General features: G+C 50.2%; 43 protein-coding genes, 1 tRNA gene, 1 pseudogene and 2 CRISPR repeat arrays (1 of these 47 running past the window's edge). Of the genes and pseudogenes, 19 read left to right on the forward strand and 26 right to left on the reverse strand.

Translation table 11 applies throughout. From position 1 onward, the window contains the following. Nucleotides 1-52: 52 nt before the first annotated feature. From BEG40_RS07950 to BEG40_RS07960, 3 genes are all read right to left on the reverse strand, one after another. The gene (locus BEG40_RS07950; protein WP_286135067.1) at nt 53-1246 is read right to left on the reverse strand and encodes a CHASE9 sensor domain-containing protein; all 1194 of its coding nucleotides are present in this window, start codon (nt 1244-1246) and stop codon (nt 53-55) included. Between the two features lie 1101 nt (nt 1247-2347). After that, nucleotides 2348-3778: an APC family permease gene (locus BEG40_RS07955; RefSeq protein ID WP_105285191.1), complete on the reverse strand. Its 1431-nt coding sequence runs from the start codon at nt 3776-3778 to the stop codon at nt 2348-2350. A 207-nt stretch (nt 3779-3985) separates the two neighbouring features. Continuing rightward, on the reverse strand, nt 3986-5134 hold the full coding sequence (locus BEG40_RS07960; RefSeq protein WP_000109306.1) for an MFS transporter: 1149 nt from the start codon (nt 5132-5134) through the stop codon (nt 3986-3988). Between the two features lie 314 nt (nt 5135-5448). Between BEG40_RS07960 and ycaC the strand changes: the two genes are divergently transcribed. Beyond that, a complete protein-coding gene (gene ycaC, locus BEG40_RS07965) occupies nt 5449-6075 on the forward strand; it encodes an isochorismate family cysteine hydrolase YcaC (protein WP_000165876.1) in 627 nt (208 codons plus the stop codon). Between the two features lie 36 nt (nt 6076-6111). On the opposite strand, the gene BEG40_RS07970 is transcribed toward ycaC, so the two are convergent. The 8 genes from BEG40_RS07970 to lrp form a co-directional block, all read right to left on the reverse strand. Beyond that, complete coding sequence (locus BEG40_RS07970; RefSeq protein ID WP_000534710.1) at nt 6112-6975, reverse strand: dimethyl sulfoxide reductase anchor subunit family protein; 864 nt, start codon at nt 6973-6975, stop codon at nt 6112-6114. Between the two features lies 1 nt (nt 6976). Beyond that, nucleotides 6977-7594 carry a dimethylsulfoxide reductase iron-sulfur subunit DmsB gene (dmsB, locus tag BEG40_RS07975; RefSeq protein WP_000213101.1) on the reverse strand — a complete coding sequence of 206 codons (618 nt, stop codon included), beginning with the start codon at nt 7592-7594 and terminating at the stop codon, nt 6977-6979. 10 nt (nt 7595-7604) lie between these two features. After that, complete coding sequence (gene dmsA, locus BEG40_RS07980; protein WP_105285192.1) at nt 7605-10049, reverse strand: dimethylsulfoxide reductase subunit A; 2445 nt, start codon at nt 10047-10049, stop codon at nt 7605-7607. A gap of 237 nt (nt 10050-10286) precedes the next feature. Next, the gene (gene serS, locus BEG40_RS07985) at nt 10287-11579 is read right to left on the reverse strand and encodes a serine--tRNA ligase (protein WP_105285193.1); all 1293 of its coding nucleotides are present in this window, start codon (nt 11577-11579) and stop codon (nt 10287-10289) included. 90 nt (nt 11580-11669) lie between these two features. Further along, on the reverse strand, nt 11670-13013 hold the full coding sequence (rarA, locus tag BEG40_RS07990) for a replication-associated recombination protein RarA (protein ID WP_105285194.1): 1344 nt from the start codon (nt 13011-13013) through the stop codon (nt 11670-11672). A gap of 10 nt (nt 13014-13023) precedes the next feature. Beyond that, the gene (gene lolA, locus BEG40_RS07995; RefSeq protein WP_105285195.1) at nt 13024-13635 is read right to left on the reverse strand and encodes an outer membrane lipoprotein periplasmic chaperone LolA; all 612 of its coding nucleotides are present in this window, start codon (nt 13633-13635) and stop codon (nt 13024-13026) included. Between the two features lie 158 nt (nt 13636-13793). Further along, complete coding sequence (ftsK, locus tag BEG40_RS08000) at nt 13794-17789, reverse strand: DNA translocase FtsK (RefSeq protein WP_105285196.1); 3996 nt, start codon at nt 17787-17789, stop codon at nt 13794-13796. Nucleotides 17790-17923: 134 nt separating this feature from the next. After that, nucleotides 17924-18418 carry a leucine-responsive transcriptional regulator Lrp gene (lrp, locus tag BEG40_RS08005; protein WP_000228473.1) on the reverse strand — a complete coding sequence of 165 codons (495 nt, stop codon included), beginning with the start codon at nt 18416-18418 and terminating at the stop codon, nt 17924-17926. 544 nt (nt 18419-18962) lie between these two features. Here lrp and trxB point away from each other — a divergent pair. The 6 genes from trxB to BEG40_RS08040 all read left to right on the forward strand — a co-directional run bounded on the left by trxB (nt 18963) and on the right by BEG40_RS08040 (nt 25774). Next, nucleotides 18963-19928, forward strand: a complete 966-nt coding sequence (gene trxB / locus BEG40_RS08015; RefSeq protein WP_000537426.1) for a thioredoxin-disulfide reductase — start codon at nt 18963-18965, stop codon at nt 19926-19928. 122 nt (nt 19929-20050) lie between these two features. Further along, nucleotides 20051-21817 carry a heme ABC transporter permease/ATP-binding protein CydD gene (gene cydD / locus BEG40_RS08020; protein ID WP_001043608.1) on the forward strand — a complete coding sequence of 589 codons (1767 nt, stop codon included), beginning with the start codon at nt 20051-20053 and terminating at the stop codon, nt 21815-21817. Continuing rightward, on the forward strand, nt 21818-23539 hold the full coding sequence (gene cydC, locus BEG40_RS08025) for a heme ABC transporter ATP-binding protein/permease CydC (protein ID WP_105285197.1): 1722 nt from the start codon (nt 21818-21820) through the stop codon (nt 23537-23539). It begins immediately after the preceding gene. A gap of 44 nt (nt 23540-23583) precedes the next feature. Continuing rightward, nucleotides 23584-24288, forward strand: coding sequence for a leucyl/phenylalanyl-tRNA--protein transferase (gene aat / locus BEG40_RS08030; RefSeq protein ID WP_016158981.1), 705 nt, complete (start codon nt 23584-23586; stop codon nt 24286-24288). A 284-nt stretch (nt 24289-24572) separates the two neighbouring features. Further along, entirely contained in the window at nt 24573-24791 is a 219-nt protein-coding gene (gene infA, locus BEG40_RS08035; protein ID WP_001040187.1) for a translation initiation factor IF-1, read from the forward strand. A 166-nt stretch (nt 24792-24957) separates the two neighbouring features. Continuing rightward, a CRISPR array of direct repeats spans nt 24958-25347; the repeat unit is 28 nt; unit sequence TTTCTAAGCTGCCTGTACGGCAGTGAAC. A gap of 339 nt (nt 25348-25686) precedes the next feature. Beyond that, a tRNA-Ser gene (locus BEG40_RS08040) sits at nt 25687-25774 on the forward strand. Between the two features lie 237 nt (nt 25775-26011). Here BEG40_RS08040 and cas6f read toward each other — a convergent pair. From cas6f to BEG40_RS22065, 9 genes and pseudogenes are all read right to left on the reverse strand, one after another. After that, nucleotides 26012-26566 carry a type I-F CRISPR-associated endoribonuclease Cas6/Csy4 gene (gene cas6f / locus BEG40_RS08045; protein ID WP_105285198.1) on the reverse strand — a complete coding sequence of 185 codons (555 nt, stop codon included), beginning with the start codon at nt 26564-26566 and terminating at the stop codon, nt 26012-26014. A 10-nt stretch (nt 26567-26576) separates the two neighbouring features. After that, a pseudogene (gene csy3, locus BEG40_RS08050) lies at nt 26577-27577 on the reverse strand (type I-F CRISPR-associated protein Csy3). Nucleotides 27578-27587: 10 nt separating this feature from the next. After that, nucleotides 27588-28511 carry a type I-F CRISPR-associated protein Csy2 gene (gene csy2 / locus BEG40_RS08055; protein WP_000120896.1) on the reverse strand — a complete coding sequence of 308 codons (924 nt, stop codon included), beginning with the start codon at nt 28509-28511 and terminating at the stop codon, nt 27588-27590. After that, entirely contained in the window at nt 28508-29815 is a 1308-nt protein-coding gene (csy1, locus tag BEG40_RS08060; RefSeq protein WP_105285199.1) for a type I-F CRISPR-associated protein Csy1, read from the reverse strand. Before csy1 ends, csy2 begins: the two co-directional genes overlap by 4 nt. Nucleotides 29816-30143: 328 nt before the next feature. After that, on the reverse strand, nt 30144-33377 hold the full coding sequence (gene cas3f / locus BEG40_RS08070; protein WP_105285200.1) for a type I-F CRISPR-associated helicase Cas3f: 3234 nt from the start codon (nt 33375-33377) through the stop codon (nt 30144-30146). Beyond that, the gene (gene cas1f, locus BEG40_RS08075; RefSeq protein WP_000097884.1) at nt 33374-34357 is read right to left on the reverse strand and encodes a type I-F CRISPR-associated endonuclease Cas1f; all 984 of its coding nucleotides are present in this window, start codon (nt 34355-34357) and stop codon (nt 33374-33376) included. The genes cas3f and cas1f overlap by 4 nt, the downstream gene beginning before the upstream one ends. 170 nt (nt 34358-34527) lie before the next feature. Then, nucleotides 34528-35276: direct repeats of the CRISPR family, unit length 28 nt; unit sequence TTTCTAAGCTGCCTGTACGGCAGTGAAC. Nucleotides 35277-35501: 225 nt separating this feature from the next. Continuing rightward, entirely contained in the window at nt 35502-37778 is a 2277-nt protein-coding gene (gene clpA / locus BEG40_RS08080) for an ATP-dependent Clp protease ATP-binding subunit ClpA (protein ID WP_000934072.1), read from the reverse strand. 30 nt (nt 37779-37808) lie between these two features. Then, the gene (clpS, locus tag BEG40_RS08085) at nt 37809-38129 is read right to left on the reverse strand and encodes an ATP-dependent Clp protease adapter ClpS (RefSeq protein ID WP_000520781.1); all 321 of its coding nucleotides are present in this window, start codon (nt 38127-38129) and stop codon (nt 37809-37811) included. Nucleotides 38130-38227: 98 nt separating this feature from the next. Next, nucleotides 38228-38302 (reverse strand): hypothetical protein, encoded by a 75-nt coding sequence (locus BEG40_RS22065; RefSeq protein WP_212741843.1) that lies wholly within the window; start codon nt 38300-38302, stop codon nt 38228-38230. Between the two features lie 149 nt (nt 38303-38451). Between BEG40_RS22065 and cspD the strand changes: the two genes are divergently transcribed. Beyond that, nucleotides 38452-38676, forward strand: a complete 225-nt coding sequence (gene cspD, locus BEG40_RS08090; RefSeq protein ID WP_000410785.1) for a cold shock-like protein CspD — start codon at nt 38452-38454, stop codon at nt 38674-38676. Between the two features lie 72 nt (nt 38677-38748). Here cspD and macB read toward each other — a convergent pair whose 3' ends face one another. Both macB and macA read right to left on the reverse strand, forming a co-directional pair. After that, nucleotides 38749-40695 carry a macrolide ABC transporter ATP-binding protein/permease MacB gene (macB, locus tag BEG40_RS08095; protein WP_105285201.1) on the reverse strand — a complete coding sequence of 649 codons (1947 nt, stop codon included), beginning with the start codon at nt 40693-40695 and terminating at the stop codon, nt 38749-38751. Further along, nucleotides 40692-41807, reverse strand: coding sequence for a macrolide transporter subunit MacA (gene macA / locus BEG40_RS08100; RefSeq protein WP_000797455.1), 1116 nt, complete (start codon nt 41805-41807; stop codon nt 40692-40694). The genes macB and macA overlap by 4 nt, the downstream gene beginning before the upstream one ends. Before the next feature lie 150 nt (nt 41808-41957). Between macA and BEG40_RS08105 the strand changes: the two genes are divergently transcribed. Next, the gene (locus BEG40_RS08105) at nt 41958-42914 is read left to right on the forward strand and encodes a VirK/YbjX family protein (protein ID WP_157945271.1); all 957 of its coding nucleotides are present in this window, start codon (nt 41958-41960) and stop codon (nt 42912-42914) included. Here the strand turns inward: BEG40_RS08105 and BEG40_RS08110 are convergent. After that, a complete protein-coding gene (locus tag BEG40_RS08110; protein WP_000599824.1) occupies nt 42911-44569 on the reverse strand; it encodes an ATP-dependent endonuclease in 1659 nt (552 codons plus the stop codon). The two genes, BEG40_RS08105 and BEG40_RS08110, sit on opposite strands and share 4 nt — an antisense overlap. Before the next feature lie 425 nt (nt 44570-44994). On the opposite strand from BEG40_RS08110, the gene aqpZ reads away from it, so the two are divergent. From aqpZ to hcr, 4 genes are all read left to right on the forward strand, one after another. Further along, nucleotides 44995-45690, forward strand: a complete 696-nt coding sequence (gene aqpZ / locus BEG40_RS08115; RefSeq protein ID WP_010347562.1) for an aquaporin Z — start codon at nt 44995-44997, stop codon at nt 45688-45690. 235 nt (nt 45691-45925) lie between these two features. Continuing rightward, nucleotides 45926-46825, forward strand: a complete 900-nt coding sequence (gene lysO, locus BEG40_RS08120) for an L-lysine exporter LysO (protein ID WP_105285203.1) — start codon at nt 45926-45928, stop codon at nt 46823-46825. A 143-nt stretch (nt 46826-46968) separates the two neighbouring features. Next, entirely contained in the window at nt 46969-48621 is a 1653-nt protein-coding gene (gene hcp, locus BEG40_RS08125; protein WP_105285204.1) for a hydroxylamine reductase, read from the forward strand. Nucleotides 48622-48632: 11 nt separating this feature from the next. After that, a complete protein-coding gene (hcr, locus tag BEG40_RS08130; protein WP_105285205.1) occupies nt 48633-49601 on the forward strand; it encodes an NADH oxidoreductase in 969 nt (322 codons plus the stop codon). Between the two features lie 42 nt (nt 49602-49643). Here the strand turns inward: hcr and BEG40_RS08135 are convergent, their stop codons facing one another. After that, nucleotides 49644-50078, reverse strand: coding sequence for a DoxX family protein (locus BEG40_RS08135; RefSeq protein WP_105285206.1), 435 nt, complete (start codon nt 50076-50078; stop codon nt 49644-49646). A 151-nt stretch (nt 50079-50229) separates the two neighbouring features. On the opposite strand from BEG40_RS08135, the gene poxB reads away from it, so the two are divergent. The 4 genes from poxB (at nt 50230) to BEG40_RS08155 (ending at nt 55541) form a co-directional block, all read left to right on the forward strand. Next, a complete protein-coding gene (gene poxB, locus BEG40_RS08140; protein ID WP_105285207.1) occupies nt 50230-51948 on the forward strand; it encodes a ubiquinone-dependent pyruvate dehydrogenase in 1719 nt (572 codons plus the stop codon). Nucleotides 51949-51985: 37 nt separating this feature from the next. After that, on the forward strand, nt 51986-52987 hold the full coding sequence (ltaE, locus tag BEG40_RS08145; protein ID WP_000566423.1) for a low-specificity L-threonine aldolase: 1002 nt from the start codon (nt 51986-51988) through the stop codon (nt 52985-52987). 10 nt (nt 52988-52997) lie between these two features. Further along, nucleotides 52998-54428 (forward strand): SDR family oxidoreductase, encoded by a 1431-nt coding sequence (locus BEG40_RS08150; RefSeq protein WP_105285208.1) that lies wholly within the window; start codon nt 52998-53000, stop codon nt 54426-54428. A gap of 99 nt (nt 54429-54527) precedes the next feature. Next, a complete protein-coding gene (locus BEG40_RS08155) occupies nt 54528-55541 on the forward strand; it encodes a 3-beta-hydroxysteroid dehydrogenase (protein WP_024191085.1) in 1014 nt (337 codons plus the stop codon). On the opposite strand, the gene amiD is transcribed toward BEG40_RS08155, so the two are convergent. Further along, nucleotides 55538-56368 carry an N-acetylmuramoyl-L-alanine amidase AmiD gene (amiD, locus tag BEG40_RS08160; protein ID WP_105285209.1) on the reverse strand — a complete coding sequence of 277 codons (831 nt, stop codon included), beginning with the start codon at nt 56366-56368 and terminating at the stop codon, nt 55538-55540. The two genes, BEG40_RS08155 and amiD, sit on opposite strands and share 4 nt — an antisense overlap. Continuing rightward, nucleotides 56365-56688 carry a heavy metal-binding domain-containing protein gene (locus BEG40_RS08165; RefSeq protein ID WP_001160737.1) on the reverse strand — a complete coding sequence of 108 codons (324 nt, stop codon included), beginning with the start codon at nt 56686-56688 and terminating at the stop codon, nt 56365-56367. Before BEG40_RS08165 ends, amiD begins: the two co-directional genes overlap by 4 nt. Nucleotides 56689-56813: 125 nt before the next feature. On the opposite strand from BEG40_RS08165, the gene BEG40_RS08170 reads away from it, so the two are divergent. Next, nucleotides 56814-57329 (forward strand): lipoprotein, encoded by a 516-nt coding sequence (locus tag BEG40_RS08170; protein WP_010349649.1) that lies wholly within the window; start codon nt 56814-56816, stop codon nt 57327-57329. 217 nt (nt 57330-57546) lie between these two features. Beyond that, nucleotides 57547-57671: the 5' end (the start) of an arginine ABC transporter ATP-binding protein ArtP gene (gene artP / locus BEG40_RS08175; protein ID WP_000027204.1), read on the forward strand. It continues 604 nt past the right edge of the window; 125 of the gene's 729 nt are visible here — the first part of the coding sequence; its start codon is at nt 57547-57549; its stop codon lies off the right edge, out of view.

Here is a 57671-nt window from a genome sequence, read left to right on the forward strand (position 1 = left end):
GACTATCACTTATTTAAGTGATATTGGTTGTCTGGAGATTCAGGGGGCCAGTCTACATACCAACTGCCAAATAGGTTTTATTATTAGTTTCAATAACAGCCTTATTTATATAGAAGCTACTTCCTTGTTCATAGGACACAAGATTAAGTAAACGATCCATACGCTCCTTGTATTTATAACTGATATTATTAATGATTTTTTTGAGTTCAACAATCTCGCTACTATCATTTTGCACAATATCAATTGTGTCGTTGCGATATACTGAATTAGCTAATTTTTTCAGATGTTCTATTAGTTTGCTGGATTCGCCTTTAATTTTTTTTGTTATTTTTTCAACGATATACCATAATAAACAAAAACAAACCAAGCCACATAAAAACATCAATGTAAAATATTTATTGATGTTTGCATCTTCTGCTTTTTGATAGTAAAAGTAATGGAATCTGACATCAGGAAGCCTGGGGAGTGAGATAATATTGTCTATATAGTTGCCACTATTATTACTTATGTTATAACTTCCCGATGACTCGCGGACAATAAGATGTAACATTGATTTTTCATTACCTACCATAATCCTTTTATTTTGTTCCATGAATAGAATATCAGCATCACCACCTAGTTTATTTAAAAAATTACTGAAATATCTTTCATCAAGATCCAGATGTATTAACTTCAGAGCAAATGAATCTTTTTCTTCTTCGGATGGTCGTAGAGAAAATGAAAAACATTTTTTTCCGGCAATACCATAACAATTATACCATGGTGACCATTTTGAATAAGTCCCTGCCGGTAATTTATTCCAGGGACGTGATTCCGGGTTAAAGTAGTTATCGCTAATATTACCATCGTCCCCAATAAAAGGTTTACCGGGTTCTGATTTTCCCAGGAATTTTACCTCACCATTCTCCGCTCGAATAAAGCTAAGATAGCTTCCATTATTGAGCATTATCCCCACTAAATTAACCGCGTCTATTTTTTTCATGCGATGAAGGACTGCTCGCTTTATCTCATCTTCATCATTTAACAGATAAATTGCATCTTTTAATGCATCAGCCTCTTTTTCAACTTTAGAAAAAAAATTATTCAAATTGTTATTGATGAGTATAAGGTTAATCCGTGAAGAGTTTTCTGCTATTTTTTTATGGAAATCAATTGCGGTAATAAATGACAAGACAATATAGACAGTAACAGCTAATATAACCGCAGTGTTAAATCTTGAGTTTAATTTTTCGGTAATGCTATACATACTGGTGTTCTGACTAAAATGTTATCAATTGCTTTAATATAATATCGTATAAAGTTCTGTATATTAGACGATGTTACCCTTCTCTTTATGACTTTCTTAATTTCATTATTCCCATATAACAAATATGTCATGATGAGAAGATTGATTTTTTCTTAATTTCCACAAGTGATTATCATGCTTCTTATTTTAACCAGAACAATATTGTTATATGTAATGCTCATTTTTGTATCTTTCATCCACGCTACCGCCTTTCGTTAAATTTGCAACGAAATAATTTAGATATGAAAAAATTACCCTATAACAACACAACTAGCACATCCTGCCGAGTTGTGACATCTACTCTATAATTATCCAAAAGAGGTATTAGCATCTATTATCAGTAATCCATTCTGTTTATTTATCTTATTCAAGACATGTGTAATACGACTCTCTTAGCCCAAAATATATTAATCAGTAAACTTAAAGTAAAATTTAGTCAGAAAGTGATCGCGAAAATTTCACTGCCAGGGCTGTAATTTGTCCATCAACCTAACAGATAAATATTTTCAGGAGTACACGTTCGATAAAACAATAGATGCAACATTAGAGCACTATTTTATTTTTAAAACAAAAGACTGTAAACTACACCAGGTATGAGAAGATTCTGTCGGGAGATGATTCTTGTTGGATTAAAATCCTATAAAATATAGCTTTACCAGAATATTGCACCAAGAAATCAATATACCATCTGCATAACCAAACAATAATTGCAATCATTCTCAGAAAATTTAACCATAATTAGCAACGTGTAAATTTATTGATACAGATCAAAAAATCCGAGTTTACATTACCACTCTTTGTTGAAAATTTAGCCGTAAAAATCATGTTATTACGATGCGCAAGAGTTTACTCCAGAGCTCCAAATAATAACTTGCAAAATAACCAATAATTAAAACTATCACCATATCTAAAAATAAAGGTCTCCGATAACTAAAATTTGTATTATCACGGCAGCGTTTATATTCTTTCATCCCTTAAGAAAAACTTAACTTTTGCCTTGGCAGACCTGCTCTAATTTTAATCTATTTAATATCATAGCCCCGGAGAACCGGGGCATGATGACTATTTTATATTCGCTTTACGTGCGAGCAGCGGGAATATCAGCCCCAGTCCAACGAGGACAAATGGCGTAGTAATGTTCAGTGCCAGTTGGAATGTCCACTCTGCAGTGAAGGCTTCCATTTTCGGGAAGATTCCTGTCAGGCAGGCAAACGCGGTAAAGGCAAAACACCAAATCCCAACGGTCATTGCCAGCGACTTATTACGAATAAAGACATACTCTGGTTTATATTTCTGCGCCAGGCGAACGACAGCAATAAACGCAACAAATACCCACAAATAACGCAGTGGCATCACTACCGAGTTAAGATTCAACAGCCATTTATAGAGATTGTTCATATCACCGATGCCGAGAGTCGGGAGCATAATCAGGATCGCCACCAGCACCAGAGTCAGAAAATAGCCATTCACGGGCGTACCGGAAGCGTTGGTACGACATAAACTGGCAGGAATATATTTGCTGTCGGCATCGCCTAATAACACTTTAAGCGGTGCATCAATCGAAAATACCAGTGCGGCAACTTGCCCCAGAGTGTTCGCAATGGCATAAATCACCATTAAGGTATTACCCATATTGTAATACTCCCCCAGCTTCTGGAAGGCGTAATACTGACCGTTAGTCATCAAATCATCGGGAATATTGCGCGAGTCAAACATCATCCCCATCGCCAGTGAGCCGAGAATCGCACATACTGCTACCATCCCCGCCAGACACAACATCCCTTTTGGAAATTCTTTTCCTGGGTTGCGTGTTTGGTTAACGTAAGGAGAAATCTTCTCAGCACCACCAACCGCAAAAACCAGCATTGAAATGGTGGTAATGTAGGTGAAATCGATATGTGGTATGAATGTTTCCCAGGTAATGTTAGTAGTCGCAATATGCACTTCAGTAATCGCAGGCGCGGTTACCGCCATCGCCACATAAAGGAGCGACATGACAAACATTGCAATCCCTGCCACAGAACCAACAATTTTCAGTGACTTCATGCCTTGGGAGGCAACCCACATAAAGAAGATAAACAGCACCAGCGTTAACCCCTGTAACGCTACGACCGAATATTCTTTGATTAACGAACCATCGCCTTTCATCGCCCAACCGAGCGCGATCAGTATTGCCTGTGGTTTTTGTGCCAAATAAGGAATATGCACCACCCAGTAGGTCCATGCTGCAAGGTAAGCCAGCCCTGGTCCCATGGTATGTTTAATCCAGGTACTAACGCCCCCTCTCCCGTCTTTAAAGGTCGAACCTAACTGGCCGACAATCAGGGCATAAGGTGTGAAATAGAGCACAAAAATAAATACCCATGAAAAAACAACCACCAGTCCCTGGTTGGCATAGTTATTTACAACGTTGCCAAAGCCCCAAACGGTAATAAATGACATCAAAGCAATGTTGTACCATCGCAACTGTTTTTCCTGAACGTTCCCAGCCATAGATCGATCCTTCGCCAATATTTAATGGATATTTAGAAAACGAGGAATTATGCGCGGCAAACAAGACGTGCGGAAATAGCGGAATGCAAAATTATAACCTGCTGCACACTTTATTTTTTTACGAATAAAATTTGCTAAAAGATAGTTGTACAGAGGAAACAAAAAACAGAGTGCGAAACAGGCAGTTCACACTCTGCACTCATTCATTTACACGTGAGCAACGGGTTTTGGTGTATGACCGGCGTTACGAAGCAGCATGAGTAAATAAATAAACGACACACTGGCGATCATGATAAACAGCAGATTATCAGAGAAATTCTGCATTAACATGGCAGTAAAAGACGGGCCAAGCAGACTACCGACGGTATAGCTTAACAATAACGCCTGATTCATTGCCACCAGCTGATGATGTTCAACTTTCTCGCAAGCCCAGGCCATCGCCACCGGATAGAGCGTAAAACCGGCTGCACCGAGGATGAACAACGCAGGTGCCATTGCCGCCTGACTTAACATCGCAATGCTACCGAGAATGACGACAAATACCTGAACGCGTAGTACCAGCAGGCGACCAAATTTATCTGCCAGACGACCAATTGGCCATTGCCCAAGGATACCAGCACTAACCAGAACCGCCATCCAGAAGCCAATGCTGGCGTTGCTAATCCCTTTATGATTGAGGTACAGCGGCATCAGGCCATACAAAGAACCCAGAACGATTCCCGAGATAATACAGCCGTTCACGCCAAGCCGCGCCTGACGAAGTTTTAGCATTGACGTAATTGGCGTCGAAGCATGGTTCTCAGCCTGCTGATTCACGATACGAGTAAACAGCAGCGGCAAGATCCCTGCCAGGGTCAACCCTGTAGCCCACGGCAATACGCTCATCAACTCTGTTGAAACTTTACTGAGCAGTAACTGACCTAAAAACGTCCCCACGTAATAAACCATCATATAGGCGGCAAGTAACCGCCCACGGTTACGTGACGTACCGCTGCACATCAGCGCGCTTTCTACCACCACCCAAATCATGGCGCAACCAACGCCTGCGACGAAACGCCAGGCTAACCAGCTCCAGAAACCAATCATCAAGCCAAGCCCGGCACAACCCGCAGCAAAAATAAAGGAAGCAAGGTAATAGCTGCGATTAAACCCAAAGCGTTTAATGACATACCCTGTCAGTAAAGTACCGACCAGGTTGCCGGTAAAATAAGACGAACTGACGACGCCGACCTGCCATGTGGGCAAGTGTACCTGGGCGAGCCATAGCGGCACGAGTGTATTTAACACCGCGATCGCCAGAGTCAACAAAAGTAGGCCAGACAGCAAAAGCATGACAGGCCGGGTATACGTGGACATGAATGAAAACCGTGAGGAAGTTCAAATTTCATGCGCATCATGCCACCGCCAAAAACATTGTCAATGGGTGAAAATACGTACATAACGCAGCGGCTGTATTATCGATTTATATTACTCATTCATAACACTAATAACGAAAAGATAATCAGTCTCATCTAATTGTTTTTATTGATCTAACGTAACGTTCATATGTTTAGTTCAGTCGAAAAATTTCATGGTCACTGCAAACCTGAATTTCCCGTCTATGCTTTCAGGGCAACGCATCGCGTCTGAACGATTTCAGGCGTACCACTGACTCTCGAAAGGAGAAGAGAATGACCAAACCGTATGTTCGTCTCGATAAAAATGATGCTGCTGTTTTGTTAGTTGATCACCAGGCCGGTTTACTTTCCCTCGTGCGGGATATTGAACCTGACAAATTTAAAAATAACGTGCTGGCGCTGGGTGACTTAGCCAAATATTTCAATCTACCCACCATTCTTACTACCAGTTTTGAAACCGGTCCTAACGGCCCATTAGTCCCTGAACTGAAAGCTCAGTTCCCGGATGCACCGTATATTGCCCGTCCGGGAAATATTAACGCCTGGGATAACGAAGATTTTGTTAAAGCGGTCAAGGCGACAGGTAAAAAGCAGTTGATTATTGCCGGAGTGGTCACCGAAGTTTGCGTAGCATTCCCGGCACTTTCGGCGATTGAAGAAGGTTTCGATGTCTTTGTGGTGACTGACGCGTCAGGAACCTTTAACGAAATTACCCGGCATTCGGCATGGGATCGTATGTCACAAGCAGGGGCACAATTGATGACGTGGTTTGGTGTCGCCTGCGAACTGCACCGTGACTGGCGCAACGATATCGAAGGTCTGGCGACGCTGTTCTCTAACCACATTCCTGATTATCGTAATTTGATGACCAGTTATGACACCTTAACGAAACAGAAATAAAAGAAAACCGGGGCCGAGACCCCGGTTATAAACATCTTAGCTGGCAACGGCCATCCCTACAGTCATATGCAACCCGTAGAACACGCCGCGCCCGATTAACTCACCAGCCAGAAGCAGGATGAATGACACGGAAAGCAGCGATACCGCAGGCTGAGAACCTTTTAACTGCGGTACAATCCACAAGCACAGTGCCACGGCGATAAGCACAATCCGCCAGGCCATCAGCGCACCGTAATCCGGCACTAACGCCGCTGCCTGCTGTACAGAAGAGTGAATCGTAGCGAGTTCAGCCCCCTGCATTACAGACATTACGCCGCTCACCACCAGCGCCAGCACTGAAATGGCCGGAAGTAAACGCATCACCCAACCATTAACCCCCGCCAGACGCAGTAACAAATATCCCAGCAGCGGGCCTCCCATAAACATAGTCAGGAAGAAACCCATCGGTGTCCAGATGCTGTACCAGGTCGGTACGGTATCGATGCTGTTATAAACTCGCACCATCATCCAGACAAACACCACGCCGAGAATCATCGTCACCACCAGCCACAGCGTGCGTAATGCCGGTGACAGCTTTTTCAGCACTGCCAACAACCAGCCGATGCCACCTACGGCAAAAAAGATCGAACCACTGGCGATTTCGTTACTCAATGCCGAAGAGCCAACCCGGTTGAGTGAGTTAAAAGCGCGCATGGGTGAGCCAAGGTGAAGCATTGAGGCGATAAAGCCAATGCCCATCAGTACCCACAAGCCAAACATACAGGTAATCACCCGCTGTTGGGTATCGGCCCGAAGCTCGCCTTTCAACAAGGCGAATGCCAGAACGATAAAACCGCCCACGACGCACTGCCCGAAGACCGTGAAGATCATCAACGGCCATTCATGCCATCCACTTCCCATCTCACACCTCCTTCGGATTTGCCAGATAGCCAGTGGTATCCCCGGTTGGGCGGCTGTTGGCGTTAGGTTTGATCACAATATTCGGTTTGGTAAAGTGCGCTCGTGGCAATGGCGCAACGGCCGCCAGATCGCCGTGTTTTTTACGCAGCTCGTCGATGGGGCCGAAATCCAGCGCCCGCAGCGGGCAAGATTCGACGCAGATCGGCTTTTTACCTTCCACAACGCGGTCATAGCAGCCGTCGCATTTGGTCATATGCCCTTTGGTTTCGTTATACTGCGGTGCACCGTACGGGCAAGCCATATGGCAGTAACGACAGCCGATGCACACATCTTCATCAACAACGACAAAACCATCTTCACGTTTATGCATCGCACCGCTCGGGCAGACTTTGGTACACGCCGGATCTTCGCAATGATTGCATGAAATCGAGAGATAGTAGGCAAACACGTTTTGATGCCAGACACCGTTATCCTCCTGCCAGTCGCCGCCAGCATATTCATAAATGCGGCGGAAGCTGACTTCTGGCGTCAAATCTTTGTAGTCTTTACAAGCCAGTTCGCAGGTTTTGCAACCGGTGCAACGGCTGGAATCAATAAAAAATCCATACTGGGTTGTCATCGGTTACTCCTTACACCTTTTCAACCTGAACAAGGTTTGTATGCGACGGATTCCCCTTGGCGAGAGGAGACGGACGTTGAGTGGTCAGTACGTTGATACAACCGCCCTTATCGACACGTTTTGCATCCGGGTCATACCAGGCGCCTTCGCCCAGTGCGACCACACCCGGCATCATTCGTGGCGTCACTTTCGCCTCAATATGAACTTCACCACGATCGTTAAAGATCCTGACTTTATCGCCGTTGCTGATACCGCGTTTTTGCGCATCAAGCGGGTTGATCCACATTTCCTGGCGGCAAGCCGCTTTCAGCACGTCTACGTTGCCGTAGGTGGAGTGAACGCGAGATTTATAGTGGAAACCTGTAAGTTGCAGCGGATACTGTTTGTTCAGCGGATCCTGATAACTTTCAAAACCTGGCGTGTAGATCGGCAGTGGATCGATCACGTCGCCTTCCGGCAATTCCCAGGTAGCGGCAATGTCAGCCAGCGCCTGGGAATAGATCTCAATTTTGCCCGATGGCGTGGTCAGTGGATTAGCCTGCGGATCTTCACGGAAGGCTTTATAAGCAACGTGATGCCCTTGTGGGTCGCGCTTTTTAAAGATCCCCTGCTTGCGGAACTCTTCAAAGGTCGGCAACTCAGGGATCGCTTCCCGCGACTGCGCATACAGGTGACGCATCCACTCTTCCTGAGTACGACCTTCCGTAAACTGTTGCTCAACGCCAAGACGTTTTGCCAGTTCGCTGGTCATTTCATAGATGGTCTTACATTCAAAGCGCGGTTTAATCACCTGATCGTTGAAAATCACGTAAGACATATTCCCGCAGGATGCATCCAGCGCAAAGTCCATCTGTTCGGAAGCGGTGCAGTCCGGCAGCAGGATATCAGCGTATTTCGCGGATGATGTCATGTGGCAGTCGATAACCACAATCAGCTCACACTTCTTATCATCCTGAAGGATTTCATGGGTACGGTTAATTTCTGAATGCTGGTTAATCAGGCAGTTACCGGCATAGTTCCAGATCATCTTGATCGGCACATCCAGCTTATCTTTTCCGCGAACACCATCACGCAGCGCCGTCATTTCCGGGCCACGTTCAATGGCATCGGTCCACATAAACATGGAAATGCTGGTCTGGATCGGGTTTTCGAGAGTCGGCATCCGCACAAACGGTAAGCTGTATGAACCTTCGCGCGCGCCGCTGTTACCACCGTTAATCCCGACGTTGCCGGTCAGAATTGCCAGCATTGAGATAGCACGAGTAGCGATTTCACCATTAGCGTGACGCTGCGGCCCCCACCCCTGGCTGATAAACGCCGGTTTGGTACTGCCGATTTCACGTGCCAGTTTGATGATTTTGTCTGCCGGAACGCCAGTGATTTGCGATGCCCATTCCGGCGTTTTGGCAACGCTGTCTGCCCCTTCACCCAGAATATAGGCTTTGTAATGACCATTTTTCGGCGCACTGGCTGGCAGGGTTTTCTCGTCGTAGCCAACGCAATATTTATCGAGGAATTCCTGATCAACCAGATTTTCGGTGATCATGACGTACGCCAGACCGTTAACCAGTGCGGCATCTGTTCCCGGACGAATTGGGATCCACTCATCTTCACGCCCGGCACCGGTGTCGGTATAGCGCGGATCGATGATGATCATGCGAGCATTTGATTTCTGACGAGCCTGTTCAAGGTAATAAGTTACCCCGCCACCGCTCATTCGCGTTTCGCCCGGGTTATTACCAAACAGCACCACCAGCTTACTGTTTTCGATATCTGACGGGCTGTTGCCATCCGCCCAGCCACCATAGGTATAGTTCAGACCTTCTGCAATTTGCGCGGAGGAATAATCACCATAATGGTTCAGATAACCGCCGCAGCAGTTCATCAGGCGCGCGACCAGGGTATTTCCCGGTGGCCAGGAACGGGTCATTGTGCCGCCCAGCGTACCGGTGCCATAGTTCAGATAGATGGATTCGTTACCGTACTCTTTAATCAGTCGCTGCATATTAGTAGCGATAATGTCGTAGGCTTCTTCCCAGCTAATACGCTCGAATTTGCCTTCACCGCGCGCCCCGACGCGTTTCATCGGATATTTCAGGCGATCTGGGTTATAAACGCGACGACGCATCGAACGCCCACGCAGACAGGCGCGTACCTGATGCAGGCCGTCGTAATTGTCATCACCGGTATTATCCGTTTCGACGTATTTGATTTCACCGTCCACGACATGCATTCGCAGTGGGCAGCGGCTACCGCAGTTAACTGTACATGCGCTCCAGATAACCTTCTCGTCAGAATTTGCCGCAATGGCGTTATCGACAGCGTGCGCTATTCGACTAAAAGGTAATGTTAATGCACTGCTGGCCATCGCCAGGCCACCGATCGCTGTCGTTTTAACCAAACCACGGCGACTCACCTCAGCAGCCAATACCGCATCAGGGATTTTCGTTTTCATAATGGCTCACTCAAGCTTGCTCACGATTAATTCCAGTAACAAACCGTATTGTGTAATTATTTTTATAGCTGGCGCTATATAGGTTTGTATACATCGAATGATTTGAAAATCAACGGGATAGGTAGATTTTCACTCGTAAGTAGTATTGCGCTTAAGTAACGAGTAATTATTGTTTGGTATCAAAGGGAGACAAAAAAAGCGCCCGCAGGCGCTTTTTAGATTCAGAAAAATTGGGTATTAGCCAATATATTCCAGTCCGTTCATGTATGGACGCAGAACTTCTGGTACTTCAATACGACCATCAGCCTGCTGATAGTTTTCCATTACTGCAACTAGCGTACGGCCAACAGCCAGACCGGAACCGTTCAGGGTATGCACCAGACGGGTTTTCTTGTCAGACTTGCTGCGGCAGCGTGCCTGCATACGACGCGCCTGGAAATCCCAGACGTTAGAACAAGAAGAGATCTCGCGGTAGGTGTTCTGCGCCGGGATCCATACTTCCAGGTCGTACGTTTTGCAAGCGCCAAAGCCCATGTCGCTGGTGCAAAGGATGATTTTACGGTACGGCAGACCCAACAGTTGCAGGACTTTTTCTGCATGACCGGTCATCTCTTCCAGCGCCGCCATAGAGTCTTCCGGGCGCACGATCTGAACCATTTCAACTTTGTCGAACTGGTGCATACGGATCAGACCACGGGTATCACGACCATAAGAACCGGCTTCAGAACGGAAGCATGGAGTATGGGCGGTCATCTTAATCGGCAGGTCATCTTCATCAATGATTTCACCGCGCACCAGGTTGGTCAGCGGAACTTCTGCCGTTGGGATCAGCGCGTAGTTACTGGTGTCTGCTTCTTCTTCCAGCGGACGGGTATGGAACAGGTCGCCAGCAAATTTCGGCAACTGACCTGTACCGTAAAGCGTATCCTGGTTAACCAGATACGGGACATAGTTTTCACTATAGCCATGCTGCTCGGTATGCAGATCCAGCATAAACTGCGACAATGCGCGGTGCATACGTGCGATCTGCCCTTTCATCACCACAAAGCGCGAACCGGTCAGCTTAACCGCTGCTGCAAAGTCGAGGCCAGAGTGCATTTCACCCAGCGTCACGTGGTCACGAACTTCAAAGTCGAACTCACGCGGGGTGCCCCAGCGGCTGACTTCAACGTTGTCATTTTCGTCTTTACCCACCGGCACTTCATCTGCAGGCAGGTTAGGGATTGTCAGCGCGATATCGCGAATTTCAGCCTGTAAAGCATCCAGCTCGGCTTTTGCTGCATCCAGCTCTTCGCCCAGTTTGTTCACTTCCAGACGTAAAGGCTCGATATCTTCCCCGCGCGCTTTCGCCTGGCCAATGGATTTCGATCGGGAGTTACGCTCCGCTTGCAGGTTTTCCGTTTTTACCTGCAATACTTTACGACGCTCTTCAAGAGCGCCCAGCTTATCTACATCCAGCTTAAAGCCCCGGCGTGCCAGTTTTTCAGCGACTGCGTCTGGCTCATTACGCAGCAGATTGGGATCGAGCATGCTTATCCTGTGCTTATCGAATTAAATGGGAGATGTGGCCACAGCCTGCGACCACAGGGATACAGTAACAACATTACCGCAACGATAACATTAACGGTAGCGTTTTATGGGGCTATTTTGATCCTGTTCAGCCAGCCAGGCGAGCTTTTCGCCAATCTTGCCTTCCAGCCCCCTGTTTGTCGGGAAATAATAGCGTGTTTGTGCTATTTCCGGCGGGAAGTAAACCTCACCGGCAGCATAAGCGTTTGCTTCATCATGAGCGTAACGATATTCCTGCCCGTAGCCCATTTCCTTCATTAATTTTGTCGGCGCATTACGCAAATGAACCGGCACGTCATAATCCGGACGTTCGCGAGCATCGGCCAGCGCGGCTTTAAACGCGGTATACACAGCGTTACTTTTTGGTGCACAGGCCAGGTAAACAATCGCCTGGGCAATGGCGCGTTCGCCTTCTGCCGGACCAACGCGGGTAAAGCAATCCCAGGCAGCAATCGCTACCTGCATCGCACGTGGATCAGCATTACCGACATCTTCCGACGCTATCGCCAGGCAGCGACGCGCGACATATAACGGATCACCACCAGCAGTAATAATCCGCGCATACCAGTACAGCGCCGCATCGGGTGCACTACCACGCACAGATTTATGCAGCGCAGAAATCAGATCGTAAAAGCGATCGCCTTTATTATCGAATCGGGCACTACGCTCACCGGCGATTTCCGTCAGCAATTCGGGCTTCAAAACGCGCTTGCCGCTGCTATCGACTTCGGCCATATCCGCCATCATTTCCAGCGTATTCAACGCCCGGCGCGCGTCACCATTCACCAGTTCAGCAATCGCACGGCGTGTTTCATCTGGCAGAACAATATCCTGCCCGCCATAGCCGCGCGTTTTGTCTTCCATTGCCTGAGTAAGTACTCGCTCAATATCCTCGGTCGTCAAGGATTTCAGCAGATAAACGCGGGCACGGGAAAGCAGCGCCGAATTAAGCTCAAACGAGGGGTTTTCAGTCGTCGCGCCAATGAAAGTGATGGTGCCATCTTCAATATGCGGTAGAAAAGCATCCTGCTGGCTCTTGTTGAAGCGGTGCACTTCGTCGACAAACAGAATGGTGCGGCGTCCGGCGTTGCGGTTCTGCCGCGCCCGCTCGATCGCCTCGCGAATCTCTTTCACACCAGAGGTAACGGCAGAAATACGTTCCACATCAGCGTTTGCGTAGCGGGCGATCACTTCGGCAAGGGTCGTTTTACCCGTACCTGGCGGCCCCCAGAGGATCATAGAATGCAGGTGCCCGGCTTCGATAGCGCGCGGCAACGGCTTCCCCGCAGCCAGCAAATGTTGCTGACCGATATACTGTGCTAAATTTTCTGGCCGCATACGCGCGGCCAGAGGTTGAAAAGTATTATCCGAAAAATCGAGCGACAGATTGCTCACTCAGGTGCCTCTACTTACGTTGGTCATCTACCGTTACGCCTTGCGGCGGGGTGAAGGTAAATTTCGCTGCATCCACAACGCCATTTTGCTGGGACTTTAACTGATAACTGCTGCGCTGATCGTCCTGCTCCACCGCGCTAAACTGATGGATTGTGCCATCACGCCCCACGTTAATGGTGAACTGCTTCAGGTTGCCATTGCTGGCTTTTGGCGTCAGGACAAAGTCATCACCATTCTGTTTGATATTGTACTGCTGCCAGTCGCTGGACTGGTTGCGGGCAATCAGCATAAACGGCGTATTACCGGTAGCATCTTTCAGCCAGGTTGCCGTAGCCTGCTCAACGAACGGGTTATAGAACCACAGTGTTTTACCGTCAGAAACCAGGATACTTTCATCAGGTTGAGTCATATGCCAGTTGAACAAGTTAGGACGTTTCACCCACAGATCGCCCTGACCTTCCTGTACTGCAGCGCCGCTACCGTCAGTCACTTTTTGCGTGAAGCTGGCATGGAAGCTGCTGACTTTATCCAGGCGACTTTTCAGATCGCTTGCGGCATCAGCCCAAACGCTGCTCGCCACAAAGCTTGAGAGTAATACACAGGTGATGGCAATTTTTTTCATCATGGTTCCTCAAATTACGTCACTCCCAAACGGGAGTTCCCTCTACTCTCTATTCCAGGCTAATAATCAGCTTGAGGAAAGAAGAAAATACTGAATTTTCAGTTGATAGTGTGCCGGATGCGACGCTATCGCGTCTTATCCGGCCTACAATGCCCTAATCAGTCAAACGGCGGTGGAGCCAGCACTTCACGATTACCGTTGTGACCCTGTTCGCTGACGATCCCCTGCGCTTCCATCTGTTCGATAATACGCGCCGCACGGTTATAACCAATGCGGAACTGACGCTGTACGCCTGAAATTGACGCTTTGCGTTTTTCAGTGACAAACTGCACCGCCTGATCGAACAACGGATCCAGCTCTTCTGCGCCATCGAAACCACCGGCTCCACCTTCACTTTCACTGTCGGAAGTGATGCCATCGACATACTGCGGACGACCACGCGCTTTCCAGTCCTGCACCACGGCATGAACTTCCTGATCGCGAACAAAGGCACCATGAACACGTACCGGCATGGTGGAGTTCGGCCCGGAGTAGAGCATATCGCCCATTCCCAGTAACGATTCGGCACCAGCCTGATCAAGAATGGTACGCGAGTCAATCTTACTGGATACCGTAAAGGCGATACGAGTTGGAATATTCGCTTTAATCAGACCTGTAATAACATCAACTGATGGACGTTGCGTTGCCAGTACGAGGTGGATTCCTGCGGCACGGGCTTTTTGCGCCAGACGTGCAATCAGCTCTTCCACTTTTTTACCCACCGTCATCATCAGGTCGGCAAATTCGTCCACCAGAACAACAATATAAGGCTCTTTTTTCAGCACCGGATGCTGAGCATCCATACTGTCGCCCGGTTTCCAGTACGGGTCTGGTATTGGGCGCATCATACGGTCAGCTTCAGCAATTTTTTCGTTATAACCCGCCAGGTTACGTACACCCAAAGCCGACATCAGTTTATATCGACGCTCCATTTCGTTGACGCACCAGCGTAAAGCGTTGGCAGCATCTTTCATGTCGGTCACGACTTCCGTTAACAGGTGCGGGATACCTTCATAAACTGAAAGCTCGAGCATTTTCGGATCGATCATAATGAAACGCACATCTTCCGGCTGCGCTTTATAGAGCATACTCAGAATCATAGCGTTCACACCGACAGACTTACCGGAACCGGTAGTCCCCGCAACCAACAAGTGCGGCATTTTTGCCAGATCGGCAACGACCGGATCGCCAGCGATATCTTTACCCAGCACTATCGTTAATGGCGATGGGTTATCGCGGAACTTAGCGTTGTCCAGCACTTCGCGCAGGTAAACGGTTTGGCGTTTTTTGTTAGGTAACTCCAGACCTACGTAAGGTTTACCCGGAATAACTTCAACGACACGAACCGCCACAGTTGATAGCGAACGGGCCAGGTCACGTGACAAGTTAGAAATACGCGCAGCTTTTACGCCCGGTGCCAGGTTCAGCTCAAAGCGAGTGATAACTGGCCCCGGAGAATAGTTGACGACATCGGCTTTAATGCGGAAGTCAGCCAGGCGCGCCTCTACCAGACGCGCCATTTGTTCAAGCGCAAAGGTATCTACGGGTTCCACTTCGCTCGGCGGCGGCGTCAGCAAATCCAGAGAAGGCAACGGCGTCGTCGGCTTGTGTAGCGGACGACTGTCGCCATTGCGCATTAACAGCGGATGAAGCAGGGTATCCTGCGGCTGTGGTGCCGTCGGTTGATGCGGCTGCTGATAGTGATGCTGCGGTGCTACCGGTTGTTGCGGCTGCTGATACTGCGGCTGTGGCGCTACCGGTTGCTGCGGCTGCTGATACTGCTGCTGCGGTGCTACCGGTTGCTGCGGCTGTTGATATTGCGGCTGCGGCACGACTGGTTGCTGCGGCTGTTGAACAGGTTCAACAATTGGCGTAAACAGCGGCTCGTGTGGACCATCATCCACTAACGCTTTCATCGGTGAAAATTCGAAATCATCCAGCGAGAACGGATTCGCCCCAGTCGGTTGTTCACCGGAATAACGCTGCTGCTGAGTCTGGGCAAACTGACGAGCCAGCTCAGCCTCTGCCGCAGCATCTGCATCTTCCGCGTTCACTGGCACATCATGTTGATATTGCTCGCCATAGCGTTGCTGCTGCGTCTGGGCAAACTGACGAGCCAGTTCATCCTGCTGCATCGCATCGATTTCATCATCGTTATACTGCCCGCCAGCATCGTACTGGTTACGCTGCGCTTCACGAGCCTTCTCTTCCGCCGCTCTCTGCGATGGCAGCTTAATGCCATATGACGCCAGTTCACGACGTGTTGGTACGCGGATACGCTTCGGTCGAGGTAACTGCGGGCCAATGCCCTCTTTCACTTGCGGACGCGGCGCACCGCTATTTGCCAGGCTGAAAACAGGCGCAGCAACCGTCGCTGCGGCTCCCGTCGCCAGGGTCGCTTTTTTCACGCCCGATGCCAGCGGTGAAACAGCGGCAGCGGCTTCTACTGGAGGTACTGCTGCAACAGAAGGTGCTTTCAGCGAAGATTTGATCGGTTCTGGTTCCTTAACCGGTTCAGGAATTGGTTGATACCAGGCCGCAAGTTGTTCACGTTCACGGGCACGCTTCTCTTCCACTTCTTCAAAATAGTAAAGCGGCGGACGCGCAGGCTTTGTCTCTTCTACAACAGGCTCCGGTGTCGCGACAGGCTGCTGTTCAACAGGTTGCGGCTGTTGGTACAACGGCTCCTGAACGGCTGGCTGCGGGTAAGTTTGCTCTGCCTGGTATGTAGGCTGTGGAGCAAAAGTGGATTGCGTCTCTTCGGCTTGCCAGGCGTTACCTGCCACCGGCTGTTCCGGTGCAGATGTATAATACGGCTGTTGAACCGGTTGTTCCGCTGCAGGCGCGTAATATGGTTGCTGAACCGGCTGTTCAGGCGCAGGGGTGTCGTAAGGTTGTTGCACAGGTTGTTCCGCTGCAGGCGTATAGTATGACTGCTGTGGCGGTACAGGCTGCGCATATTGTGGCTGCTGTGGGTAACCTTCTGCTGCAGGAGCAATAACCGGCTCGCCCGTTTGCGGCCCCGGTACAGGCTGCCAGGATACAGTAGGTTGCGCAGGTGGAACATCAACAGAGGCAACAGGCGGCGTCTGAGTAACAGGTTCAACCGGCGCGGCCCAGCTTTGCGTCGCCGTGGTTGCAGCCGCTGCGGCAGCTACAGGCTCGGTAATCGGCGCACCATTTAATAAAGGATCGTATTCGTCATATTCAGGCTGCGTTGCACGATTGCCCGAAAACAGGACGTCATCAGGATCGGCCGCTACTCCGCGCGCAGTGTAGGTAACATCTTCTTCATCATCCATCCGCTTGCCGGAGAACAACGCAGCGTCCGTTTGTCGCCCCATCGGATTAATGAATTTTTCCGCCAGGCGTTTACGACGCGCTAACGCGCCACGAAGAATACGAGCACGGCGCGATTCATGCTGTTTACCGTGGTTTTCATCTTCGTACTCTTCGTCATCGTCATACTCATCTTCATCGACCCAGGTATCATCGCGACGGGTACGATTACTGGCGAAGGTGAGAATGTTTAAAATCCAGCCGCCCAGTTTTTCGGCAATAGTCACCCAGGACCAGCCGGTAAACAGCGTCAGGCCCGCTGCCCAGACGCAAAGCAGCGCAATTGTTCCCCCACTGCTGTGTAGCAGAGGCTGTAACGTGGTGCTTAATAAGCTACCGATTACGCCACCGGAGGCAAAATACCAGATATCGTCGGCGTTAATGGCTGCCAGACCACAGGAGGTAAGGATGAGCGCCAGCACGCCAATAATACGTAGCGAAACGGCAAAATAATCAATGTATTCGTCGCTGGACTGATGACGCCACGCAAACCAACAGCCACCGACAATGATGACGGGGATGGTGTAAGCCATCACGCCAAAAATGAAGAACAGGGTATCGGCCAGCCACGCACCAGGTGCCCCGCCTAAATTATGGATAGGCTCATGCCAGGCCGTTTGCGACCAGCTAGGATCCGAAGGGTTAAAACTCAATAAAGCTGCCATCAACCAGACGGCAAACAGGACAATAAGAATCAGCAACGCCTCCAGAAGTCGGCGCCCGCTGCTTAACTTTGTCAATGTGACTTCTTTGTCTTCAGTGTATTCCTGGCTCAAGAAAGGCTCTCCAGGTTACAGGCTTTTCCTGCCCGATGCTAAAACGGACAACAGTACCAGGTTACCCCAGTACTGTTGCTGTATGGATTAACAGGAGTGTAATCAAAATACGTCGATTTTGCACCTGTTCCGTGTTAGCGCGTCTTAATAACCAGACGATTACTCTGCTTGACTTCTTCCATAACAACGTATGTCCGTGTGTCATTGACGCCAGGCAGACGCAGCAGAGTTTCCCCCAGCAGCTTACGGTAAGCTGACATATCCGGCACGCGTGTTTTCAACAGGTAGTCGAAATCACCAGATACTAAATGACACTCCTGAATTTCTTCAAGTTTTTGTACAGCGGTATTGAATTGTTCAAACACATCCGGAGCACCACGATTCAGAGTAATCTCAACGAATACCAGAAGTGATGCATCCAGATAATGCGGGTTCAGCAGTGCTGTATAGCCCTGGATAAACCCTTGTCTTTCCAGCCGACGCACGCGCTCAAGGCACGGCGTAGGGGAAAGTCCCACACGTTTAGAAAGCTCGACGTTAGAAATACGCCCATCCTTTTGCAACTCATTAAGAATGTTACGATCGATACGGTCGAGATCTTTGCCAGGGCGCTTCTTGCTATCTACCATTATTATTGTCTCTCTGTATTCCTTCCCTACTCCTGTCTGACCCTGAAAACATCACTGTTCAGAGTCGCTACCCGTCACGATAGACCGAAATCATTAAGATTCACGGCGCGCAATGCCTGGGTCTACGGTGAGAAGACCGTTGCCTGGAGGCCGCTATCGACATCACGAATGGCGTCTGTCCACGCCATGCGTAGATTTCACTAGCACGGTAAACATGGTATTTACATGCATGATTATGCGCATATAAGAATACTGTTTTTTTCTTCCTCGAATGTTTTCGCAAAACGCCAGGTGATTGTCAAAGCAAAACATCGTTTTTTAGTACAACATGCCAGTTATTCATTAACAGTCGCGTTTAATCATCATTTAATCGGCTTATAAACCGAAAAAATTAAGTAGCAGGCGTGATAATGACAGAAGAATTTGACACGCTTATCGCTTCTGACGATTGCACAAATCGTTAACAAAATCGTCATACTCTTTTTTTACGTCTGTAAATTCCCTACAATCCTGCCCATTGTCTGCCAACAACTATGGGGATCTCATGGGCACGACCAAACACAGTAAACTGCTTATCCTGGGTTCAGGCCCGGCGGGATATACCGCTGCTGTCTACGCGGCGCGCGCCAACCTGCAACCCGTGCTGATTACCGGCATGGAAAAAGGCGGCCAACTGACCACCACCACGGAAGTGGAAAACTGGCCAGGCGATCCAAACGATCTGACCGGTCCGTTATTAATGGAACGCATGCATGAACATGCCACCAAATTTGAAACTGAAATCATCTTTGATCACATCAACAAAGTGGATTTGCAGAATCGTCCGTTCCGTCTGTCTGGCGACAGCGGCGAGTACACCTGCGATGCGCTGATTATTGCTACCGGAGCTTCTGCACGCTATCTCGGCCTGCCCTCAGAAGAAGCCTTTAAAGGGCGTGGGGTTTCTGCCTGTGCGACCTGCGATGGATTCTTCTATCGCAATCAGAAGGTTGCGGTTATCGGCGGCGGTAATACCGCTGTTGAAGAGGCGCTGTATCTGTCTAACATTGCTTCTGAAGTACACCTGATTCACCGCCGCGATACTTTCCGCGCAGAAAAAATTCTGATTAAGCGTCTGATGGATAAAGTGGAGAACGGCAACATCATTCTGCACACCAACCGTACGCTGGAAGAAGTGACCGGCGATCAGATGGGCGTCACTGGCGTTCGTCTTCGCGATACGCAAAACAGCGATAACATCGAGTCACTCGACGTTGCCGGTCTGTTTGTTGCTATCGGCCACAGCCCGAATACCGCCATTTTCGAAGGGCAACTGGAACTGGAAAACGGCTACATCAAAGTACAATCGGGTATTCATGGTAATGCCACCCAGACCAGCATTCCGGGCGTCTTTGCGGCAGGTGACGTGATGGATCATATTTATCGCCAGGCCATTACTTCCGCCGGTACAGGCTGCATGGCGGCACTTGATGCTGAACGCTACCTCGACGGTTTAGCTGACGCAAAATAATTTTACAAATCAGTAACAAAAGTAAAGAAGGCGACAGCATGCGACTATGGGTCGCCTTTATTATTCCTCCGTTGTAACATTGCCCTGCAAAAAATTCTGATAACTCACCTGCTAAGCGTGCAATGAATAAATCCCGTCAAAAAGAGTTAACCCGCTGGTTAAAACAGCAAAGCGTCATCTCCCAACGTTGGCTGAATATTTCTCGTCTGTTGGGCTTTGTGAGTGGCATATTGATAATTGCCCAGGCCTGGTTCATGGCGCGTATTCTGCAGCACATGATTATGGAGAACATCCCCCGCGAAGCCCTGCTTCTTCCCTTTACTTTACTGGTACTGACCTTTGTGTTGCGCGCATGGGTGGTCTGGTTGCGCGAACGGGTGGGGTATCACGCCGGACAGCATATCCGTTTTGCCATCCGCCGCCAGGTTCTCGACCGTTTGCAGCAAGCAGGACCGGCGTGGATTCAGGGCAAACCGGCGGGGAGTTGGGCGACGCTGGTACTTGAGCAAATTGACGATATGCATGATTACTATGCTCGCTACCTGCCACAAATGGCGCTGGCGGTGTCAGTGCCGCTGCTGATTGTGGTAGCAATATTCCCTTCTAACTGGGCTGCGGCGCTTATTCTGCTAGGCACTGCGCCGTTAATCCCGTTGTTTATGGCGTTAGTTGGAATGGGCGCCGCCGATGCTAACCGACGTAACTTTCTCGCACTTGCTCGCTTAAGTGGGCATTTCCTCGATCGCCTGCGCGGCATGGAAACGCTGCGTATTTTTGGTCGTGGTGAAGCTGAAATTGAAAGCATTCGTTCTGCTTCTGAAGATTTCCGTCAACGGACAATGGAAGTGTTGCGACTGGCATTTTTATCCTCCGGCATTCTGGAATTCTTTACCTCGCTGTCGATTGCCCTTGTGGCGGTGTACTTTGGTTTTTCCTATCTCGGCGAGCTGGATTTTGGTCACTATGATACTGGCGTGACGCTGGCTGCGGGTTTTCTGGCGCTGATCCTTGCGCCGGAGTTTTTCCAGCCATTGCGCGATCTTGGTACGTTTTATCATGCTAAAGCCCAGGCTGTTGGCGCGGCTGACAGTCTGAAAACGTTTATGGAAACCCCGCTCGCCCATCCGCAGCGCGGTGAGACGGAATTAGCATCAACCGATCCGGTGACCATTGAGGCCGAGGATCTGTTTATCACATCGCCGGAAGGTAAAACGCTGGCCGGACCGCTGAACTTTACTTTGCCAGCAGGCCAACGAGCTGTATTGGTTGGCCGTAGCGGTTCAGGTAAAAGCTCACTGTTGAATGCACTTTCCGGTTTCCTCTCATATCAGGGATCGCTACGGGTCAACGGTATCGAATTGCGCGATTTATCACCGGAATCCTGGCGCAAACATCTCTCCTGGGTTGGGCAGAATCCACAACTACCAGCAGCAACACTACGGGACAATGTGCTACTGGCGCGACCTGATGCCAGCGAACAAGAGTTACAAACAGCACTGGATAACGCATGGGTCAGTGAGTTTCTACCGCTCCTGCCACAAGGAGTTGATACGCCTGTTGGCGACCAGGCTGCCCGCCTTTCCGTAGGTCAGGCGCAGCGCGTGGCGGTGGCGCGTGCATTACTGCATCCCTGTTCGCTATTACTGTTGGATGAACCCGCTGCCAGCCTGGATGCACACAGCGAACAGCGCGTGATGGAGGCGCTGAATGCCGCCTCTCTGCGCCAGACTACGTTAATGGTCACCCACCAGTTAGAAGATCTTGCTGACTGGGATACTATCTGGGTGATGCAGGATGGTCAGATTGTCGAGCAAGGACGTTACGCGGAATTAAGCGTGGCTAACGGTCCTTTCGCTACATTGCTGGCCCATCGTCAGGAGGAGATTTAAATGCGCGCTTTGCTACCCTATCTGGCTCTGTATAAACGTCATAAGTGGATGTTAAGCCTTGGTATTGTACTGGCGATTATTACTCTGCTCGCCAGTATCGGTCTGTTGACGCTTTCCGGATGGTTCCTCTCCGCCTCAGCGGTTGCGGGCGTTGCAGGACTGTACAGCTTCAACTATATGCTCCCCGCCGCAGGGGTGCGTGGCGCAGCAATCACCCGTACCGCAGGGCGTTATTTTGAACGTCTGGTGAGTCATGACGCGACTTTCCGCGTATTGCAGCATCTGCGCATTTACACATTCAGTAAACTTTTGCCGCTCTCCCCTGCCGGGCTTGCGCGCTATCGTCAGGGCGAATTGCTCAACCGCGTCGTGGCGGATGTTGATACGCTCGATCATCTTTATTTGCGCGTTATCTCACCGCTGGTGGGCGCTTTTGTGGTGATTATGGTGGTGACAATCGGGTTAAGTTTCCTTGATTTCACCCTCGCCTTTACGCTGGGCGGCATTATGTTGCTGACGTTGTTCCTGATGCCTCCGCTATTTTATCGTGCTGGTAAAAGCACAGGGCATAATCTGACTCATCTTCGCGGGCAGTATCGCCAGCAACTGACCGCCTGGCTGCAAGGGCAAGCTGAACTGACCATTTTTGGTGCCAGCGATCGTTATCGCACGCAATTAGAGAATACTGAAATTCAGTGGTTGGAAGCGCAACGCCGTCAATCTGAACTGACCGCTTTATCGCAAGCGATAATGCTGCTAATTGGTGCGTTAGCGGTGATCCTGATGCTGTGGATGGCGTCTGGCGGCGTTGGCGGCAATGCTCAACCCGGCGCGTTAATTGCCTTGTTTGTCTTCTGTGCGTTAGCTGCGTTTGAGGCTCTGGCGCCGGTGACAGGTGCATTTCAGCATCTGGGGCAAGTCATTGCCTCTGCAGTACGGATCACTGACTTAACGGATCAAAAACCAGAAGTCACCTTCCCTGATACCCAAACCCATGTTGCCGATCAGGTTTCCCTGACGTTACGTGATGTTCAGTTCACTTATCCTGAGCAATCACAGCAAGCTCTTAAAGGGATTTCCCTTCAGGCAAACGCCGGAGAACATATTGCGATTCTCGGTCGAACGGGATGCGGCAAGTCGACACTATTACAACTGCTGACCCGCGCATGGGATCCGCAACAGGGCGAGATTTTGCTTAACGGTAGCCCTATAGCCAGCCTGAATGAAACGGCTCTGCGTAAGGCCATCAGCGTTGTGCCACAGCGTGTACATCTGTTTAGCGCAACGCTGCGAGATAATCTGTTACTTGCAGCACCAGGCAGCAGTGATGAGGCTCTGGCGGAGATCTTGCGCCGCGTCGGTCTGGAGAAGCTGCTTGAAGACACAGGACTCAACAGTTGGCTGGGTGAAGGTGGACGCCAACTCTCCGGTGGCGAACTGCGCCGTCTGGCTATCGCCCGTGCGCTATTACACGATGCGCCGCTGGTATTGCTGGACGAACCAACCGAAGGCTTAGATGCCACAACTGAAAGCGAGATCCTTGAATTGCTTGCAGAAATGATGCGTGAGAAAACGGTGTTAATGGTCACCCATAGACTTCGCGGACTCTCTCGTTTCCAACAAATAATTGTGATGGACAACGGACAAATTATTGAGCAAGGTACTCATGCAGAACTGCTTGCCAGACAGGGACGTTATTACCAGTTTAAGCAGGGTTTGTGAGCTATTATTGAACGATCCGACTTGCGTAGTGGAGTTTTGCGGTCATGCGCCTGGTTCAGCTTTCTCGCCATTCAATAGCCTTCCCTTCCCCGGAAGGCGCATTACGTGAGCCTAACGGCCTGCTGGCGCTGGGGGGCGATCTAAGCCCTGCGCGTCTGTTGATGGCTTATCAACGCGGTATTTTTCCGTGGTTTTCTCCTGGCGACCCTATTCTGTGGTGGTCGCCCGACCCTCGCGCGGTATTATGGCCAGAATCCCTGCATATTAGTCGCAGTATGAAACGTTTTCATAGACGCTCGCCCTATCGTGTCACGATGAATTACGCATTTGGTCAGGTTATTGAAGGTTGTGCCAGCGATCGCGAAGAAGGAACCTGGATCACGCGCGACGTGGTTGAAGCTTACTACCGCCTGCACGAGCTGGGTCATGCCCACTCTATTGAAGTCTGGCGTGAAGACGAGCTTGTCGGCGGCATATATGGCGTGGCGCAGGGAACGTTATTTTGTGGTGAGTCGATGTTCAGCCGCATGGAAAATGCGTCCAAAACGGCGCTCCTGGTATTCTGCGAAGAATTTATCTATCACGGTGGCAAATTAATCGATTGTCAGGTGCTTAATGATCACACAGCTTCGCTTGGCGCCTGCGAAATTCCCCGCCGGGATTACCTCAATTATCTTAATCAAATGCGCCCGGAACGATTGCCAAATAACTTCTGGGTGCCACGGCAATTGTTTTCGCCTCAGAAATGAATGTTTTCGGCACATTTCTCTCCAGAGTGTTATAATTGCGGTCGCAGAGTTGGTTACGCTCATTACTCCGCTGCCGATAAGGAATTTTTCGCGTCAGGTAACGCCCATCGTTTATCTCACCGCTCCCTTATACGTTGCGCTTTTGGTGCGGCTTAGCCGTGTGTTTTCGGAGTTATGTGCCAAACCTGTTTGTTGCGATTTAGCGCGCAAATCTTTACTTATTTACAGAACTTCGGCATTATCTTGCCGGTTCAAATTACGGTAGTGATACCCCAGAGGATTAGATGGCCAAAGAAGACAATATTGAAATGCAAGGCACCGTTCTTGAAACGTTGCCTAACACCATGTTCCGCGTAGAGTTAGAAAACGGTCACGTGGTTACTGCACACATCTCCGGTAAAATGCGCAAAAACTACATCCGCATCCTGACGGGCGACAAAGTGACTGTTGAACTGACCCCGTACGACCTGAGCAAAGGCCGCATTGTCTTCCGTAGTCGCTGATTGTTTTGCCGCCTGATGGGCGAAGAGAAAGAACGAGTAAAAGGTCGGTTTAACCGGCCTTTTTTGCGTCTGGAGTTAAGGAAGAAAATAAATATTGGGGTATGGATTTTATAACTGCCTGTGCGGCTGTGAACCACCCGCAGCCGGGGCGTATCTCCGCGTTAGCTTTCTAAGCTGCCTGTACAGCAGTGAACAAGATTTCCTGTTGGATTAAGTGCCAGCATTCTTTTCTAAGCTGCCTATACGGCAGTGAACCTGCGAAACGATCCCTGTTTGAGTATTGAGGTTTTCTAAGCTGCCTGTACGGCAGTGAACGTTAAGCGCGAAGATGTTGAAGACGACCAGCTCTTTCTAAGCTGCCTGTACGGCAGTGAACAGATATCCTCTTAAGCGCCCGACTTAACGTCGTTTCTAAGCTGCCTGTACGGCAGTGAACACTCATTTTTCATCACTAAAGAACACCGTCATTTTCTAAGCTGCCTGTACGGCAGTGAACATTGGCAATAACCCCATTGTTATTCGTCTTCTTTTCTAAGCTGCCTGTACGGCAGTGAACTGGAATAATAGCAGACTATCCTATTGATTTACTGTTAAAACTTACAAAATCTCCAATTCATACCCTTTTTCGAGGCATCAAAATAGTAATAAATAAAATCAATGCGTTACATCTCACCCTGAAAAAAGGGTCGATTGGAATGTCTTCAATCTCATATTTCCAGCGTAGCTTTTGATAAATAATTGCCCAGAGCATATACAGTCACAATCCTGGTCGGATGAACTGCGTGAACAATGCATAACCAAACAAACCAATCTAAATAAATTCTTCTTGACCGTTTTACTCCAACTCCCTATAGTAGCGCCCCGTTGCCCCCATATGGTCAGGCAACAAAAATTTGGTGAGGTGTCCGAGTGGCTGAAGGAGCACGCCTGGAAAGTGTGTATACGGCAACGTATCCGGGGTTCGAATCCCCGCCTCACCGCCATATTTTAAGAAGAGCTCGTACGAAAGTACGGGCTTTTTTTTCGCATATAGATGGCTTCGTATACCTCTCAGTTCAATAACTACCTCTCCAGGAAATGGTTTAGCAATAAAACTTTTTTAGCAAAGAAAACAACATCCCGGATATGAACAATTAACATCCAACACATCTTCTCAACGGCCTGGCCACACTACAAAAAGGCCCAGCCACACGGCCAGGCCTCTTAATAATTGCAAAACATCAAAACCAGGGAATAGTTGCCGTTGTGCTTAATCCATAACTACTAAATTCCCCTTTAACCGGTTCTGCACGCAAATCACCGTGCTGGATAAACAGCTTAAACTGTTGCTGACTCGACAAACTCTTCATATTAAGAAAAGGTAAATCGGTCCGCTGTTCAGCTTGCGTCGCCAGTCGCTCAATCGCCTGCTCTTCAGTAAGCCAGCCTTTTTTCACTGAACGCCTTAACAGACGCTGTGGGTTACTTTTGACCTGCACACGACTTACCACTCGCCAGCCCTTTATTTCAGGAATGGGAATGACAGGCGAACATTGGCAATAATCCGTAAGCCCTTTACGCCACGTTGAGGCTTCAAGCGCCTGCAATGCTGGGGCGCTACCATGCAAGCGTAAACGCGCTCCTGGCGTAACGTTTATATCCGGGAAACTCACACCGATATCACCTTGACCTCTTGCGCCTAGTGCCCGGTGCAATTTGGCAAATAACGCCGCCATCAACATTTCACTCGAAAATTCAGGATCGGGCAGAACGCGGATCTCAAGATAGTGATCCATTGGCAGCTCCTTATTCCGCTTTCTCACCAAAAACACCACCACGGATCAAGACAGCCATCACGTAGTGCTGCTGATCAACTTCCGGTTTGACGCCTTTAGTCACCCAATTATCCAGTAAGGTATAAAAATCGAGTTTTTCTTTTGGTTGACGGCAAGCGACACCGCGACTGGTTACAGAACCATAAGGTTCCACAGCGATAGCTCCCAGCTCATCAACCTTCGGATGCCAGGTATCAATGGTACGTAAAGCGTTGCCAATTTTTTGGGAGTGAATACCGGCAATGCCTGCAACCTGGTACAACACGCGACTTTTGCTACTGTTGCTGTCGAGCACCAGTTCCTGTGACGGGAAGACTTCTTGCCCGGCACCGAGGCGAACTTGCGCTTCAACGGTAAGCATGACCCACTCTTTTCCGCTTAACCCTTGTTCTATGATGGTCGCCAGCTGCGTGACCGCTGCCTGCTCCTGGTCAAATTGACGTAAAGAGAAGTCATGGCTGTTAAAAGTCCATGAAATATCATTAGCAGTAACTTTCACCTGGATCTGCTCAGCGCCAATGCGGTTGCGCCACAGAAAACGGCCATTTGCCAGATTCAGCGCATAGCGTAACGCCAGCTCTTTAAAGCCATGTTCACTGATGTAACCTTCAATGACCCCGGAAAGCGCCTCCTGGTAAGCCATATCATTACATACTGAAGTGAAGATAAATTACCCAGCACTCGCAGCGTAAACACCACTTTTAGCGTATCCGCATCTACCGGAAGCGAGGCCACATCTACCCGCTGCAAGTTGGCTTTTTGGATTTCAGCGTCCAGTTTTGTGGGGTCGCTGGCAATCGTGTTTTTCAGGCGATTAGAGATGGTTCCGCGAACCGCTTTCTCCTGAATCTCAATGGGTTGCCATTCATTTCCTTGCCAGTTACCTGCATACATCACCGCGTCGGATGTTGCCAGTTTGCGTTCAAATGCCAGTACCGATGCTGTTTTTATTGCTACAGGAGCCTTTGCCATAATTATGTCCTTATTCTGAATCGTCATCTTCATGAGTTATAGGGTCGTCAACGAGTGGTATTGCCGAGCAATAGTAGCCGGTGTCCGTTGTACGGTAGCGCCACATCAGCGGTTGCAGGTCAGTGATGCGATGTAATCCGCGCCATTCACCAATTCCATAAACGGCTTCGGCAAAAGCAAATGGCGTCACGGTGTCGCGCGCATTTTCAACTTCACCGGGGGCGTAAACAGGAGATATACGTTGGTAACCGCACATTAACGGTACCAGGAAACCGGGCATCGGCTTCGGCTGGTATGTCCATTTTGCGCTGTTGTCTTCTGCCGGAGATTCGGCCTGATATTTAATGGCGGCGAAATCGAGCCAGGCATCAAGCAACGATATATCAGGATGTTGTTGGTGATGTTCAGCCAGCCATTCGCTGCGATCGTAAAGCGCGTAACCCGGCATTAAACGCCAGATGATTTTACGCAGTTGCTTTTCATCTTCAGGTGCATGAAAAAGCTGCGGATCGCGCATACTGACAATGCTGCCACCCGCCAGTTTGTGGCTCTGGCAAAGCACTTTCAGATGATCACACAGGGCTTTTCTACCGTATTCACCATTAGTAATTTCGCCATTACATTCAACAAGTAGAGAAACCGTCAGGTGCATACGCCCCTCTTCATTGAACGAGGCAGTTTTACCTTCTTTGGTTAATGGGTTACGGGTGAGAGCGAACTGAAAATCGCGCCCGGAACTGTACGCCTGAATATGCTGTTCATGGCTAACGACTGCGCAACCGGCAAAACTTACGCCAAATTCATCCACCACTTTGCGAGAAAGCGCATGAACATAGCCGAGAAAATGGGTCATCGCCGGGAATCCCCAGGTCAACCCGGAAACGGCGTTAGCGTTTTCTATGCGTATATGGGGTAACAAGAGCAGATAACTCATTTCAGCGCCTCCTGCAAAACGGCTTCCATTTCACGCATCCGTTGAGTGAACAGGGACTGACTACGCCACTCTCTTTGCTCGACGGCTCCCACATCGAAACTTGCTTTTTTCAGGCGATAGTTCAGCCAGCGCGCGAAGTCATCAGCGACGGTTCTCTGCCAGTCGTTTTTCTCACGCTCCAGTTTGAAAGCCTCATCTGACAGGCTTCGCCACGGGTCCAGCCAAAGCTGCTGGTGACGTGGTAAGTCTGGTGATTGTGCTGACCACCCCTGCCATTTTTCTTGCTGAAAAGAGGATGCCTGCATGAACAGCAAATCTATCAACTCATCAATATATTTCGCGCGCGCAGTACGGATATGAACATTGTTTATGTCAACTTTCAGTAAGTAGGTCATCCTGGCGATAGTGCCCGAAGCTGAGCGATTGAAATCGCCGCGTAAGGCAAAAATACTGCGCATGTTTTGTGGTGCGCGCTCCTGCGTCGACCAGGTGGGGGGCATTGATGGCAGCAACCAAATACGACCACCACGAACACTGTTGAGCAGAGAAATATTCTGCGGTTTTGTGCCGCCAAAATGCATCTCAGCAAGATTAGGGAAACGAATATCTGGCTGTGAGTGCCATTTACCTGCCTTGCGAGCATCGCGAATGGCTTTCGATTCCTCGCTAAAACGCACAGCGGTTAGCTTTTCATACATCGCCTGCGCCAGTGAACTGGAAAACAGCGGGCATAACAGGTGATAGCCATCATCGACAGGGAAATAGATTTGCTTCGATAGTTTGTGCGCTTTTATCCACTCCGATGCATATGCTTGACTAAAGCATTCAACCCATTGTTTTAGTTGTTCATCATCCAACGCAAAGGCATTTAATGATTGATAATCGCCACGTTTTAAGCTGGCGAGTAACGAATCACCGTGAACATCTGTTAGGAGTATTTTTGCAACATCATAAAATGCAGCGTTGCCTTCAGCATCCTCTTTAATAATTGCCAGTGATGCTGTATTTAAATATCCCTCGCTGACGAATTTCTCCAAATAACGTCCATATGCTTTGGAGTCACCATTACTATATTTTGCCCCGTGGGAGATTATCCTTATAGAACGAACACGCTTCGCCGCATCCGTTAACCAGTTACGAGGCAGGTAGCGTGCTTCAAGTTCCTGCCGTTCCTGAGCGATGGCGCTGACATCATCGCCCTGCTCCAGCCTCTTTGCTGCTTCTTTTTCAAAGGCATCGATTTTGGGTTGCCTTCGCGAAGCGATGTAATCAGTAATAAATTGTATTAGCGCCGTTTTTTCCATCTCGGCTCCTTTCGTTAATCCATCAAATTAAAGTTGCTCCCTAACTTCACTGAAAAATCTCCGTAGCTCAACATGGCTTCAGTACAACGACGCATACAGCAAAAGGGACAACACCCGTGGTGATAATCATGGATAGTTCACCTAGATGTATCTACGCATTAATCTAGCCAAACCCAATGCAATAAACCAAAGTTATATTACCATGAATAAATCATTTGAAACATAATAGTTTCGAGATTAATATTCACGCACTGCCGTTGGCAGCTTAGAAATAGATGTATCTCCGGATACGGACTTGTAAACTGCCGTACAGGCAGCTCGCGCCCCTTCACGGGGCGCGAAACACCCCTAACCATGGGTGATAATGCCAGCCGTTGAGCGCATCTTCGTCACAGACGGGTACTCTCACTTCAGCAAACCTTTCCCCAACACGATTAATCTCACAACTGTGCTCAACAGCCAGATCCAACAAAACTTGTTGGTAATCCATCATGCCCCAACAAGCAACGCCGCTGGCGCATATCACTTCTTCTCGTTTGAAATTCCCCTGCTCTTTACGCTCGTTGTCGCCCATGCGGGAATAGAAACTCGCTTTTCTTTCTTCGTCATCCATATGCAGAAAAAACACCGCTTCCGGTAACGACGAATAACGAAAAGGCGTCTGGCGCTGCATCCAGCCGTTCCAGCTTAGTGGTGCGCGCCACCATTGCGCAGCTACCACATGTTTGCTTTTACTACTCATCAACTCGGTGAATAAACGACTATGCTCAAGTTCCGCCAGTTTATTTTCATTATTGGCAGGTAAGATCCGTGGTAAGGCATTAATCGTCCGGTAGTCCGTGAGTGGCATCAGCTCGCAAATATCATGGCTATTCAGCACGCGATCTTTTGTTTCGAAACCCGGTTTACAAAATGCGGGGCATTTTTTCTGCAATGCTTTGATATTGCTCCGCAAAATAACCAGATTCTCACTGGTTGGCACATTTCTGCGGTGGCGTTGAATACGTCCGGCAAATTGAATAATCGAACGCATAGAACTCGGTTCGATAATTCCCCAGTCCGCATCCCAGTCACGCCCCACTTCTATAACCGATGTGCCCAACACCACAAAAATATGGTGCGATTCCGGACTTTTATGTAAGGCTTCAGCGATATCCTCGTTTTTCCAGAAATCATCTTCTCTATGACGAGTAAAAGCGCGATCCAGCCGCTTCTCAATATTTGAACGTACCGCCAGCGGATGTCGGGAGTGGTAAACGCAATAATGAATGCAGACATTTTCTGGTGAAGGAATGGTAATCAGAGCTTTGGCCACCGCGACCAGAGAATTAATATTGGCGAAGCGCACCAGACCCAGCGAAACAGTTTTGCCGCTTTCGTGTTGCTGGCGATGCGCCTGATGCAACTTCAGCATTTGCTCATGTACCGTGTGAGCCACGCTTTCGATAACATCCTGAATCGCGCTTGATGGGGATGAAATCGAAGCTATACGCCCGAAATGCAGTCGTTCTTTTTCAGCCAACATTAACGCTCGTCGCGCAACAAACTTTTTGTGCGTCTCACGAAAAGTAGCGCCATCACCAATTTGTGTGGCATCGGCATCTTTTTCATCAAACCAGGCACAGCAGATATTAACGGGTCTGCCGTTCGTACCGCATGACGCCTGCCACATTTTGCGCCCGGCAAGATAAGCCGCGAACAGAGCCTGAATCAGATCTGGCGGCAACGTCGCGGAAGAAAGTAATACCCGCGTCCCCAGCATTCCAGCCCAGTTCATCAGACGACATACCGCATGAAGATCGGCAATATCAAAATCGTCAGGTTCGTCGAGCACTAAATCGCTGGTTAACAGACGCAACATCGCCGGAAGCTGTTTCCCGCTGCGTACACCTTCGGTCGCGGAAATAAGATGATCAATCGTCGCTACCAGAATTGGGGCGCTTACTAGCTCTTTAAGTTTGCTGTCATCCTTCAACCATTTTTCCAGCGCGCCGGTATGAAGACTACCTTCGTATTTAACAAACTGTTGCTCCTCTGCTGGCGACTCTTGCGAAGCACTTCCGCAATCATTGTCTGTTTTTTCCTGCTGCCAGAGTTGTTTGACTGCCGCCGAACCAATCAGTACTGCCAGCTCATCCTCACCCAATCCAAGCCGGCTGCGCAGAGCGTCACCCGTTTGTAAGGTCAGCGTACGTAATCCCAATGCAATGGTAAAACGACACCCTTCACGCTCATCAGCAAGCGCATACATAATGCGGGCGTTAGCAAAGGTTTTACCGCACCCCGTCGAGGCCATATTGACACCGAAAAAACCATCTTCCCGACTGCGTTCACGTAACGCACGCGCCACATCCCAGGCTTTGTCCTGCCAGCGATATTTCGCATCTGTAGCTCGCTGGTTAAAACCTTTATGTCGGGCAATTGCCGGAAGCGATGCCCGTGTGTGCATCAGTTGCCGCCCAAGCAAATACGCATGATGCGCAACGCCCACAAGATGCTCATCTACCCGTTGTTTGAGCGTGCCGCTCTGCCGATCGCTATTTGCCCAGACGATATAATTCGGATCTTGCCATTTTTGCTGCGCGTCGTTAGATGAATAGTAGTGATCAGCAAGCATCAGGCAAAAACGCGCCATATGTAATGGAAACAGTTGCTCCATCAGCCCCCATTCCTTTAAAGCGACTGCGTTACGCGCCCGACGGGCAATCTGGCGCGCTTTTTCTCGCCAGCTCGCGCTTTGAAGCGGCGTTCCTGACGGAAACTGCCAGACTTGCTCGAAATCCTGAGGTGACCAGTCATTCTTACGGTGGTTAACGGCATTCCAGTCAGCATTGAGTTGTTTCTCCAGCCAACTTTCACAGCCTTTGCATGATTGTTCCTGTTGTGGCGAAAGATTCTCCGGCATTCGATGATGGGAAAGGATCAACCAGCCCACCGTTTTGGCGAATGGTTGCAGCGAACTGAATGGGCTATTGGAAAAATGAGGCGTGTCTTTTTGCAGGCACTCAAGAATCGCGGTTTCATCATCAGCCGTTAATTCCCCGAGTTTTTCCAGCCATACATCATCTGACTGCTTACCGACAAAAGCCTGAAAAAGCCGCAGCGAAATCCACTCATGCCTATAGGGTTGATAACTTCGTGCACTCTTTTTGGTCAGGCTTTGCTGAAAGCTGCGTCCTGCTTTACCAAAATCATGAAATAACCCAGCAATAGCCGCCAGCAGCGCAATGCTTTCCGCGCACTGCCAGCGATTTTCTTCTTTGTTCACCAGGCTGGTTTGCGTTGTTCGATTTGTGGGAACGCGGCCTTGAGCATTAAAGCGACGAATATTGCCGACAATCCACATCAGCTCCGTTTGCCCATTCTTCTTCAGCCAGTGACAAGCAACCGCTGTATTTCGTCTTGCCGTTTTGCGCAGTAAACGGCGTAAAGTGTTAACACCTTCCTGAGTAATCACCGTTTGCCATGCGGCATCACCTGTGCGTTCGGCAAACTGATCAATAATACGGCAACTCTCCACGCGGGCATTTTTTGTGCAGCGCGAAATGATCAGAACGTTCATTGGTCAGCCTTAGCCAGTGCCTGGGCTGTTTCCTGCAGAGAGGTGATCATGACATCCAGCGCATCCGCTTGTTGAAAGATATTGATGCAGCGTTGACGAAACGCCTGAGCATCTTCTCCCGCCATTGCGGCGATAAATGCTTGTGGCATAACAAGGGCATCTTTAATCAGATCGGCAAGGTCAAAAACAAGCCCACCGCGACGTGTTTTACCGTGCATTACCGCTAAACCGTGTGGGATACCTGTTACCCACGCAGCCACTGCCGCCAGGCCATAGGCCAGATAATTCCCTTGATCGAGGAAGCGGTTGGCCATATCAATCCCACCGCCCCGTTTTGCGCGGGTGAAATCGCCATAACCCACGGTTTGGCTCACCATTTTGTAGAGTGCTTTGGTCAATTTCGCCTCTACGAGCATAAGCTGCGTATGGTTTTCTGCCGCGTCTATTTCTTCACGAGTACGATTTAGCAGGGCCTGGAGCGCATTAGCATCAGGTTGAAATGCGTGTTCACGCTGCATTTTCGCGCTGCTCCAGTGCTTATCAATATGTGTCAGGCGGATTAACTGAAAGCGTTTCGCGGCGGCAAGTCGTTTGTCTTCAACAAACCAGAAAGAAACCCATTGCTGAAGGTACTCGGTAGGACGATATTCGCTTTGTGGGCTGAGCCAGGAGACATCAACATCTACTTCATTGGCGGAGTAAAGCGGTGTGCCATCCGTACCACAAAATCCTACCATCACCCCCGCATGGGCAAATTCACGCATCGCCGCCTGGGTAACGGAAGTTCCCATCCCCAACATTAATGCCGTGGTATTCGCAATAGGGATATTCCAGTAGTACGACTCCTTACCTTCACTGGTAACATACTCCACCCGCCCCCCATTCACCTGCACCCGGCATTTTTCCAGATAATAAATATTGGCGCGTTTGGAGTGGAGAATGGTTTTGAGGTCAGAAGGAGTAAGGTAATTTGAAGACATAAACACATCCTGTGATTATTTTTGTTTGAAGGCGTTAGGATTAGTACAACATTGATTTCTATGCAGGAAATTGATTTCTGTCGCAATTATTACAATTGTTATTGTGTGCTAAGACTAATGTTTTGAAGTTGAGAGCGTCATGATATGACCAAACGTCTACCATTATCGTATTGTGAAACTGCCTGTTCGGCAGTGAACGCCTGCTGCCACCAGTTCTTTTTGACGTTCGCTTTCTAAGCTGCTTGTACGGCAGTGAACATGATCTTTAAGCCAGGTCATGGCTGTTTCGGTTTTCTAAGCTGCCTGTACGGCAGTGAACATGATGCCACTGAACGCTTTGCCTCTTATCTTTTTCTAAGCTGCCTGTACGGCAGTGAACCTCCCTTGCTGCCGCCCCGTCTCCGGCGGGGCTTTCTAAGCTGCCTGTACGGCAGTGAACGTAACTATTTATCGCATGACTCATAATCGCTTTTTCTAAGCTGCCTGTACGGCAGTGAACGGTGGCTATGAAAGATTTATACGATGATGAATTTTCTAAGCTGCCTGTACGGCAGTGAACGGTGATCTGGGATCTATTAGCGTACTGTTTCATTTCTAAGCTGCCTGTACGGCAGTGAACATTTCTGAATCCCATAGCATCTGGCTGTTCTCTTTCTAAGCTGCCTGTACGGCAGTGAACGAATCTGTGACCACCAGCTTTGTTTCATCTCTTTTCTAAGCTGCCTGTACGGCAGTGAACTCGGATTGTTCTGATAGCAGGTCAGCGCGTCCTTTCTAAGCTGCCTGTACGGCAGTGAACCAAAACTTAATGTAGTTGTGCGGATTTTTGATTTTCTAAGCTGCCTGTACGGCAGTGAACTTCCACGGCATTTTGATTACCCGTCAGGCAATTTTCTAAGCTGCCTGTACGGCAGTGAACTCAAATACTACACGTTTAGCCCGTTGTTAATAAAGTAAAACTATCTAATTTCCCTGCTGCTACCCTTTTTTATCCTTACCTTCCAGCAGCATTAATTATCAATAAGTTACAGTAACCATAAAAATTAGGGTTACAACCGCCCTCACCTCACAAAGAAAAAAGTCCGTAACCCCATACAGGATTACGGACTTTATCAACCTACTTAAAAGGCTTTACACCATCAGATTAATGCGCTGCTTCCGCCTTGTGCTTTTGCGCACTCTGGAACCCGTAGGTCAGCTCATTTTTCTCTTTATCCAGTGCAACGGTGACCTGGCCGCCGTCCACCAGCGAGCCAAACAGCAGTTCGTTAGCGAGCGGTTTTTTCAGGTTGTCCTGAATGACGCGTGCCATCGGACGTGCACCCATTGCCCGGTCATAACCTTTCTCAGCCAGCCAGTTACGCGCTTCCTGACTCACTTCCAGAGAAACACCTTTCTGATCCAGTTGAACCTGCAACTCGACAATAAATTTATCCACCACCTGATGGATCACGTCAGTTGACAGATGATCGAACCAGATAATGTTGTCGAGACGGTTACGGAATTCCGGCGTAAAGATCTTCTTGATCTCTTCCATCGCGTCGGTGCTGTTATCCTGGTGGATAAGGCCAATGGATTTACGCTCGGTTTCACGTACCCCGGCGTTGGTGGTCATCACCAGCACCACGTTACGGAAGTCTGCCTTGCGTCCGTTGTTATCGGTCAGCGTGCCGTTGTCCATCACCTGCAACAGAATGTTGAACACGTCCGGATGCGCTTTCTCGATTTCGTCCAGCAGCAGCACCGCGTGCGGATGTTTGATCACCGCATCGGTTAGCAGACCACCCTGATCAAAACCAACATACCCCGGAGGCGCACCAATCAGACGGCTGACGGTATGACGTTCCATATACTCGGACATATCAAAGCGCAAAAGCTCAATACCTAAAGCTTTCGAAAGCTGTACCGTCACCTCGGTTTTCCCGACCCCGGTTGGACCGGCAAACAGGAATGAACCGACAGGTTTATGTTCATGACCCAAACCCGCACGCGCCATCTTGATGGCTTCGGTAAGCGCCTCAATGGCTTTATCCTGACCGAAGACCAGCATTTTCAGGCGATCGCCGAGGTTTCTCAGCGTATCACGGTCACTCTGAGAAACGCTCTTCTCTGGAATACGTGCAATACGAGCCACCACGGATTCAATATCCGCCACATTGACCGTTTTCTTGCGCTTGCTTACCGGCATCAGGCGTGCACGAGCGCCCGCTTCGTCGATAACGTCAATCGCTTTATCCGGCAGATGACGATCGTTTATGTATTTCACCGCCAGCTCTACCGCCGCACGCACCGCTTTCGCGGTATAACGCACGTCGTGGTGCGCTTCATACTTCGGTTTCAGGCCGTTGATGATTTGAACAGTTTCTTCGATCGACGGTTCAGTAATATCAATTTTCTGGAAGCGACGCGCCAGAGCACGGTCTTTCTCGAAAATGTTGCTGAACTCCTGATACGTCGTCGAACCAATCACGCGAATTTTACCGCTGGAGAGCAACGGCTTGATCAGGTTAGCTGCATCCACCTGACCGCCAGAGGCTGCACCTGCGCCGATGATGGTGTGGATCTCATCAATAAACAGGATGCTGTTTGTATCCTGCTCAAGTTGTTTAAGCAATGCTTTGAAACGTTTTTCAAAGTCGCCGCGATATTTGGTGCCCGCTAACAGAGAACCGATATCGAGGGAGTAAATCGTACAGTCAGCCATCACTTCCGGTACATCGCCCTGAACAATACGCCAGGCAAGACCTTCCGCAATCGCGGTTTTACCGACGCCAGACTCCCCGACCAGCAGCGGGTTGTTTTTACGGCGGCGACAGAGAACCTGAATGGCGCGCTCCAGTTCCTTCTCACGACCAATCAACGGGTCGATTCCTCCCACGCGTGCAAGCTGGTTCAGGTTAGTCGTGAAATTCTCCATACGGTCCTCCCCACCAGCTTGTTCTTCACTGCTCGGCTGGTTTCCGGGTTCAGAAGACTGAGATGGCTCGTCTTTACGCGTGCCATGAGAAATAAAGTTCACCACATCGAGACGGCTGACTTCATGTTTGCGCAACAGATACGCCGCCTGTGACTCCTGTTCGCTAAAGATAGCAACCAGAACATTCGCACCGGTAACCTCACTGCGACCGGAGGACTGAACATGGAAGACCGCACGTTGCAGTACACGCTGAAAACTCAGCGTCGGCTGCGTGTCGCGCTCCTCTTCACTGGCAGGCAGAACGGGTGTGGTTTGTTCAATAAAGGCTTCCAGTTCCTGACGGAGCGCCACCAGATCCACGGAACATGCTTCCAGCGCCTCCCGAGCAGACGGATTACTGAGCAATGCCAGTAACAAGTGCTCGACGGTCATAAACTCATGACGGTGCTCGCGCGCTCTGGCGAAAGCCATGTTTAAACTGAGTTCCAGTTCTTGATTGAGCATAGGCACCTCCCCCAATTTTTATGCCTGCATTCAGGCTTTTTCCAGCGTACACAGCAATGGATGCTCGTTCTCCCTCGCGTACTTGTTCACCATCGCCACTTTGGTTTCTGCAACCTCGGCGGTAAAGACTCCGCAAATGGCCTTCCCCTGGTAGTGAACAGCGAGCATCAATTGCGTTGCACGTTCTACATCATAAGAAAAGAATTTTTGTAACACGTCAATAACAAACTCCATCGGAGTGTAATCATCATTGACTAATATCACTTTATACATAGATGGCGGTTTTAGCGCGTCACGCACTTTTTCTTCCGCCAGTTGATCAAAGTCCAGCCAGTCGTTCGTTTTACCCATTGTCAGTTATCATCTTCGGTTACGGTTATCGGCAGAACGCTCTGCCGCTGACAAGAGCTTATTTGCCTGACCAATCTACTCCACATAATAGATAAGTATCATCTATCGTTGGCATCAGCGACATCAGTCACATTACTGTCAATAGCGTTAACTGCTTCAAATTTTTGATGCATACCTACCCCCTGGCCCCTGTCAAACGCTTGACGACTCGCCCTATTTCTCTAAATTGTATTTCTAGAGTTGGCGAGGTTTTGAACTGCCCCCTCTCTGACCCCGGTTTATTCCATCTTACTTGTATAAGATTTGCGAAGGATGTCGAAGCATGGAAAAGGGTACTGTTAAGTGGTTCAACAATGCCAAAGGGTTTGGTTTCATCTGCCCTGAAGGCGGCGGCGAAGATATTTTCGCTCATTATTCCACCATCCAGATGGATGGTTACAGAACGCTAAAAGCTGGGCAATCCGTTCAGTTTGATGTCCACCAGGGGCCAAAAGGCAATCATGCCAGTGTTATTGTGCCCGTCGAAGTAGAAGCGGCAGTCGCATAGCTCTTCTGTCTCATTGTGTACATCCTACAGGCAAAATGCCAGCCCGATCGGCTGGCATTTTTATCTCAAATACTACTCTCGCGCCAGAGCATCCACTGGATCCAGCCGTGCCGCATTTCTCGCAGGCAGCCAGCCGAATAAAATCCCGGTAATGGTCGAGCAAAGAAACGCCAGCAGCAGCGCCAACGGAGAAAAGCCAATTTCCCAGCCGGGTAAAAAAAGCTGCAAGGTGAAAGCGATTAACAGCGAAAGAGAGATCCCCAACGCACCGCCCACCAGACAAACCAGCACGGCTTCGATCAGAAACTGTTGCAGTACATCGCTGGCTCGCGCCCCTACAGCCATGCGAATGCCAATTTCCCGCGTTCGCTCGGTCACTGACACCAGCATAATGTTCATTACACCAATGCCTCCGACCACCAGCGAAATCACCGCTACCAGCGTCAGAAACAGTTGTAGAGTACGTGTGGTCTTTTCAACGGTTTTCAAGACGCCGTCCATGTTCCAGGTGAAGAAATCCTTTTTGCCGTGACGCAGCGACAACAAACGCGTCAGTTGCTGTTCCGCCTCGGCGCTGTCAAAGCCTTCTTTCACTCTTACGGTAATTGAGTTAAGCCACGACTGTCCCATAACTCGCCCGGACATCGTGCTGTAAGGCAACCACACGCGCAGCACTTTACTACTACCAAACATCGACTGTTTTTCTTCCGCCACGCCGATGACCCTCGCTGGCATATTACCAACCAGAATCACCTCGCCAGCCACATCCGCTTTATGCGGGAAAAGCTGACGGCGGGTATTACTGTCGAGAACGACGACCTGCGCGCGACCGTTAAGTTGCTCCTGATTAAAGGTGTTCCCTTCGCTGAAGGTCATGCCATAGACATTGAAATAATCGCCGCTCACGCCGTTGGCACTGGCAGCAACATCAACATTGTTATAACGCAGGCGCAGGTTTTGCGAGACAGCGGGGGTGGCAGAGGCGACCCACGGTTGTTTTTGAATAGCGATTAAATCGTCGTATTTTAGCGCCTGTTGATATTGCGGATCGTCATCGCCAAAATCTTTCCCGGGATAGACATCAATAGTATTCGTACCAATAGAACGAATATCCGCCAGCACCATTTGTTTGGCGGCGTCGCCCACTACGACAATAGAAACCACCGACGCAATACCGATAATAATCCCCAGCATGGTCAGTAAGGTACGCATTTTATTCGCTGCCAGCGCCCGCCACGCCATCGTCAGCGCCTCGTTAAAACCGCTGACAAACTGCCGCCAGCCAGACGCCGTTTTGACTACAGGCTCCGTCCCGCCAGCAACATTCTCCTTTTCAATAGCGGGCGGATTGCGCACGATTTCGCCGTCGCGAATTTCGATCACCCGCTCGGCCTGGGCCGCGACCAGCGGATCGTGGGTGACGATAATCACCGTGTGCCCGCGATCGCGCAACTGATGCAGGATCGCCATGACCTCTTCGCCAGAATGGCTGTCCAGTGCGCCTGTCGGTTCATCGGCAAGTATTACCTGACCGCCGTTCATCAATGCCCGCGCGATACTGACGCGCTGTTGCTGACCACCCGAAAGCTGTGCCGGGTAATACTCTGTACGGTCTTCCAGCCCCAGTCGTTGCAGCAACTCCTGGGCACGCAGCAGTCGCTGTTTTCGCTCAAGACCGGCATAGACGGCGGGAACTTCAACGTTCTGCTCGGCGGTTAAATGCGAAAGCAAATGGTAACGCTGGAAAATAAAGCCGAAATGCTCGCGGCGCAGTTGCGCCAGCGCATCGGCGTCCAGTGTGGCAACATCCTGACCGGCTACGCGATAGGTGCCGCTGGTGGCCTTATCTAGGCAGCCGAGAATATTCATCAGGGTCGATTTACCGGAACCCGAAGCGCCGACAATCGCCACCATCTCACCGGCATAAATATCAAGGCTGATGCCCTTCAGCACTTCGACCTGCTCATCCCCAGCGGGATAGCTGCGGCGAATATCCTTCAATTCGAGCAAAGGCGTCATTGCGCAGCTCCTGGTTTGGCCTCACCAATCACCACTTCATCGCCCGCTTCCAGCCCTTTTACAATCTCAACATCGGTATCGTTACGTGCGCCAATCGTCACTTCACGCTCGCGTGTTTCACCATTACGCAACAATTTGACCTTATAACGATTATCGCCAACCGGATCACCTAACGCTGACAGAGGGATCGTCAGCACGTTTTTCACATCGGTGAGCTGGATATGCACCTGCGCCGTCATATCCAGCCGCAGCAAACCATTGGGGTTTGGCACTTCAAAGCGGGCATAGTAGAAAATGGCATCGTTAACCTTTTCCGGCGTCGGTAGCACATCTTTAATCTGCCCTTCGTAGCGCGTCAGCGGATCGCCAAGCACCGTAAACCAGGCTTTTTGCCCCGGCTTCAGGTGGATAACATCCGCTTCAGAAACCTGCGCTTTTACCAGCATAGTGCTCATATCTGCCAGCGTCAGAATGTTCGGTGCTTGTTGTGCGGCAATCACCGTCTGACCTTGCAGAGTGGTGATTTGCGTGACTTCCCCGGCCATTGGAGCCACGATGCGGGTGTAATCGAGATTAGTTTTAGCTGTGTCGAGAGAGGCCTGATTGCGCTTAATTTGCGCGTCAATAGTGCCGATTTGCGCCTGTTTCACAGCCATCTCCGTCGCGGCGGTGTCGAGATCCTGTTGTGAAACCGCCTGCGTTTGCGCCAGACGTTGTTGACGTGAATACGTCACCCGCGCCAGTTTCAGCTCCGCTTCCGCCTGCTGCCGCTGCGCGCGTAGCTCCATCAGTGTGGCTTCCACTTCCTTGATCTGGTTTTCTGCCTGTTCAGGATCAATAACCCCTAAAAGCTGATCTTTTTTAACTTTATCGCCAATCGCCACCGACAGCGTTTTCAACTGACCGCTGACCTGCGCGCCCACGTCAACCTTACGCAGCGCGTCCAGCTTTCCGGTCGCCAGTACGCTTTGCTGCAAATCACCGGGGCGCACAATCAGTGTCTGATAAGTCGGCACGGGCGCGTTGAGAATTCTCCATAACGCAATCAGCCCGGCGATGACTATCACCAGCGCAATAACGTAACGTTTCTTCACGGTTCTCCGATTTTTCATAAATATTCTGAATACTCCATATGCCAATCCGGGTCATCAACTTCAACGAAATATCAACAAAACCCTAAAATTTACGTTAGTAATCACACTATTGATGTTTGGTTAAGATACGCAATGGTGAAATCGGCGTCATGTATAACCATTGATTTCATGAATATGTCGCAGCTAACTGAACGGTCCTTTACGCCATCTGAATCTCTCAGCAGCCTGTCTCTTTTTCTTAATCTGGCACGCGGACAGTGTCGACCAGGTAAATTCTGGCACCGACGTAGCTTTCGTCAGAAATTTTTGCTGCGCTCGTTGATTATGCCGCGCTTAAGCGTTGAGTGGATGAACGAACTATCCCACTGGCCTAATCTCAATACGCTGTTAACACGCCAGCCGCGACTGCCTGTTCGTCTGCATCGTCCTTACCTTGCCGCCAATCTTAACCGTAAGCAATTACTCGAGGCGCTACGTTACCATTATGCATTGCTGCGTGCGTGTATGTCGGCAGAAGAATTCAGCTTATATTTGAATACCCCCGGCCTGCAACTGGCGAAGCTGGAAGGCAAAAACGGCGAGCAGTTCACGCTTGAGCTGACCATGATGATCTCAATGGATAAAGAAGGTGACAGCACAATCCTGTTCCGTAACAGTGAGGGTATTCCTCTGGCGGAGATCACTTTTACCCTGTGTGAATATCAGGGGAAAAGAACGATGTTTATTGGCGGACTGCAAGGTGCGAAATGGGAAATTCCGCATCAGGAAATCCAGAATGCGACGAAAGCCTGTCACGGGCTATTTCCAAAACGCCTCGTGATGGAAGCGGCCTGCCTGTTTGCCCAACGTTTACAGGTAGAGCAGATCATTGCCGTCAGTAATGAAACGCATATTTACCGCAGCCTGCGTTATCGCGATAAAGAAGGCAAGATCCATGCTGATTACAACGCTTTCTGGGAATCGGTTGGCGGCGTATGTGATGCTGAACACCATTACCGCCTTCCGGCACAGATAGCACGAAAAGAGATTGCCGAAATCGCCAGTAAAAAACGAGCTGAATACCGTCGACGCTATGAGATGCTCGACGCCATTCAGCCACAGATGACAACAATGTTTCGCGGTTAATCTGCCCGACCGCGCGCCAGCCACAGCACGCGTGAAAACATTTTTTTCAGCAGCGTCGGCACGGACTCCACCCCACGACGTCCGGCCTCCATTGCCACTTCAATGGCGAGATCGGGTTTGGAAGAGCGATGGATCGCCTTCGAGATAATTTTGCGCAGATTCATCGGCACGTTTTCCGGGATTTGCGCCACACGATGGAACACATCGGAAAACCCCTGGCGATACATAAAATGTTCCATATCCAGCGCCGGTAACGCCGTTAAATGTTCTCGTTCAGCTTCCCGATCGTTATTCAGCAGGCTGCGCACCGTAGCGGCATATTTCTTCCCGGCTTCATCGCCATCGACCAGCACATGCCATTCAATCCCCATCCGCCGGGCAAATTTGACCAGCGGTTTTAGCCCGGACTGGGCAAATTCAATGACCTTAATCCCTTCGGCATCGAAATGATGCCCGCATTGACGCGCCAGTTCGTTAATAACCCAGGTTTCTGTTTCCCCTTCCACCAGCAGCCAGCAACGGGCAAACAGCGATGACGGACGGTTAAAACGAATATGAAAGGAGATGCGTCGGCTGTCTTCGGTACTCAAGCCACTCGGCCCCAGACGCCAGGCGGCAACGCGAGAAGATTCACGCACCAGGCGGCAAACATGTTCTACCGGCGTTAACGAAAGCAGTTCGCCAGAGTTGGTGGTAGCAATACGCTGCAATGGCAGAAGATTCAGCAGATGCCAGGCAACTGAAAGCATAATGGGGTGTAAACGGGTTTCTGGATCTTCTATCAGCAATAATGGACGGGCGTCTTTATCCAGCCGCAATGTCCCTTTTGCCTGCAATAAAGTGGCAAACAGGCCAAGCAAAATAACCCGATACGAACGACCTCCGGGCCGGTCAATCATCCGGTTGATGATATCCAGATAGCGCCAGCTTCGTTGCTCATTGCTGGCTCGCCGCCGCATTAAACGATATCTCGCCTGTCCGGCTCCCTGCTCGGAGAAATAATGCTCAAGCAGTTGCACCATTGCCGAAAGTCCCTGACGAATCTGCCCATCAGAGAGATTTTGTGGATGCGAGGATAACTCACGGGCGAGGAAATCGAGCTGGCGTGCGGTGACTTCCACATTGGGGACATTTGGCACCGTGCCACTACGAATACGGCGCATAAAACGGGCATCACGCAAGCGCAGCACTGGCATTAAACGCACCAGATGGCGTGCCTGATCGTTAATATCCTCGACATCAATCGGATGTCCGTCTTTATCGAGAAAACTGCGGAGTGTCATCACGCTGCCGTCTTCCGCACTCTCCCCTTCCAGGCGATAAAAAATACGGTGATAACCATCGGCGCACGGCGTCCAGCACGCTTCCAGCGGACGATAGCGGCGCACCCGATGCCGGCCTGGCAGCGATTCACGGAAGGTCAAAATGATATGCAGATGATGTTCCCGCCCATTGATATCTCCCGTCGGAAACCAGAAATCGTCGCGCTCAAAATGGTAGAGATCTGACTCTGGCGATAACAGCAGGGTTAAGGCATCCAGCAAGCTGGATTTACCCCACGCGTTCTCCCCAATCAGGACATTGTTTTGTTCCAGCATCAATGACAATCGGTTAATGCCGCGAAAACCCACAATTTCAACGCGCTCAAGAATCATATCCCCTCCAGAAATATGTTATTTATCTTTTACTCCGGCAGTATAACGAGAAAGGCCGTGGCAATACGTGATGTCATCACAATTAAGCATGGCAAATGTCTGAAAAATGAGCGAATAATTGTGTTATGCCACCTCTTGACGCTCTCCCTGAAAAAAAACAATGAAATCAAATAATTACATTATGAATTATTTTTATCACCTCCAAAGGCTTAATTCAGTTGTTTGCACTACAATGTCAATCAGGCAAATGACTATATGAGGGAACTGACTATTGCCCTAAATCAAAATTACTGGATTTATTTATCTGGCGAATGAGTCGCCTTCGTTTTTAAAATACCCACGCATTATTTCTGTCGTCACTTTTTTACGACGACCCTATAAAACGACCATATTTTTCACAGGGTCAATTTTTAATTGAGGTGGATATGTTCAGAAAATTAGCAGCTGAATGTTTTGGTACTTTCTGGCTTGTATTTGGTGGCTGCGGTAGCGCAGTGCTGGCGGCGGCGTTCCCGGAATTAGGCATTGGTTTTGCTGGTGTCGCGCTGGCTTTTGGTCTGACCGTACTGACCATGGCCTTCGCTGTTGGTCATATTTCTGGTGGTCATTTTAACCCGGCTGTCACTATTGGTTTATGGGCAGGCGGTCGTTTCCCGGCAAAAGAAGTCGTTGGCTATGTGATTGCCCAGGTTGTCGGCGGTATTGTTGCGGCGGCACTGCTGTATTTAATTGCCAGCGGCAAAGCTGGATTTGACGCGGCAGCCAGCGGTTTTGCTTCGAACGGTTATGGCGAGCATTCACCGGGCGGTTATTCCATGCTTTCTGCACTGGTGGTTGAACTGGTACTGAGTGCGGGTTTCCTGCTGGTGATCCACGGTGCAACTGACAAATACGCTCCGGCGGGTTTTGCACCCATTGCCATTGGTCTGGCATTAACGCTGATTCACTTAATCAGTATTCCGGTAACTAACACTTCCGTTAACCCGGCGCGCAGTACTGCGGTTGCCATCTTCCAGGGCGGTTGGGCACTAGAACAACTGTGGTTCTTCTGGGTGGTGCCAATTGTCGGCGGTATTATCGGTGGTCTGATTTACCGTACTCTGCTGGAAAAACGTGATTAATTAGCGCAGAAGGCCTGACGCAATGTCAGGCCTTTTTTTAAGATGTTGTTATATGTTGATTCATCCTCCTTTTGCGCTCCTTGATGTGTAAAACCACATATAGTCACAGGCGCAAGGAGCACGCACTGTTTCTGAAGCATAACGTTTCCTTTTAATTGCAACTTTACTCATCCTTCTGCTTTCAGTAGTGTGTCATCGCGCATTTCGACTTCTTCTTTGCAAGGACTGAGTTTTCATGTTTTCTGGGCTGTTAATCATTCTGGTTCCCCTGATTGTGGGTTACCTCATTCCGCTTCGCCAAAAAGCTGCGTTAAAACGCATTAATCAGCTATTAAGCTGGATGGTCTATCTCATTCTCTTTTTTATGGGTATCAGTCTGGCGTTCCTTGATAATCTCGCCAGTAATTTGCTGGCGATACTGCATTATTCCGCCGTCAGCATTACCATTATTTTACTCTGCAATATTATTGCGTTGTTGTGGCTGGAGCGCGGTCTGCCGTGGCGTAATCACCACCAGCAAGAAAAACTTCCGTCACGTATTGCGATGGCGCTGGAGTCGCTAAAACTGTGCGGCGTAGTCGTAATTGGTTTTGCCATTGGCCTTAGCGGATTAGGTTTCTTACAACATGCTACTGAAGCCAGCGAATACACATTAATTCTGTTACTTTTCCTCGTCGGTATTCAGCTACGCAATAATGGCATGACCTTAAAGCAGATTGTCCTTAATCGCCGGGGAATGATTGTCGCTATGGTGGTGGTTGCCAGTTCTTTAATTGGTGGCTTAATTAATGCCTTTATTCTTGATCTCCCCATCAATACCGCGCTGGCAATGGCCTCCGGTTTCGGCTGGTATTCTCTTTCCGGTATTTTGTTGACTGAATCTTTTGGCCCGGTAATCGGGAGCGCGGCGTTTTTTAATGATCTGGCACGTGAGCTGATCGCCATTATGTTAATCCCCGGCCTTATCCGTCGCAGTCGCTCAACGGCACTGGGTTTGTGCGGTGCCACATCAATGGATTTCACCCTGCCCGTGCTTCAGCGGACAGGCGGGCTGGAGATGGTTCCAGCGGCGATTGTTCACGGTTTTATTCTTAGTCTGTTAGTGCCAATTCTGATCGCCCTTTTCTCTGCGTAATACCTCTCTGGCGGTAGATCCCTGCCGCCAAAATTGCGCTAAATCAATCTCCCTTAAAGTTGCATGAAAAACCCCTTTTATCCCGTCTTGAAGAGTCTTAACCTTAAACATGTATATTAAATATAACTTTAAAAGGTGTGATCATGTTTTGTGTGCAATGTGAACAAACTATCCGTACTCCGGCAGGAAACGGCTGCTCATACGCGCAGGGGATGTGTGGTAAAACGGCGGAAACCTCTGACCTTCAGGATTTACTCATCGCGGCGCTGCAAGGGCTTTCTGCCTGGGCAGTAAAAGCGCGTGAATACGGCATCATCAACCACAACGTTGACAGCTTCGCGCCACGCGCATTTTTCTCAACCCTGACCAACGTTAACTTCGATTCTCCGCGTATTGTCGGCTACGCCCGTGAAGCGATTGCCCTGCGCGAGGCGCTGAAAGCACAATGCCTGGCTGTAGATGCCAACGCCCACGTCGATAACCCGATGGCGGACTTACAACTGGTGAGCGACGATCTCGGCGAACTGCAACGTCAGGCGGCAGAATTTACCCCGAACAAAGATAAAGCGGCGATTGGCGAAAACATTCTCGGCCTGCGTCTGCTTTGCCTGTATGGCCTGAAAGGTGCGGCGGCCTATATGGAACACGCACACGTTCTCGGTCAATATGACAACGATATTTACGCCCAGTACCATAAAATCATGGCATGGCTGGGAACCTGGCCTTCCGATATGAACGCACTTCTCGAATGTTCAATGGAAATCGGCCAGATGAACTTCAAAGTGATGAGCATTCTGGATGCAGGCGAAACCGGTAAATACGGTCACCCGACGCCAACTCAGGTCAACGTGAAAGCGACGGCGGGTAAATGCATCCTGATTTCCGGTCACGATCTCAAAGATCTCTACAACCTGCTGGAACAGACCGAAGGCACGGGCGTTAACGTCTACACCCACGGCGAAATGCTGCCAGCGCATGGCTATCCGGAACTGCGTAAATTCAAACATCTGGTCGGTAACTACGGCAGCGGCTGGCAAAATCAACAAGTTGAGTTCGCTCGCTTCCCTGGCCCCATCGTGATGACCTCTAACTGTATCATCGACCCAACCGTCGGCGCTTATGACGATCGTATCTGGACCCGCAGCATTGTTGGCTGGCCGGGCGTGCGTCATCTGGATGGCGAAGATTTCTCTGCGGTTATCGCCCAAGCGCAACAAATGGCGGGCTTCCCGTACAGCGAAATTCCGCACCTGATCACTGTGGGTTTTGGTCGCCAGACGCTGCTTGGCGCGGCGGATACGCTGATTGATCTGGTGAGCCGCGAAAAACTGCGTCATATCTTCCTGCTTGGCGGCTGTGACGGCGCGCGCGGCGAACGTCACTACTTCACTGATTTCGCCACCAGCGTGCCGGATGACTGCCTGATCCTGACTCTCGCCTGTGGTAAATATCGCTTTAACAAACTTGAGTTTGGCGATATCGAAGGCCTGCCACGTCTGGTGGATGCCGGTCAGTGTAACGATGCTTATTCAGCGATTATTCTGGCGGTAACGCTGGCAGAAAAACTGGGCTGCGGTGTCAACGATCTGCCGTTGTCGCTGGTGCTCTCCTGGTTTGAACAGAAAGCGATTGTCATTCTGCTGACGCTGCTTTCTCTGGGCGTGAAAAATATCGTCACCGGCCCGACTGCACCCGGCTTCCTGACACCAGATCTGCTGGCGGTGCTGAACGAGAAATTCGGCCTGCGTTCTATCACCACTGTTGAAGAAGACATGAAGCAACTGTTGAGCGCGTAAGGAGTTTGTCGATGACGATGCCAACGAACCAATGCCCGTGGCGGATGCAGGTTCATCACATTAAGCAAGAAACGCCGGATGTGTGGACGATTTCCCTGATTTGCCACGATTACTATCCGTATCGCGCCGGGCAATATGCGCTGGTCAGCGTACGAAACTCAGCCGAAACGCTGCGTGCTTATACCATCTCCTCCACACCTGGCGTGAGTGAATACATCACCCTGACAGTGCGGCGGATTGATGACGGTGTCGGCTCCCAGTGGCTGACCCGCGACGTGAAACGCGGTGACTATATCTGGCTTTCGGACGCAATGGGGGAATTTACCTGCGACGATAAATCTGAAGATAAATTCCTGTTACTGGCGGCAGGCTGCGGCATCACGCCGATTATGTCGATGCGTCGCTGGCTGGCGAAAAATCGTCCGCAGGCAGATGTGCAGGTGATCTACAACGTGCGTACGCCGCAGGACGTTATTTTTGCCGACGAATGGCGCAACTATCCGGTGACGCTGGTGGCGGAAAATAACGTTACCGAAGGCTTTATCGCGGGTCGTCTCACTCGCGAATTGCTGGCAAGCGTTCCTGAACTGGCTTCACGTACCGTGATGACCTGTGGCCCGGCTCCGTATATGGATTGGGTAGAACAGGAAGTGAAGGCGCTTGGCGTGACACGCTTCTTTAAAGAGAAATTCTTTACGCCAGTGGCGGAAGCGGCGACCAGCGGTCTGAAATTCACCAAACTGCAATCGGCGCAAGAATTTTACGCACCGGTTGGCACCACGCTGCTGGAGGCGCTGGAAAGCAACAAAGTTCCGGTTGTCGCCGCCTGCCGTGCGGGTGTTTGCGGCTGCTGTAAGACGAAAGTGGTTTCCGGTGAATATACGGTGAGCAGCACAATGACGCTGACCGACGCCGAAATCGCCGAGGGTTACGTACTGGCCTGCTCCTGCCATCCGCAGGGGGATATGGTTCTCGCCTAAAGTTTAATGCCCGGCAAACTTAGCCGGGCATTTTTTAAAGAATTATCGCCAGGCAGAATTACCTGCCACGGCATAACGCCCGGCACCAAGAAAAGCGACGGCCAGAGCTGCAATAAAAAAATATACCAGGCTTTCGATCGCCCACGCGCCGGTTTTATCCAGCATCCCTGTTTTTCCCATTCCCACCATCAACCACGCCACGACCATTGTCAGGGCGATAACCAATGCGGCAGGTCGCGTCAAAATACCTAATATAATCAATATCGGCGCAACCACTTCCCCAATCAGTACGCCGTAGGCAATAAATCCAGGAAAACCTTTTGCAACCAGCATTCCACTAATACCGTCAATTCCGGCAAATAACTTATGTATCCCGTGGAAAAGCATCAATCCTCCCACCGCCAGGCGTAACAATAATTTGCCAAAATCCTCATGCGTCAGCATCCGGTTCACTGCATTTAACCTTGGTGTAACCATCTGAATTAAGTCCTTTTATCGTAAAAATGTCATTCGCATCAGCCTTGGCGATTCCCGGATTAAAAGCAACAGAAATATCAGTATTCAGCCAGCGCAACAGGCAGCATCTACTAAACTTGTTACCGTTATCACATTCAGGAGACGGAGAACCATGAAACAAACGGTTGCAGCTTATATCGCCAAAACGCTCGAATCGGCAGGCGTGAAACGCATCTGGGGAGTTACGGGCGACTCGCTTAACGGCCTTAGCGACAGCCTGAATCGCATGGGCACTATCGAGTGGATGCCTACTCGCCATGAAGAAGTCGCGGCCTTTGCCGCTGGCGCTGAAGCCCAGCTTTCAGGAGAACTGGCGGTCTGTGCCGGATCGTGCGGCCCCGGCAACCTGCACTTAATCAACGGCCTGTTCGATTGTCATCGTAATCACGTTCCGGTACTGGCGATTGCCGCCCACATCCCTTCCAGCGAAATTGGCAGCGGTTATTTTCAGGAGACCCACCCGCAAGAGTTATTCCGCGAATGTAGTCACTATTGCGAGCTGGTTTCCAGCCCGGAGCAGATCCCACAAGTACTGGCGATTGCCATGCGCAAAGCGGTGCTTAACCGTGGCGTTTCCGTTGTCGTTTTACCGGGCGACGTGGCGTTAAAACCTGCGCCAGAAGGGGCGACCACGCACTGGTATCATGCGCCACAGCCGGTAGTCACACCGGAAGAAGAAGAGTTACGCAAACTGGCGCAACTGCTGCGTTACTCCAGCAATATCGCCCTGATGTGCGGCAGCGGCTGTGCGGGAGCGCATAAAGAGTTAGTCGAGTTTGCCGGGAAAATTAAAGCGCCTATTATTCATGCCCTGCGCGGTAAAGAACATGTCGAATACGATAACCCGTATGATGTTGGAATGACGGGATTAATCGGCTTCTCATCGGGTTTTCATACCATGATGAACGCCGACACGTTAGTGCTGCTCGGCACGCAGTTCCCCTACCGCGCGTTCTACCCAACCGATGCCAAAATTATTCAGATTGATATCAACCCAGCGAGCATTGGTGCGCACAGCAAGGTGGATATGGCACTGGTCGGCGATATCAAATCGACTCTGCGTGCATTGCTGCCGCTGGTGGAAGAAAAAACCGATCGCAAGTTCCTCGATAAGGCGCTGGAAAATTACCGCGATGCCCGCAAAGGGCTGGACGATTTAGCTAAACCGAGCGATAAAGCCATTCATCCACAATATCTGGCGCAGCAAATTAGCCATTTTGCTGCCGATGACGCCATCTTTACCTGTGACGTCGGCACGCCAACAGTATGGGCAGCGCGTTATCTGAAAATGAACGGCAAGCGTCGCCTGTTAGGTTCGTTTAACCACGGTTCGATGGCTAATGCTATGCCACAGGCGCTGGGTGCTCAGGCGACGGAGCCGGAACGTCAGGTGGTCGCCATGTGCGGCGATGGCGGTTTTAGCATGTTGATGGGCGATTTCCTCTCAGTAGTGCAGATGAAACTGCCGGTGAAAATTATCGTCTTTAACAACAGCGTGCTGGGCTTTGTGGCGATGGAGATGAAAGCCGGAGGCTACCTGACAGACGGCACCGAACTGCACGACACCAACTTTGCCCGCATTGCCGAAGCGTGCGGCATTACGGGTATTCGCGTGGAAAAAGCGTCTGAAGTCGATGAAGCCCTGCAACGCGCCTTCTCCATCGATGGCCCGGTGCTGGTGGATGTGGTGGTTGCCAAAGAAGAGTTAGCCATTCCGCCGCAAATCAAACTTGAACAGGCCAAAGGATTTAGCCTGTATATGCTGCGGGCAATCATCAGCGGACGCGGTGATGAAGTGATCGAACTGGCGAAAACAAACTGGCTAAGGTAAAAAGGGTGGCATTTCCCGTCATAAATAAGGACATGCCATGATTGATTTACGCAGTGATACCGTAACCCGACCGAGCCGCGCCATGCTCGAAACGATGATGGCCGCCCCGGTTGGGGACGACGTTTACGGAGACGACCCTACCGTTAATGCTTTGCAGGACTACGCCGCAGAGCTTTCCGGTAAAGAAGCCGCCATCTTTCTGCCGACCGGCACCCAGGCTAACCTGGTCGCTCTGCTCAGTCACTGCGAACGCGGCGAAGAGTATATTGTCGGTCAGGCCGCGCATAACTATCTGTTTGAAGCTGGTGGCGCAGCGGTGCTGGGCAGTATTCAGCCGCAACCCATCGACGCTGCTGCTGACGGCACGCTGCCGCTGGATAAAGTGGCGATGAAAATCAAACCCGACGATATTCACTTCGCCCGCACCAAATTACTCAGTCTGGAAAACACCCACAACGGCAAAGTGCTGCCGCGTGAATATCTGAAAGAAGCATGGGAATTTAGCCGCGAGCGTAATCTGGCATTACACGTTGACGGTGCGCGCATCTTTAACGCCGTAGTGGCTTACGGCTGCGAACTGAAAGAGATCACGCAATATTGTGACTCGTTCACCATTTGTCTGTCGAAGGGTCTTGGTACGCCAGTCGGTTCGTTACTGGTCGGCAATCGTGATTACATTAAACGCGCCATCCGCTGGCGGAAAATGACCGGCGGCGGGATGCGCCAGTCCGGCATTCTGGCTGCCGCCGGGATGTATGCGCTGAAAAATAACGTCGCACGGTTGCAGGAAGACCACGACAACGCCGCCTGGATGGCGGAGCAGTTGCGTGAGGCAGGCGCGGATGTGATGCGTCAGGACACCAATATGCTGTTTGTCCGCGTCGGGGAAGAAAATGCTGCCGCGTTAGGCGAATACATGAAAGCGCGAAACGTACTGATCAACGCCTCGCCGATTGTCCGCCTGGTGACGCATCTTGACGTCTCGCGTGAACAACTGGCTGAAGTTGCCGCCCACTGGCGCGCTTTCCTGACGCGTTAAGGAGAGAGACGTGCCGCAACGCATTTTAGTTCTCGGTGCCAGTGGCTACATTGGTCAGCATCTGGTGCGCACACTCAGCCAGCAGGGGCATCAGGTTCTGGCGGCGGCACGTCACGTCGACAGACTTTCGAAGCTGCAACTGGCTAATGTCAGTTGCCATAAAGTCGATCTTAGCTGGCCGGATAATCTTCCGGCACTATTGCAGGATATCGATACCGTCTATTTTCTGGTGCACAGCATGGGCGAAGGCGGCGATTTTATCGCGCAGGAGCGCCAGGTGGCTCTCAACGTCCGCGATGCGCTGCGCGAAGTGCCGGTTAAGCAATTAATTTTTCTCAGTTCACTGCAAGCCCCGCCCCATGAGCAATCGGATCATCTGCGCGCTCGTCAGGCTACGGCGGACATACTGCGTGAAGCGAATGTACCGGTTACCGAATTGCGTGCCGGAATTATCGTCGGTGCCGGGTCAGCAGCGTTCGAAGTGATGCGTGATATGGTTTACAACCTGCCAGTGTTAACGCCGCCACGCTGGGTACGTTCACGCACCACGCCCATCGCGCTGGAAAACCTGCTGCACTATCTGGTGGCGCTGTTGGAGCATCCGGCCAGCGAACATCGGGTATTCGAAGGCGCCGGACCAGAGGTGCTCAGCTATCAGCAGCAGTTTGAACATTTTATGGCGGTGAGCGGTAAACATCGCTGGTTGATTCCAGTCCCCTTCCCCACCCGCTGGATTTCGGTGTGGTTTCTCAATGTGATTACCTCCGTTCCCTCTACTACTGCCAAAGCGTTGATTCAGGGGCTGAAACACGATCTGCTGGCGGATGACACCGCGTTACGCGCGCTCATCCCACAACCGCTGATCGCCTTCGATGACGCGGTACGTCGCACCCTGAAAGAAGAAGAAAAACTGGTTAACTCCAGCGACTGGGGATACGACGCTCAGGCTTTTGCCCGCTGGCGACCAGAATACGGTTATTTCGCCAAACAGGCGGGGTTTACCGTTAAAACTTCCGCCAGCCTTCAGGCTTTATGGCAGGTGGTGAATCAAATCGGCGGTAAAGAACGTTATTTCTTTGGCAATATTTTGTGGCAGACCCGGGCGCTAATGGATCGCGCGATAGGTCACAAACTGGCGAAAGGTCGCCCCGCACGGGAATATCTGCAAACGGGCGATGCGGTGGATAGCTGGAAAGTGATTGTCGTCGAGCCGGAAAAACAACTTACCCTGTTATTTGGCATGAAAGCGCCAGGACTTGGGCGACTGTGTTTTACGCTGGAAGATAAAGGCGAATATCGCACTATTGATGTACGCGCCTTCTGGCATCCTCACGGTATGCCAGGGTTGTTTTACTGGCTACTGATGATCCCCGCGCATCTGTTTATTTTTCGCGGCATGGCAAAACGAATCGCCAGACTGGCAGAACAAAGCACAGATTAATCGAAAAAAACCTGCGTTATTCTTTCACGTTTCCCATTGCATCAAGGAGGAAATCACGGAAGAATGCGCTCGTCGTTTTATCAACAACAGTGGAATGATATGAAGGTACTGGTTACCGGCGCCACCAGCGGTTTAGGTCGAAACGCGGTTGAGTTTTTATGCCGGAAAGGCATCAGTGTGAGAGCAACCGGTCGCAACGAAGCGATGGGCAAATTGCTGGAAAAAATAGGTGCAGAGTTTGTCCATGCGGATCTGACCGAGCTGGTCTCATCGCAGGCGAAGGTGATGCTCGCAGGCATTGATACACTGTGGCACTGTTCCAGCTTTACCTCGCCGTGGGGAACGCAGCAGGCTTTCGATCTGGCAAACGTTCGCGCCACTCGCCGCCTGGGCGAATGGGCTGTCGCCTGGGGCGTGCGTAATTTTATTCATATCTCTTCACCCTCCCTGTACTTCGACTATCACCACCATCGCGATATCAAAGAAGATTTTCGCCCTCACCGCTTCGCCAACGAATTTGCCCGCAGCAAAGCCGCCAGCGAAGAGGTGATCAATATGCTTTCGCAGACCAACCCACAAACGCGCTTTACTATTCTGCGCCCACAAAGTCTGTTCGGCCCGCACGATAAAGTTTTTATTCCCCGTCTGGCACATATGATGCACCACTACGGCAGCATTCTGTTACCCCACGGCGGCAGCGCACTGGTCGATATGACCTACTATGAAAATGCCGTGCACGCTATGTGGCTGGCGAGTCAGGAAGCGTGCGATAAGTTGCCTTCTGGTCGTACGTACAACATTACCAACGGCGAACATCGCACTCTGCGCAGCATCGTGCAGAAACTGATCGACGAACTGAACATTGATTGCCGTATCCGGTCGGTGCCTTACCCGATGCTGGATATGATTGCCCGTAGTATGGAGCGTTTAGGACGCAAGTCAGCAAAAGAGCCGCCGCTGACCCATTACGGCGTCTCCAAGTTGAATTTTGACTTTACACTGGATATTACGCGTGCGCAGGAAGAGTTAGGTTATCAGCCGATCATCACGCTAAATGAAGGTATTGAGCAAACTGCCGCCTGGCTGCGCGACCACGGAAAACTACCGCGCTAATCCTGGCCGTATTTCTCCAGCAACGCTTCGGCAATCGCCTGAGTTTCTGCATCCGCTTCGCCGTTATATAACGTCGGGCGGAAGTGCATCTGAAACGCCATAATCACTCGCTGCTGTTCGTGCGGCGTCATTTCAGATTTTACGTCATAACCGTAGCGTGCCAAAAGTTCCAGCAACGATGTGGTTTCTACCGGCGTGTGCGGCGCGCGCCCGGCCAGATAAAAGCTAACGCGCGATGCATCTGGCCAGGCACCAACTCCCTGCTGCGCCAGTTGCTGCCACGGGAACAGTGGACCAGGATCGTCTTTGCGCTGTGGGGCAATATCCGCATGTGCCACCACGTTTTCTGGTTTGATGTGATAGCGGGCGATAATATCTTTCGCCAGAGGAATGAGCGCCTGAATTTGCGCTGGTTCAAACGGCGTAAAATATTTCACCCCCGCTGATTTCTGCCAGCCGCGATTTTCCAGCTCAATGCCAATAGAGGTATCGTTAATCCGCGTCGCCCCGCGCCAGGCGCTGATCCCCGCGTGCCAGGCCAGTTCTTGCTCCGGCACCAGTTGCCAGATACGCGGTTTGCCGTTGTAACGCGGCGGCACGGCTGGCACAAGGTAGTGCGAGCTGACTTTTTTATCGGTCAGCGTCGCCAGCGACGTGTCGAAATCATCCGCCGTGTAGTGGATCACCAGCACTTTAATACGGGGATATGCCGCCTGCGCCTGGCGTCGGGTGTCGAGTTGGTATCCCTCTTTCTCGACAATGCCTTTTTCCCCTGCGCACCCTGCCAGTAACAGGATCGCCGCAACCAGCCAGAAAACTCTTCTCATCGACGCGTTTTCACCGCCGTTCCGCTGACGCTGACCATCAGCATACTGCCGTTTTGCCCGACCGTTTCGTAGTCGATATCAATGCCGACCACTGCATCCGCTCCCAGCGCCCGTGCCTGGGAACCTAATTCTTCAAACGCAATTTCTCGTGCCTTGCGCAGTTCCTTTTCGTAAGCCCCTGAACGACCGCCGACGATATCGCGGATACCGGCAAAGAAATCACGGAAAATATTGGCGCCTAAAATCGCTTCGCCCGTCACCACACCGCAATATTCAACGATGGTCTGACCTTCAAGTGTTGGGGTTGTGGAAAATTGCATGATCGATCTCCTTGTATGCTAAGCCTTCGATCTCAAAAGCATTATCGGACTGATACGCTATTATTGAAAGGATATCATTATTATCGTAGAACGCTTTCAAGGTGTTCGCTTATAAGGAAATCATTATGCGCTACAGCAAATTGACCATGCTTATCCCTTGCGCACTGTTACTCAGTGCTTGCACCACCGTCACGCCAGCCTATAAAGACAACGGCTCCCGCACAGGTTCTTGCGTCCAGGGCGGCCCTGACAGCGTGGCTCAGCAATTCTATGACTACCGTATTCAGCATCGCAGTAACGACATTACCGCTCTGCGCCCGTATTTGAGTGACAAACTGGCGGCACTGCTCAGCGATGCCAACCGCAATAACAACCAACGTGAATTGTTAAGCAGCGATCCCTTCTCCAGTCGTACCACCTTGCCAGACAGCGCCCGCGTCGCCAGTGCTTCTACCATCCCGAATCGCGATGCACGTAATATTCCGTTGCGCGTGGATCTGAAACAAGGCGACCAGAGCTGGCAGGATGAGGTGCTGATGATTCAGGAAGGCCAGTGTTGGGTCATCGACGATGTGCGCTATTTAGGTGGCAGCGTTCACGCCAAAGCGGGGACATTACGCCAGTCCATTGAGAACCGTTAATCCCTTGATTAGATTATAACCCCCATAAATTGTCCGGCATTCTGTGAGGAATGCCGACATTTATGCTCGCCGAACAACGCCCTCGTTATTTTGTGCTATGTTTATTGAATAATGCGCTTTGCTTTTAACTTTTAAAGCAGAAATATTGCATAATTATTCTGTCAAAGGTACTATCTTCGACCTCAATAGCTATCAGACTGCCAGTATACGAGTGTCAATGAGTATTCAATTAAACGGCATTAATTGCTTCTACGGCGCACACCAGGCGCTGTTCGATATCACGCTGGATTGCCCGCAAGGCGAAACGCTGGTGTTACTTGGCCCCAGCGGCGCGGGGAAAAG

The sequence above is a fragment of the Escherichia sp. MOD1-EC5495 genome, from assembly GCF_002965965.1.
In the GTDB taxonomy this organism is placed as follows: domain Bacteria; phylum Pseudomonadota; class Gammaproteobacteria; order Enterobacterales; family Enterobacteriaceae; genus Escherichia; species Escherichia ruysiae.

Coding starts and splice junctions, on each gene's coding strand:
- BEG40_RS07950 (WP_286135067.1), bottom strand. CDS start 1,246: ATGTATAGCATTACCGAAAAATTAAACTCAAGATTTAACACTGCGGTT.
- BEG40_RS07955 (WP_105285191.1), bottom strand. CDS start 3,778: ATGGCTGGGAACGTTCAGGAAAAACAGTTGCGATGGTACAACATTGCT.
- BEG40_RS07960 (WP_000109306.1), bottom strand. CDS start 5,134: ATGTCCACGTATACCCGGCCTGTCATGCTTTTGCTGTCTGGCCTACTT.
- ycaC (WP_000165876.1), top strand. CDS start 5,449: ATGACCAAACCGTATGTTCGTCTCGATAAAAATGATGCTGCTGTTTTG.
- BEG40_RS07970 (WP_000534710.1), bottom strand. CDS start 6,975: ATGGGAAGTGGATGGCATGAATGGCCGTTGATGATCTTCACGGTCTTC.
- dmsB (WP_000213101.1), bottom strand. CDS start 7,594: ATGACAACCCAGTATGGATTTTTTATTGATTCCAGCCGTTGCACCGGT.
- dmsA (WP_105285192.1), bottom strand. CDS start 10,049: ATGAAAACGAAAATCCCTGATGCGGTATTGGCTGCTGAGGTGAGTCGC.
- serS (WP_105285193.1), bottom strand. CDS start 11,579: ATGCTCGATCCCAATCTGCTGCGTAATGAGCCAGACGCAGTCGCTGAA.
- lolA (WP_105285195.1), bottom strand. CDS start 13,635: ATGAAAAAAATTGCCATCACCTGTGTATTACTCTCAAGCTTTGTGGCG.
- lrp (WP_000228473.1), bottom strand. CDS start 18,418: ATGGTAGATAGCAAGAAGCGCCCTGGCAAAGATCTCGACCGTATCGAT.
- trxB (WP_000537426.1), top strand. CDS start 18,963: ATGGGCACGACCAAACACAGTAAACTGCTTATCCTGGGTTCAGGCCCG.
- cydD (WP_001043608.1), top strand. CDS start 20,051: ATGAATAAATCCCGTCAAAAAGAGTTAACCCGCTGGTTAAAACAGCAA.
- cydC (WP_105285197.1), top strand. CDS start 21,818: ATGCGCGCTTTGCTACCCTATCTGGCTCTGTATAAACGTCATAAGTGG.
- aat (WP_016158981.1), top strand. CDS start 23,584: ATGCGCCTGGTTCAGCTTTCTCGCCATTCAATAGCCTTCCCTTCCCCG.
- infA (WP_001040187.1), top strand. CDS start 24,573: ATGGCCAAAGAAGACAATATTGAAATGCAAGGCACCGTTCTTGAAACG.
- cas6f (WP_105285198.1), bottom strand. CDS start 26,566: ATGGATCACTATCTTGAGATCCGCGTTCTGCCCGATCCTGAATTTTCG.
- csy2 (WP_000120896.1), bottom strand. CDS start 28,511: ATGAGTTATCTGCTCTTGTTACCCCATATACGCATAGAAAACGCTAAC.
- csy1 (WP_105285199.1), bottom strand. CDS start 29,815: ATGGAAAAAACGGCGCTAATACAATTTATTACTGATTACATCGCTTCG.
- cas3f (WP_105285200.1), bottom strand. CDS start 33,377: ATGAACGTTCTGATCATTTCGCGCTGCACAAAAAATGCCCGCGTGGAG.
- cas1f (WP_000097884.1), bottom strand. CDS start 34,357: ATGTCTTCAAATTACCTTACTCCTTCTGACCTCAAAACCATTCTCCAC.
- clpA (WP_000934072.1), bottom strand. CDS start 37,778: ATGCTCAATCAAGAACTGGAACTCAGTTTAAACATGGCTTTCGCCAGA.
- clpS (WP_000520781.1), bottom strand. CDS start 38,129: ATGGGTAAAACGAACGACTGGCTGGACTTTGATCAACTGGCGGAAGAA.
- cspD (WP_000410785.1), top strand. CDS start 38,452: ATGGAAAAGGGTACTGTTAAGTGGTTCAACAATGCCAAAGGGTTTGGT.
- macB (WP_105285201.1), bottom strand. CDS start 40,695: ATGACGCCTTTGCTCGAATTGAAGGATATTCGCCGCAGCTATCCCGCT.
- macA (WP_000797455.1), bottom strand. CDS start 41,807: ATGAAAAATCGGAGAACCGTGAAGAAACGTTACGTTATTGCGCTGGTG.
- BEG40_RS08105 (WP_157945271.1), top strand. CDS start 41,958: ATGAATATGTCGCAGCTAACTGAACGGTCCTTTACGCCATCTGAATCT.
- BEG40_RS08110 (WP_000599824.1), bottom strand. CDS start 44,569: ATGATTCTTGAGCGCGTTGAAATTGTGGGTTTTCGCGGCATTAACCGA.
- aqpZ (WP_010347562.1), top strand. CDS start 44,995: ATGTTCAGAAAATTAGCAGCTGAATGTTTTGGTACTTTCTGGCTTGTA.
- lysO (WP_105285203.1), top strand. CDS start 45,926: ATGTTTTCTGGGCTGTTAATCATTCTGGTTCCCCTGATTGTGGGTTAC.
- hcp (WP_105285204.1), top strand. CDS start 46,969: ATGTTTTGTGTGCAATGTGAACAAACTATCCGTACTCCGGCAGGAAAC.
- hcr (WP_105285205.1), top strand. CDS start 48,633: ATGACGATGCCAACGAACCAATGCCCGTGGCGGATGCAGGTTCATCAC.
- BEG40_RS08135 (WP_105285206.1), bottom strand. CDS start 50,078: ATGGTTACACCAAGGTTAAATGCAGTGAACCGGATGCTGACGCATGAG.
- poxB (WP_105285207.1), top strand. CDS start 50,230: ATGAAACAAACGGTTGCAGCTTATATCGCCAAAACGCTCGAATCGGCA.
- ltaE (WP_000566423.1), top strand. CDS start 51,986: ATGATTGATTTACGCAGTGATACCGTAACCCGACCGAGCCGCGCCATG.
- BEG40_RS08155 (WP_024191085.1), top strand. CDS start 54,528: ATGAAGGTACTGGTTACCGGCGCCACCAGCGGTTTAGGTCGAAACGCG.
- amiD (WP_105285209.1), bottom strand. CDS start 56,368: ATGAGAAGAGTTTTCTGGCTGGTTGCGGCGATCCTGTTACTGGCAGGG.
- BEG40_RS08165 (WP_001160737.1), bottom strand. CDS start 56,688: ATGCAATTTTCCACAACCCCAACACTTGAAGGTCAGACCATCGTTGAA.
- BEG40_RS08170 (WP_010349649.1), top strand. CDS start 56,814: ATGCGCTACAGCAAATTGACCATGCTTATCCCTTGCGCACTGTTACTC.